This window comes from Nitrospirota bacterium (genome assembly GCA_013388455.1).
Lineage (GTDB): Bacteria > Nitrospirota > Thermodesulfovibrionia > Thermodesulfovibrionales > SM23-35 > JACAFF01.
Genome location: JACAFF010000024.1, coordinates 1 through 56015, shown reverse-complemented (window position 1 = coordinate 56015; position 56015 = coordinate 1). Strand labels below are relative to the sequence as shown.

The 56015-nt window shown below is 36.3% G+C and carries 70 protein-coding genes and 1 tRNA gene; 50 read left to right on the top strand and 21 right to left on the bottom strand.

All coding sequences use genetic code 11. The features are described from left to right. From HXY53_06295 to galE, 31 genes are all read left to right on the top strand, one after another. A partial coding sequence (locus tag HXY53_06295) for an elongation factor Tu (GenBank protein ID NWF76169.1) occupies nt 1-129 on the top strand: 129 nt, incomplete at its 5' end. A gap of 35 nt (nt 130-164) precedes the next feature. After that, nucleotides 165-473 carry a 30S ribosomal protein S10 gene (gene rpsJ / locus HXY53_06290; protein NWF76168.1) on the top strand — a complete coding sequence of 103 codons (309 nt, stop codon included), beginning with the start codon at nt 165-167 and terminating at the stop codon, nt 471-473. A gap of 69 nt (nt 474-542) precedes the next feature. After that, the gene (gene rplC, locus HXY53_06285; GenBank protein ID NWF76167.1) at nt 543-1169 is read left to right on the top strand and encodes a 50S ribosomal protein L3; all 627 of its coding nucleotides are present in this window, start codon (nt 543-545) and stop codon (nt 1167-1169) included. Next, nucleotides 1156-1782: a 50S ribosomal protein L4 gene (rplD, locus tag HXY53_06280; GenBank protein NWF76166.1), complete on the top strand. Its 627-nt coding sequence runs from the start codon at nt 1156-1158 to the stop codon at nt 1780-1782. Before rplC ends, rplD begins: the two co-directional genes overlap by 14 nt. After that, the gene (gene rplW, locus HXY53_06275; GenBank protein NWF76165.1) at nt 1782-2072 is read left to right on the top strand and encodes a 50S ribosomal protein L23; all 291 of its coding nucleotides are present in this window, start codon (nt 1782-1784) and stop codon (nt 2070-2072) included. Before rplD ends, rplW begins: the two co-directional genes overlap by 1 nt. Further along, nucleotides 2072-2890, top strand: a complete 819-nt coding sequence (gene rplB, locus HXY53_06270) for a 50S ribosomal protein L2 (GenBank protein ID NWF76164.1) — start codon at nt 2072-2074, stop codon at nt 2888-2890. The genes rplW and rplB overlap by 1 nt, the downstream gene beginning before the upstream one ends. A 1-nt stretch (nt 2891) precedes the next feature. Continuing rightward, nucleotides 2892-3176, top strand: coding sequence for a 30S ribosomal protein S19 (gene rpsS, locus HXY53_06265; protein ID NWF76163.1), 285 nt, complete (start codon nt 2892-2894; stop codon nt 3174-3176). 7 nt (nt 3177-3183) lie between these two features. Continuing rightward, nucleotides 3184-3519, top strand: a complete 336-nt coding sequence (rplV, locus tag HXY53_06260) for a 50S ribosomal protein L22 (GenBank protein NWF76162.1) — start codon at nt 3184-3186, stop codon at nt 3517-3519. A 13-nt stretch (nt 3520-3532) separates the two neighbouring features. Then, a complete protein-coding gene (gene rpsC, locus HXY53_06255) occupies nt 3533-4180 on the top strand; it encodes a 30S ribosomal protein S3 (GenBank protein ID NWF76161.1) in 648 nt (215 codons plus the stop codon). Nucleotides 4181-4187: 7 nt separating this feature from the next. Further along, the gene (rplP, locus tag HXY53_06250; GenBank protein ID NWF76160.1) at nt 4188-4607 is read left to right on the top strand and encodes a 50S ribosomal protein L16; all 420 of its coding nucleotides are present in this window, start codon (nt 4188-4190) and stop codon (nt 4605-4607) included. Continuing rightward, nucleotides 4604-4822: a 50S ribosomal protein L29 gene (rpmC, locus tag HXY53_06245; protein ID NWF76159.1), complete on the top strand. Its 219-nt coding sequence runs from the start codon at nt 4604-4606 to the stop codon at nt 4820-4822. Before rplP ends, rpmC begins: the two co-directional genes overlap by 4 nt. Before the next feature lie 18 nt (nt 4823-4840). After that, complete coding sequence (gene rpsQ, locus HXY53_06240; GenBank protein NWF76158.1) at nt 4841-5068, top strand: 30S ribosomal protein S17; 228 nt, start codon at nt 4841-4843, stop codon at nt 5066-5068. Between the two features lie 23 nt (nt 5069-5091). Next, the gene (gene rplN, locus HXY53_06235; protein NWF76157.1) at nt 5092-5460 is read left to right on the top strand and encodes a 50S ribosomal protein L14; all 369 of its coding nucleotides are present in this window, start codon (nt 5092-5094) and stop codon (nt 5458-5460) included. A gap of 7 nt (nt 5461-5467) precedes the next feature. Beyond that, nucleotides 5468-5788 carry a 50S ribosomal protein L24 gene (locus HXY53_06230; protein ID NWF76156.1) on the top strand — a complete coding sequence of 107 codons (321 nt, stop codon included), beginning with the start codon at nt 5468-5470 and terminating at the stop codon, nt 5786-5788. A 2-nt stretch (nt 5789-5790) separates the two neighbouring features. After that, nucleotides 5791-6330 (top strand): 50S ribosomal protein L5, encoded by a 540-nt coding sequence (gene rplE / locus HXY53_06225; protein ID NWF76155.1) that lies wholly within the window; start codon nt 5791-5793, stop codon nt 6328-6330. Between the two features lie 31 nt (nt 6331-6361). Beyond that, nucleotides 6362-6547: a type Z 30S ribosomal protein S14 gene (locus HXY53_06220; GenBank protein NWF76154.1), complete on the top strand. Its 186-nt coding sequence runs from the start codon at nt 6362-6364 to the stop codon at nt 6545-6547. A 25-nt stretch (nt 6548-6572) separates the two neighbouring features. Then, nucleotides 6573-6965 carry a 30S ribosomal protein S8 gene (gene rpsH, locus HXY53_06215; GenBank protein NWF76153.1) on the top strand — a complete coding sequence of 131 codons (393 nt, stop codon included), beginning with the start codon at nt 6573-6575 and terminating at the stop codon, nt 6963-6965. Between the two features lie 16 nt (nt 6966-6981). Next, complete coding sequence (gene rplF / locus HXY53_06210; GenBank protein ID NWF76152.1) at nt 6982-7524, top strand: 50S ribosomal protein L6; 543 nt, start codon at nt 6982-6984, stop codon at nt 7522-7524. Between the two features lie 15 nt (nt 7525-7539). Then, nucleotides 7540-7902: a 50S ribosomal protein L18 gene (locus HXY53_06205; GenBank protein ID NWF76151.1), complete on the top strand. Its 363-nt coding sequence runs from the start codon at nt 7540-7542 to the stop codon at nt 7900-7902. A gap of 8 nt (nt 7903-7910) precedes the next feature. After that, nucleotides 7911-8417 (top strand): 30S ribosomal protein S5, encoded by a 507-nt coding sequence (gene rpsE / locus HXY53_06200; GenBank protein NWF76150.1) that lies wholly within the window; start codon nt 7911-7913, stop codon nt 8415-8417. Beyond that, complete coding sequence (gene rplO, locus HXY53_06195; GenBank protein NWF76149.1) at nt 8414-8854, top strand: 50S ribosomal protein L15; 441 nt, start codon at nt 8414-8416, stop codon at nt 8852-8854. The genes rpsE and rplO overlap by 4 nt, the downstream gene beginning before the upstream one ends. Nucleotides 8855-8863: 9 nt before the next feature. Beyond that, entirely contained in the window at nt 8864-10165 is a 1302-nt protein-coding gene (secY, locus tag HXY53_06190) for a preprotein translocase subunit SecY (GenBank protein ID NWF76148.1), read from the top strand. 16 nt (nt 10166-10181) lie between these two features. Next, complete coding sequence (gene map / locus HXY53_06185; protein ID NWF76147.1) at nt 10182-10931, top strand: type I methionyl aminopeptidase; 750 nt, start codon at nt 10182-10184, stop codon at nt 10929-10931. A gap of 21 nt (nt 10932-10952) precedes the next feature. Further along, the gene (gene infA, locus HXY53_06180; GenBank protein ID NWF76146.1) at nt 10953-11174 is read left to right on the top strand and encodes a translation initiation factor IF-1; all 222 of its coding nucleotides are present in this window, start codon (nt 10953-10955) and stop codon (nt 11172-11174) included. A 14-nt stretch (nt 11175-11188) separates the two neighbouring features. After that, nucleotides 11189-11302, top strand: a complete 114-nt coding sequence (gene rpmJ / locus HXY53_06175; protein ID NWF76145.1) for a 50S ribosomal protein L36 — start codon at nt 11189-11191, stop codon at nt 11300-11302. 45 nt (nt 11303-11347) lie between these two features. Then, the gene (rpsM, locus tag HXY53_06170; protein NWF76144.1) at nt 11348-11722 is read left to right on the top strand and encodes a 30S ribosomal protein S13; all 375 of its coding nucleotides are present in this window, start codon (nt 11348-11350) and stop codon (nt 11720-11722) included. 4 nt (nt 11723-11726) lie between these two features. Next, the gene (gene rpsK, locus HXY53_06165) at nt 11727-12113 is read left to right on the top strand and encodes a 30S ribosomal protein S11 (GenBank protein NWF76143.1); all 387 of its coding nucleotides are present in this window, start codon (nt 11727-11729) and stop codon (nt 12111-12113) included. After that, nucleotides 12114-12740, top strand: coding sequence for a 30S ribosomal protein S4 (gene rpsD, locus HXY53_06160; GenBank protein ID NWF76142.1), 627 nt, complete (start codon nt 12114-12116; stop codon nt 12738-12740). A gap of 192 nt (nt 12741-12932) precedes the next feature. Beyond that, nucleotides 12933-13982 carry a DNA-directed RNA polymerase subunit alpha gene (locus tag HXY53_06155; protein ID NWF76141.1) on the top strand — a complete coding sequence of 350 codons (1050 nt, stop codon included), beginning with the start codon at nt 12933-12935 and terminating at the stop codon, nt 13980-13982. Beyond that, nucleotides 13972-14394, top strand: coding sequence for a 50S ribosomal protein L17 (gene rplQ / locus HXY53_06150; GenBank protein ID NWF76140.1), 423 nt, complete (start codon nt 13972-13974; stop codon nt 14392-14394). Before HXY53_06155 ends, rplQ begins: the two co-directional genes overlap by 11 nt. 76 nt (nt 14395-14470) lie before the next feature. After that, nucleotides 14471-15451: a UDP-glucose 4-epimerase GalE gene (galE, locus tag HXY53_06145; GenBank protein ID NWF76139.1), complete on the top strand. Its 981-nt coding sequence runs from the start codon at nt 14471-14473 to the stop codon at nt 15449-15451. A gap of 5 nt (nt 15452-15456) precedes the next feature. Here the strand turns inward: galE and HXY53_06140 are convergent, their stop codons facing one another. Together HXY53_06140 and HXY53_06135 are read right to left on the bottom strand one after the other, a co-directional pair. Then, nucleotides 15457-15807 (bottom strand): YraN family protein, encoded by a 351-nt coding sequence (locus HXY53_06140; GenBank protein NWF76138.1) that lies wholly within the window; start codon nt 15805-15807, stop codon nt 15457-15459. Beyond that, entirely contained in the window at nt 15788-16219 is a 432-nt protein-coding gene (locus HXY53_06135; protein ID NWF76137.1) for a hypothetical protein, read from the bottom strand. Before HXY53_06135 ends, HXY53_06140 begins: the two co-directional genes overlap by 20 nt. Before the next feature lie 113 nt (nt 16220-16332). Between HXY53_06135 and pilB (HXY53_06130) the strand changes: the two genes are divergently transcribed. The 6 genes from pilB (HXY53_06130) (at nt 16333) to HXY53_06105 (ending at nt 25313) form a co-directional block, all read left to right on the top strand. After that, entirely contained in the window at nt 16333-18141 is a 1809-nt protein-coding gene (gene pilB / locus HXY53_06130) for a type IV-A pilus assembly ATPase PilB (GenBank protein ID NWF76136.1), read from the top strand. A 26-nt stretch (nt 18142-18167) separates the two neighbouring features. Next, nucleotides 18168-19973, top strand: coding sequence for a type IV-A pilus assembly ATPase PilB (gene pilB / locus HXY53_06125; GenBank protein NWF76135.1), 1806 nt, complete (start codon nt 18168-18170; stop codon nt 19971-19973). 68 nt (nt 19974-20041) lie between these two features. Next, the gene (locus HXY53_06120) at nt 20042-21136 is read left to right on the top strand and encodes a type IV pilus twitching motility protein PilT (protein NWF76134.1); all 1095 of its coding nucleotides are present in this window, start codon (nt 20042-20044) and stop codon (nt 21134-21136) included. Nucleotides 21137-21198: 62 nt separating this feature from the next. Next, nucleotides 21199-22347, top strand: a complete 1149-nt coding sequence (locus tag HXY53_06115) for a type II secretion system F family protein (GenBank protein ID NWF76133.1) — start codon at nt 21199-21201, stop codon at nt 22345-22347. A 7-nt stretch (nt 22348-22354) separates the two neighbouring features. Next, on the top strand, nt 22355-23953 hold the full coding sequence (locus HXY53_06110) for a hypothetical protein (protein NWF76132.1): 1599 nt from the start codon (nt 22355-22357) through the stop codon (nt 23951-23953). Further along, on the top strand, nt 23940-25313 hold the full coding sequence (locus HXY53_06105) for a sigma-54-dependent Fis family transcriptional regulator (GenBank protein NWF76131.1): 1374 nt from the start codon (nt 23940-23942) through the stop codon (nt 25311-25313). Before HXY53_06110 ends, HXY53_06105 begins: the two co-directional genes overlap by 14 nt. Nucleotides 25314-25337: 24 nt before the next feature. On the opposite strand, the gene fdhD is transcribed toward HXY53_06105, so the two are convergent. Beyond that, the gene (gene fdhD, locus HXY53_06100; protein ID NWF76130.1) at nt 25338-26102 is read right to left on the bottom strand and encodes a formate dehydrogenase accessory sulfurtransferase FdhD; all 765 of its coding nucleotides are present in this window, start codon (nt 26100-26102) and stop codon (nt 25338-25340) included. Nucleotides 26103-26173: 71 nt separating this feature from the next. On the opposite strand from fdhD, the gene HXY53_06095 reads away from it, so the two are divergent. The 5 genes from HXY53_06095 to HXY53_06075 all read left to right on the top strand — a co-directional run bounded on the left by HXY53_06095 (nt 26174) and on the right by HXY53_06075 (nt 30234). Continuing rightward, complete coding sequence (locus HXY53_06095) at nt 26174-27025, top strand: ChaN family lipoprotein (protein NWF76129.1); 852 nt, start codon at nt 26174-26176, stop codon at nt 27023-27025. An 18-nt stretch (nt 27026-27043) separates the two neighbouring features. Continuing rightward, nucleotides 27044-27120: transfer RNA gene (locus tag HXY53_06090), tRNA-Pro, on the top strand. 193 nt (nt 27121-27313) lie between these two features. Beyond that, nucleotides 27314-27727 carry a transcriptional repressor gene (locus HXY53_06085; protein ID NWF76128.1) on the top strand — a complete coding sequence of 138 codons (414 nt, stop codon included), beginning with the start codon at nt 27314-27316 and terminating at the stop codon, nt 27725-27727. A gap of 212 nt (nt 27728-27939) precedes the next feature. Beyond that, nucleotides 27940-28662, top strand: a complete 723-nt coding sequence (locus HXY53_06080) for a peroxiredoxin (GenBank protein ID NWF76127.1) — start codon at nt 27940-27942, stop codon at nt 28660-28662. Between the two features lie 291 nt (nt 28663-28953). Further along, nucleotides 28954-30234 carry a cytochrome C gene (locus HXY53_06075; protein ID NWF76126.1) on the top strand — a complete coding sequence of 427 codons (1281 nt, stop codon included), beginning with the start codon at nt 28954-28956 and terminating at the stop codon, nt 30232-30234. A gap of 58 nt (nt 30235-30292) precedes the next feature. Here the strand turns inward: HXY53_06075 and HXY53_06070 are convergent, their stop codons facing one another. Genes HXY53_06070 through HXY53_06045 form a run of 6 tightly spaced genes read right to left on the bottom strand, consistent with a single transcriptional unit; the run spans nt 30293 to nt 34361 of the window. After that, nucleotides 30293-30481: a hypothetical protein gene (locus tag HXY53_06070; GenBank protein ID NWF76125.1), complete on the bottom strand. Its 189-nt coding sequence runs from the start codon at nt 30479-30481 to the stop codon at nt 30293-30295. A 38-nt stretch (nt 30482-30519) separates the two neighbouring features. Continuing rightward, nucleotides 30520-31575 (bottom strand): selenide, water dikinase SelD, encoded by a 1056-nt coding sequence (gene selD, locus HXY53_06065; protein ID NWF76124.1) that lies wholly within the window; start codon nt 31573-31575, stop codon nt 30520-30522. Between the two features lie 33 nt (nt 31576-31608). Further along, nucleotides 31609-32496, bottom strand: coding sequence for a sugar kinase (locus HXY53_06060; protein NWF76123.1), 888 nt, complete (start codon nt 32494-32496; stop codon nt 31609-31611). Further along, nucleotides 32484-33035 carry a DUF3343 domain-containing protein gene (locus HXY53_06055; protein ID NWF76122.1) on the bottom strand — a complete coding sequence of 184 codons (552 nt, stop codon included), beginning with the start codon at nt 33033-33035 and terminating at the stop codon, nt 32484-32486. Before HXY53_06055 ends, HXY53_06060 begins: the two co-directional genes overlap by 13 nt. A gap of 1 nt (nt 33036) precedes the next feature. Then, nucleotides 33037-33255: a sulfurtransferase TusA family protein gene (locus tag HXY53_06050; protein ID NWF76121.1), complete on the bottom strand. Its 219-nt coding sequence runs from the start codon at nt 33253-33255 to the stop codon at nt 33037-33039. Between the two features lie 11 nt (nt 33256-33266). After that, the gene (locus HXY53_06045) at nt 33267-34361 is read right to left on the bottom strand and encodes a YedE-related selenium metabolism membrane protein (protein NWF76120.1); all 1095 of its coding nucleotides are present in this window, start codon (nt 34359-34361) and stop codon (nt 33267-33269) included. Nucleotides 34362-34657: 296 nt separating this feature from the next. Here HXY53_06045 and HXY53_06040 point away from each other — a divergent pair, with 296 nt between their 5' ends. Together HXY53_06040 and HXY53_06035 are read left to right on the top strand one after the other, a co-directional pair. Beyond that, a complete protein-coding gene (locus HXY53_06040) occupies nt 34658-35452 on the top strand; it encodes a thiazole biosynthesis protein (protein ID NWF76119.1) in 795 nt (264 codons plus the stop codon). 45 nt (nt 35453-35497) lie between these two features. Further along, the gene (locus HXY53_06035; GenBank protein ID NWF76118.1) at nt 35498-36877 is read left to right on the top strand and encodes a tetratricopeptide repeat protein; all 1380 of its coding nucleotides are present in this window, start codon (nt 35498-35500) and stop codon (nt 36875-36877) included. 11 nt (nt 36878-36888) lie between these two features. Here the strand turns inward: HXY53_06035 and HXY53_06030 are convergent, their stop codons facing one another. The 8 genes from HXY53_06030 to pal all read right to left on the bottom strand — a co-directional run bounded on the left by HXY53_06030 (nt 36889) and on the right by pal (nt 44737). Beyond that, nucleotides 36889-37185 (bottom strand): hypothetical protein, encoded by a 297-nt coding sequence (locus HXY53_06030; GenBank protein ID NWF76117.1) that lies wholly within the window; start codon nt 37183-37185, stop codon nt 36889-36891. A 169-nt stretch (nt 37186-37354) separates the two neighbouring features. Further along, nucleotides 37355-37660: a hypothetical protein gene (locus HXY53_06025; GenBank protein NWF76116.1), complete on the bottom strand. Its 306-nt coding sequence runs from the start codon at nt 37658-37660 to the stop codon at nt 37355-37357. A 229-nt stretch (nt 37661-37889) separates the two neighbouring features. Further along, nucleotides 37890-38363: a response regulator transcription factor gene (locus tag HXY53_06020; protein ID NWF76115.1), complete on the bottom strand. Its 474-nt coding sequence runs from the start codon at nt 38361-38363 to the stop codon at nt 37890-37892. A gap of 369 nt (nt 38364-38732) precedes the next feature. Next, the gene (locus HXY53_06015; GenBank protein NWF76114.1) at nt 38733-39365 is read right to left on the bottom strand and encodes a response regulator transcription factor; all 633 of its coding nucleotides are present in this window, start codon (nt 39363-39365) and stop codon (nt 38733-38735) included. A 1-nt stretch (nt 39366) separates the two neighbouring features. Further along, nucleotides 39367-41505: a CHASE2 domain-containing protein gene (locus HXY53_06010; GenBank protein ID NWF76113.1), complete on the bottom strand. Its 2139-nt coding sequence runs from the start codon at nt 41503-41505 to the stop codon at nt 39367-39369. 33 nt (nt 41506-41538) lie between these two features. After that, nucleotides 41539-43188, bottom strand: coding sequence for a FecR domain-containing protein (locus tag HXY53_06005; GenBank protein ID NWF76112.1), 1650 nt, complete (start codon nt 43186-43188; stop codon nt 41539-41541). A 59-nt stretch (nt 43189-43247) separates the two neighbouring features. After that, nucleotides 43248-44060, bottom strand: a complete 813-nt coding sequence (ybgF, locus tag HXY53_06000) for a tol-pal system protein YbgF (GenBank protein NWF76111.1) — start codon at nt 44058-44060, stop codon at nt 43248-43250. Between the two features lie 110 nt (nt 44061-44170). Continuing rightward, nucleotides 44171-44737 carry a peptidoglycan-associated lipoprotein Pal gene (gene pal / locus HXY53_05995; GenBank protein ID NWF76110.1) on the bottom strand — a complete coding sequence of 189 codons (567 nt, stop codon included), beginning with the start codon at nt 44735-44737 and terminating at the stop codon, nt 44171-44173. Nucleotides 44738-45010: 273 nt separating this feature from the next. On the opposite strand from pal, the gene HXY53_05990 reads away from it, so the two are divergent. From HXY53_05990 to HXY53_05980, 3 genes are all read left to right on the top strand, one after another. After that, a complete protein-coding gene (locus HXY53_05990; GenBank protein NWF76109.1) occupies nt 45011-45334 on the top strand; it encodes an iron-sulfur cluster assembly accessory protein in 324 nt (107 codons plus the stop codon). A gap of 17 nt (nt 45335-45351) precedes the next feature. Next, complete coding sequence (gene hemB, locus HXY53_05985; GenBank protein NWF76108.1) at nt 45352-46323, top strand: porphobilinogen synthase; 972 nt, start codon at nt 45352-45354, stop codon at nt 46321-46323. 131 nt (nt 46324-46454) lie between these two features. Next, nucleotides 46455-47282, top strand: coding sequence for a DUF1460 domain-containing protein (locus tag HXY53_05980; protein ID NWF76107.1), 828 nt, complete (start codon nt 46455-46457; stop codon nt 47280-47282). 8 nt (nt 47283-47290) lie between these two features. Here the strand turns inward: HXY53_05980 and HXY53_05975 are convergent, their stop codons facing one another. Continuing rightward, nucleotides 47291-48535 carry an MFS transporter gene (locus HXY53_05975; GenBank protein NWF76106.1) on the bottom strand — a complete coding sequence of 415 codons (1245 nt, stop codon included), beginning with the start codon at nt 48533-48535 and terminating at the stop codon, nt 47291-47293. Between the two features lie 321 nt (nt 48536-48856). Here HXY53_05975 and HXY53_05970 point away from each other — a divergent pair, with 321 nt between their 5' ends. Both HXY53_05970 and ybgC read left to right on the top strand, forming a co-directional pair. Then, complete coding sequence (locus tag HXY53_05970) at nt 48857-49477, top strand: Smr/MutS family protein (protein NWF76105.1); 621 nt, start codon at nt 48857-48859, stop codon at nt 49475-49477. Between the two features lies 1 nt (nt 49478). Continuing rightward, nucleotides 49479-49883 (top strand): tol-pal system-associated acyl-CoA thioesterase, encoded by a 405-nt coding sequence (ybgC, locus tag HXY53_05965; protein NWF76104.1) that lies wholly within the window; start codon nt 49479-49481, stop codon nt 49881-49883. Here ybgC and rtcA read toward each other — a convergent pair. Next, the gene (gene rtcA / locus HXY53_05960) at nt 49880-50932 is read right to left on the bottom strand and encodes an RNA 3'-phosphate cyclase (GenBank protein ID NWF76103.1); all 1053 of its coding nucleotides are present in this window, start codon (nt 50930-50932) and stop codon (nt 49880-49882) included. The two genes, ybgC and rtcA, sit on opposite strands and share 4 nt — an antisense overlap. A 185-nt stretch (nt 50933-51117) precedes the next feature. Between rtcA and HXY53_05955 the strand changes: the two genes are divergently transcribed. Then, the gene (locus HXY53_05955) at nt 51118-52464 is read left to right on the top strand and encodes a class II fructose-bisphosphate aldolase (protein NWF76102.1); all 1347 of its coding nucleotides are present in this window, start codon (nt 51118-51120) and stop codon (nt 52462-52464) included. A 6-nt stretch (nt 52465-52470) separates the two neighbouring features. Here HXY53_05955 and HXY53_05950 read toward each other — a convergent pair whose 3' ends face one another. Together HXY53_05950 and HXY53_05945 are read right to left on the bottom strand one after the other, a co-directional pair. Then, nucleotides 52471-53175: an MgtC/SapB family protein gene (locus HXY53_05950; protein NWF76101.1), complete on the bottom strand. Its 705-nt coding sequence runs from the start codon at nt 53173-53175 to the stop codon at nt 52471-52473. 247 nt (nt 53176-53422) lie between these two features. Further along, entirely contained in the window at nt 53423-55387 is a 1965-nt protein-coding gene (locus HXY53_05945) for a choice-of-anchor D domain-containing protein (GenBank protein ID NWF76100.1), read from the bottom strand. Nucleotides 55388-56015 lie beyond the last annotated feature (628 nt).

Genomic DNA, 56015 nt, shown 5'->3' with positions numbered 1-56015 from the left:
CCTGGAGACAATGTAAACCTGACAGTTGAGCTTATATCTCCTATAGCTATGGAGAAGGAGTTAAGGTTTGCAATCAGGGAAGGTGGAAGGACTGTAGGTGCAGGTGTAGTTACTGAGGTAATAGAATAAAAAAATTAGCAATGTAAAAATATAAAAGTGAGACAATAGTGAATCAGAAGATAAGAATAAAATTGAGAGCTTATGATCACAGGTTACTTGACAGGTCTGTTAAGGAGATTGTGGATACAGCCCAGAGAACAGGGGCAAGGATATCAGGACCAGTGCCCTTACCAACAAGGATAAGCAGGGTTACTGTTCTTAGATCGCCTCATGTGGATAAAAAATCAAGAGAGCAATTTGAAATCAGAACTCACAAACGGTTAATAGATATTGTTGATCCAACTCCACAAACTGTCGATGCTCTTATGAAACTTGAACTTGCAGCAGGGGTTGATGTTGAAATAAAACTTTAACATTTAAAAATTAGGACCTTATATATAAGTTTGAAAATATATATAAAATATAAATATTTAAGGTAAAAAATTATGGTTGGGATATTAGGTAAAAAAGTTGGAATGACTCAGATATTCACAGAAGATGGGAAAGCATGTCCTGTGACTGTAATTGAGGCTGGTCCATGTTGTGTTGTTCAGGTAAAAACTATTAAGAAAGATGGATACGAGGCTGTAAAATTAGGATTTATAGAGATAAATGAAAAGAAATTGAATAAGCCAACATTAGGTGTTTTTAAAAAGGCAGGGGTTAAACCATATAGAATATTGAGAGAGTTTCCTTTAAGCGGACTTAAAGTTGGAGATATTATAACGGTTGAGCAATTTTCAAAAGGTGAGAAAGTTTCTATATCTGGTGTTTCAAAAGGCAAGGGATTTCAAGGTGTTATGAAAAGACACCATTTTTCAGGAGGTCCTGGTTCACATGGTTCGATGTTTAATAGGGCACCCGGTTCAATTGGTGCAAGTTCTTTTCCTTCAAGGGTTTGGAAGAATCAGAAACTTCCAGGGCATATGGGCAGTGAAAACGTGACTGTTAAGAATCTTGAGATAATCGATGTGAGACCCGATCAGAATCTTCTCCTTATAAAGGGTGCGGTTCCCGGTGCAAGAGGTCTTTTTGTAGAAATCAGGAAGGATGAGTATGCCAGAGATTGAAGTAAAGGATAGAAATAATAATACTGTTGAGAAAATAACTTTGAATGATGGTATCTTTGCTGTTTCAGCGAATATGGGAGTGATTCACGAAGCTATCGTGAATTTTCTTGCAAATCAGAGACAGGGGACTGCTGCTACAAAGACAAGGGGAATGGTTAGAGGTGGCGGGAAAAAACCGTGGAGACAGAAACATACTGGCAGAGCAAGGGCAGGGAGTATCAGGTCACCTTTGTGGCGTGGTGGTGGAACTGTATTTGGACCTCAAGTTAGAGACTATTCCTGTGCACTGCCTAAAAAACAAAAAAGACTTGCATTATTATCTGCAATAAATGAAAAGATTTCAAATGGTGAAGTTGTTGTAATAGATGAATTATCATTAGAAAAGCCAAAGACAAAAAATATGATAGAAATATTAAAAAACTTTGGGTTTGAGAAAAAAAGCGTTCTCATCGTAATTCCCGAAAAAGACGATGCAATTTTATTATCAACCAGAAATATTCCTGGTGTAGATGTCACAAGAGTGATGGATCTGAACACATATGACGTTATTGTTCATGATATCCTTTTAATGACAAAAGATGCAATTAAACGGTTAGAGGAGATAAAGGGATAGTGGAAAAACTTTATAACATAATTAAGAAGCCACTTTTTACGGAGAAGGGTGGTAATCTTAAAGAAAGAGAAAATAAGATACTTGTTGAGGTATTTGCTGATGCCAACAAGATTGAAATAAAAAAGGCAATTGAAGAGATTTTTAAGGTTAAAGTAGAAAAAATTTCTACTTTAAATATAAAAGGTAAATTTAAGAGATATGGAAGGTCAATTGGAAAGAGGCCTGATCGGAAAAAAGCAATCATTACCTTAAAAAAGGGAGAGAAACTTGATTTTATTGAGGGAACATAATGGGTATTAAAAAATTCAACCCTACATCACCAGCCAGGAGATTTCAGAGTGCTTCTGACTTTGCAGATATAACTAAAGATAAACCATATAAACCATTGCTTAAGTCCCTTAAAAGGACTGGAGGGAGAAACAATATAGGTCATGTTACTGCCTGGCATAGAGGTGGTGGAAACAAAAAGACATACAGGGTCATAGACTTTAAAAGGGATAAAATAGGAGTGCCTGGTAAAGTTGCATCTATTGAGTATGATCCGAATCGGTCAGCAAGGATCGCTCTTATTAACTACCGAGATGGTGAAAAAAGATACATAATAGCACCTGTGGGGTTACAGGTAGGAGAAGAACTGGTATCAGGAAAAGGTGCTGAAATAAAAGTAGGAAATGCTTTACCTTTGAGTGATATGCCCTTAGGAACATTTATTCATAATATCGAGATAAGACCTGGAGAAGGGGCAAAACTTGTTAGAAGTGCAGGCACTTCAGCACAGTTAATAGCCAAAGAGGATGATTATGTTCAGGTCAAGCTTTCATCAAATGAGGTGCGTCTAATTCCATCAAGCTGTATGGCAACAATAGGACAGGTTAGTAACATGGATCATGAAAACATATCTTATGGAAAAGCAGGTAGAATAAGAGCACTCGGAAAGCGGCCGCATGTTAGAGGTGTTGCTATGAATCCTATTGACCATCCACTTGGTGGAGGTGAGGGAAAGGCTTCAGGCGGAAGGCCAGCGTGTACGCCATGGGGAAAACCCGAGGGTGTAAAAACAAGACATAATAAGAGAACTGACAAGTTTATTTTTAAGAGGAGGAAGTAAGTTGCCGAGATCTTTAAAAAAGGGTCCATTTGTTGATGAAAAACTGATGAAGAAGGTAAAGGCTATGATTGAAAGTGGAGAGAAGAAGCTTATTAAGACATGGTCGAGACGATCAACAATTGTACCTGAATTCATAGGATATACTTTTGCAGTGCATAATGGTAAAAAATTTATTCCTGTTTATATAACAGAGAATATGGTAGGACATAAACTTGGGGAATTTGCACCGACAAGGACATTTAGAAGCCATGCTGGTGCTGAAAAAGTAGCAACTCCAAAAGGATAAAAAGAGGATGGAAGCTAAAGCAATCTTAAAATATGCAAGGATTACACCGAGGAAAGCACGCAGGGTTGTTGATCTCATAAGAAATAAAAGTGCTGGAGATGCTCTTGTGTTTCTTAAGTTTATGCCTTACAGAGGCTCAAAATTTATTGAAAAGGTTCTTAAATCGGCTATGGCGAATGCAGAACAAAAGAAGGTTGTAAATCCAGAGGATATGATGATTGTTAAGGCATTTGTTGATCAGGGGCCTGTAATGAAAAGGGTTGAACCGAGGGCAATGGGGAGGGCAAATATGATAAAGAAAAGAACTTCCCATATAACCTTAATCTTATCTGAAAAGGAATGAGCAGGAGGTAGATTTGGGTCAAAAGACGCATCCTATAGGGAATCGGCTGGGAATTATAAAAAACTGGGACTCGAGATGGTATGTCAAACGAGGATACAACGAACAGCTTCTTCAAGATATCAATATAAGAAGAACTCTTAAGCAAAGACTCTTTCATGCTGGTGTCCCTAAAATAGAAATAGAAAGAACAGGCCAGAATATCAGGATAATTATTCATACAGCAAGACCTGGCATAATTATTGGCAAAAAAGGAACAGAGGTCGAAAAGCTCAGAAAAGAACTCAAGCAGATGGCTGGTAAAGAAATAGCTATCGATATCAAAGAGATAAGGAAACCAGAGATAGATGCTCAACTTGTAGCTGAAAATATAGCACTTCAACTCGAAAAAAGGGTAGCGTTCAGACGTGCTATGAAAAAATCTGTTGCTTCTGCTCTAAGATTTGGAACGCTTGGTGTTAAGGTAGCTTGTTCAGGCAGACTCGCTGGAGCCGAAATAGCACGTTCCGAATGGTACAGGGAAGGACGGGTTCCTCTTCATACATTCAGAGCAGATATTGGTTATGGATTTGCACAGGCCAGAACGACCTATGGTATTATTGGCGTTAAGGTATGGATGTATCATGGTGATATAATGCCTGAAAGCACAGCTAAGGAGTTGTAATTTAATTATGTTAATGCCCAAAAAAGTTAAATTCAGAAAAATGCAGAAAGGTAGAATGAATGGTAAAGCATATAGTGGTTCAACTGTTTCTTTCGGAGAATATGGATTAAAGGCACTCGAACCAGGATGGATCTCAAGTGCACAGATTGAAGCTGCAAGAATTGCAATTACAAGACATGCTAAAAGGGGTTGTAAGTTGTGGATTCGCATTTTTCCTGATAAACCAATTACCAAGAAGCCTGCTGAAACAAGGATGGGAAAAGGTAAAGGAGCACCAGAATATTGGGTAGCTGTGGTAAAGCCTGGAAGAATTATTTATGAAATGTCAGGAGTAAACGAATCTACTGCTAAAGAGGCTATGAGGCTTGCCTCTCATAAGTTGCCTATTGCTACACGGTTTGTAAAGAGAAATGAGGAGGTTTTATGAAGCCATCCGAGCTTCGAGCGTTGACAATAGAAGAGCTTAAACAAAAGGAACAGGATTTAAGGAAGGAACTCTTTAATTTAAGATTTCAACAGGCAACTGGTGAAATAGAAAATCCAAAGCGTATCCATTTTGTGAAAAAGGATATAGCAAGGGTTTTGACCCTAATTACTGAGAAGTCAAAAAATATACGAAGTCTTGAGAAAGCAATAAGATAGAGGAAAGAAGAGGGATAGATGCCTAAGAAGATTTATACAGGTAAAGTAATCAGTAACAAGATGGATAAGACAGTTGTTGTTGCTGTCACAAGACTTTTTCAGCATCCTATTTATAAGAAAACAGTGAAGAGGATAACAAAACTAAAAGCACATGATGAAAATAACAAATGTAAAGTTGGAGATATTGTAAAGATTATAGAAACAAGACCACTAAGCAAAGAGAAAAAGTGGATGGTAATAGATTAGAGGCTGATTGGGAGTGATGAAATATGATTCAGTTGAGGAGTATGCTCGAAGTAGCAGATAATTCAGGTGCTAAAAAAGTTCAATGTATCAAGGTTCTCGGTGGATTTCATAAAAGATATGCACGGCTTGGAGACATTGTGGTTGTCAGCGTAAAGGAAGCATTGCCTGACAGCAACATTAAAAAGGGAACCGTTGCAAAGGCAGTTGTGGTAAGAACAAAAAAAGAGCATAGAAGATCTGATGGTTCTTATATACGTTTTGACCAAAATGCTGTTGTTCTTATAAACGCACAGGGTGAACCTGTTGGTACAAGAATTTTTGGGCCTGTTGCAAGAGAGCTTAGATGGAAAGAATTCACAAAAATTATCTCACTGGCACCAGAGGTTTTATAGGAGATATATGGGTCTAAAGATAAAGAAAAACGATACGGTTCTTGTTATTGCAGGAAAGGAAAAAGGTAAAAAAGGAAGGGTTCTCTCAGTGTATTCAGCAAAGAATATGCTTCTTATAGAGAAGATTAATATGATTAAAAGACATATGAAACCTTCAAAAAAATATGCACAGGGAGGAATTATTGAAAAAGAGGCACCTCTTCATATATCGAATGTGATGTTAATCTGTCCAAAATGTGATAAACCCACAAAGATTGGGAATACTTATTTAGAGAATAATAAGAAGGTGCGTAGTTGTAAAAAATGCAATGAGGTGATCGACAGTTGATAATGCCAAGACTTAAAGAGAGATATCTAAAAGAGATTGTACCTAAAATGATGAAGGAATTCTCATATAAAAATGTAATGGAAGTTCCTAAGATAGAGAAGATTGTATTAAATGTAGGCCTTGGTGAGGCTATACAAAATATAAAATTACTTGATGCGGCCCAGAAAGAACTTGGTGCCATAACCGGTCAGAAGGCAGTTATTACAAAAGCAAAGAAATCAATCGCATCGTTCAAATTAAGGAAAGGCACTCCAATCGGTTGTAAGGTTACACTTCGTGGGAAAATTATGTATGAGTTTCTTGATAGATTTATAAATATTGCGTTGCCAAGAATCAGAGACTTTAAAGGCGTAGCAGGAAAGTCTTTTGATGGAAGAGGGAATTATAATATAGGTATAAAAGAACAATTCATTTTTCCTGAAGTAGAATACGATAAGGTAGAAATGGTTCATGGGCTTGATATTACAGTATGCACAACAGCTAAGACTGATAAAGAAAGTAAAGCCCTTTTGCGCTATTTCGGTATGCCCTTCAGGAACTGATGATAATATAAGTTGGTTTGAGGAGTGAAGAATGGCAAAGATTTGTATGATGGAAAAGGCTAAAAGACCGCCAAAGTTTAGGGTAAGGGCACATAATAGATGTAAATTGTGCGGTAGACCAAGGGCTTATTTACGTCGATTTGGCATATGCAGAATTTGTTTCAGAATGTTAGCACTTGAAGGCCAGATACCTGGTGTTATAAAAGCGAGCTGGTAATTCACATAAACCTTAGGGAGGTTGAATGTTAACTGATCCAATTGCAGACATGCTTACAAGGATTAGAAATGCAATCCGTATCAAGGCGGAAAAAGTTGATATCCCCATTTCTAAGATGAAGATTGAGATAGCAAAGATATTGAAAGAGGAAGGTTTTATAAGAGCATATAAAATTCTGAAAGATAGAAGACAGGGCATTCTCAGAATAATTCTGAAATATACGGATAATGAATGCGTTATTACGGGATTGAAAAGAGTGAGTAAGCCGGGTAGAAGGGTTTACTCAGGAAAAAAAGAGATACCTAAAGTAATGGGCGGACTCGGAATAGCAATTATGACAACTTCAAAAGGGATTTTTAGTGATAAGGTATGTAGAAGGGAAGGAATTGGAGGAGAAGTTATCTGTTATGTGTGGTAAAGGAGAATAGACCAAGATGTCAAGAATTGGTAAAAAACCAATACAGATACCAGAAAAAGTTCAGGTAGACATAAACAATAAGATTATTCACGTGAAAGGGCCTAAAGGTGAATTGAACTGGAGATGCCCTGACAAGATATCAGTTTCAGTAAATGATAGCTTTGTGATTATTCAGCGCTCTGGTGATTCAAAGGCTGAGCAAGAACTCCATGGACTTACAAGAAGTATGATATCAAATATGATTATTGGTGTATCTCAGGGTTATCAGAAAGTACTTGACATCGTTGGAGTTGGCTATAAAGCTCAAGTATCCAGCGATAAGATTATTCTGTCACTTGGATATTCCCATGTTGCCGAATTTCAATTGCCAGAGGGTATTAAAGCCTCTTTAGATCCAAAACAGACTCAGATTACACTTACCGGCATCGATAAGCAGCAACTCGGACAAGTAGCCGCCAGCCTCAGAGCATTAAGGCCACCTGATGCGTATAAAGGAAAGGGTATCAGGTATAATCGTGAAAGAATTAAATTAAAGGTCGGGAAAGCGGGAAAGAAATAGTTTAAGGAGGTAGAGTTGTCAGAATTTACAAAAGAAGCTAAAGAGCGGCGTCATAAAAGGATAAGGAAAAAGGTTATCGGGACTCCTGAAAGGCCCAGATTATCTGTTTATCGGAGTTTAAATCACATATATGCCCAGATAATAGACGACTCTAAAGGACATACAATAATTAGTTCATCAAGTCTTGATAAAGAATTTGCAGATGAAAAGTCACATAAAGGCAATAAGAAGATGGCAAAATTAGTAGGTGCACTTATAGCAAAGAAGGCTATTGAAAAAGGTATTAGAAAGGTTGTGTTTGATAGGGGTGGTTATCTCTACCACGGAAGTGTCAGAGTGCTCGCTGAATCTGCAAGGGAAGCAGGATTAGATTTTTAGGAGGTTTTGTGCAGAAAATCTATACGGAAGAACTGAATTTAAAAGATAAGGTTATATATATTAACAGAGTAGCAAAAGTAGTTAAGGGTGGAAGGCGCTTTTCATTTACCGCTCTTGTTGTTGTTGGAGATGGAGAGGGAACAGTTGGTGTAGGAAAGGGTAAGGCATCAGAAGTTCCTGAGGCCATAAGGAAAGCTATAGAGCAAGCAAAGAAGTCACTTATAAAATTCCCAATCAAAGATGGAACAATACCGCACAGGGTTATCGGAAGATTTGGATCAGGGATTGTTGTAATAAATCCTGCTGTTAAAGGAACGGGCATTATAGCAGGAGGAGCTGTAAGAGCCATTCTTGAAGTTGCAGGAGTTCAGAATGTGGTTTCTAAATCTCTTAGGAGTCATAATCCATTCAATTCTGTTAAAGCAACTCTGAATGGGCTTAAGAGCTTGAAAGACCCTGATAGTGTTATAAAAATAAGGGGTAAAGGTGAAGAGGAACCCCAGGAGGTGTCATGAGGATTCAGGATTTAAAACCTGCTGATGGTAGCAGAAAAAGGAAGAAGAGAGTTGGAAGAGGAATAGGATCGGGTCATGGCAAAACCTCTTGTAAAGGTCATAAAGGACAGAAATCCCGCTCAGGTGGAACTAAAGGGCCGGGGTTTGAAGGTGGTCAGATGCCATTACAGAGGCGGCTTCCAAAGAGAGGATTTAAAAACTATTTTAAAAAAGAATACGCTTTTATTAATTTGAAAGATATAAGCAAAATTGAAGACTTAGATACAATCACACCTGAAATTCTTTTTGAAAAAGGTATAATAAAAAAGTTAAAGCACGGGCTCAAAGTGCTTGGAGAAGGTGAAATAAACAGACCTATTACAATAAAGGCAGTTGCATTCAGTGCTTCTGCGCTTTCCAAGATAGCCGCAGCAGGTGGTAAAGCAGAGGTAGTATAGACTTTGGGTATTCTCTCAAGTTTTCAGAACATATTTAAAATACCTGAATTAAAGAGTAGAGTGCTATTTACATTAGCTCTTCTTGCTGTTTATAGAATTGGAGCTCATATCCCTACTCCTGGAATTAATGGGGAGGAACTCAGTAAGTTTCTTGCAGAAAAAGGTGGGGCACTCATGGGTTTCTTTGATATGTTCTCAGGAGGAGCTCTTTCAAGGGTAACAATTTTTGCTCTTGGGATAATGCCTTATATTAGTGCTTCTATTATTTTACAACTTTTAACTGTTGTTATCCCTGCTATCGGAAAACTTGCAAAAGAGGGTGAAGCAGGTAGAAAAAAGATTGTAAGATATACAAGATATGGCACTGTTATTATAAGCGCTATACAATCTTTTGGAATAGCAGCAGGGCTTGAGGGCATGGCTGGTGGTGCATTTGTTCAAAATCCAGGGTGGTCATTTAGATTGATGACAATGATTACTCTAACATCTGGAACAGCTTTTATTATGTGGCTTGGTGAACAAATTACAGAGAGAGGCATAGGGAACGGTATATCTCTGATTATATTTGCAGGGATTGTGGCGCGGTTCCCGAATGCCATTATTAGTACAATAAGGCTCATACAGGCAGGTGAAATATCAATCTTTTTCGTAATATTCCTTATTATAATGATGATAGCGGTTGTTGCTGCTATAATTTATATTGAGCGTGGACAACGGAAGCTTCCTGTTCAATATGCAAAAAGGGTAGTAGGTAGAAAAGTCTATGGAGGGCAATCGACACACCTTCCATTAAAAATTAACACTTCTGGAGTTATCCCTCCGATTTTTGCCTCTTCGATTTTGATATTTCCTGCTACAGTAGCAGGTTTTATAGCAATACCATGGGTACAGGCAATAGCAAGACAGCTTGCTCCTGGTACTATTCTTTATTCAGTGCTTTATGTAGGTATGATATTCTTTTTTGCATATTTTTATACTGCTATTATTTTTAATCCTGTTGATATTGCAGATAACCTTAAAAAATATGGCGGATACATACCCGGAATAAGGCCTGGACAAAAAACATCTGAATATATTTACAGGGTGTTATCTCGTTTGACATTTGTTGGTGCTTTATACCTTGCAATTGTATGTATTATCCCTGAAATTCTTATTAGCCGGTTTCATGTGCCTTTTTATTTCGGTGGAACTTCTCTACTAATAGCAGTCGGTGTAGCTTTAGATACTGTATCACAGATAGAATCCCATTTGATCACGCGTTCATATGAAGGATTTCTCAAAAAGGGCAGGATAAAGGGAAGAAGGGGATAGGAATTTAAATAAATAGATGGTTATTTTGAAATCAGAAGAAGAGATAGAAAAGATTGCTCAGGCATGTCTGATAGTTGCAAAGACTCTGAATTACATTAGCGATAAAATAAAGCCAGGCATTACAACAAAAGAAATTGAGCGGCTTGCAGAGATTTTTATTATAGAAAACGGCGGGCTCCCTGCATTTAAAGGATATAGAGGGTTTCCGGCGAGTATTTGTACATCCGTAAATAATGAAGTAGTACACGGTATCCCATCTAATAAGATACTGAAAGACGGTGATATATTAGGGATTGACCTGGGTGTTTTCAAAGACGGTTTTTATGGAGATGCTGCTTATACTTTTCCGGTTGGTAAAGTAAATTCAAGAGTTGAAACACTTTTAAGGGTTACTGAAGAAGCTCTTTACAAAGGCATAGAAAATGCGAGGTCTGATAAAAGAGTTTCAGATATATCCCATTCAATACAGAGGCATGTTGAGGAAAATGGTTTTTCTGTAGTAAGGGCATTTGTTGGTCATGGTATTGGGAGAGAATTACATGAAGATCCACAGATTCCAAACTTTGGGTCTCCTGGTCGGGGGCCAAGATTAAGGCCCGGTATGACACTTGCCATTGAACCAATGGTAAACGAAGGTGGGCATGAGGTAGTAATTCTTGATGATGGATGGACAGCTGTAACCATAGATGGTAAATTATCAGCACATTTCGAGCACACTTTACTTGTGACATCAGATGAACCGAGAATATTGACTAAATTAAATTAAAAAAGTTATATTATTCAGTTAATGCCACCAAAAGAAGACAATATAGAGGTTGAAGGTAAAATTGTTGAAACTCTGCCTAACGCAATGTTTAAAGTCGAGCTTGAAAACGGGCAGATAATTCTTGCTTATGTTTCAGGCAAGATGCGAATGAATTTTATAAAGATTTTACCAGGAGATAAAGTTACTGTAGAGTTGTCTCCTTATGACTTAACAAAGGGAAGAATAACATATAGATTTAAATAGCGAAAGAGGATATTATGAAGGTTCGTTCTTCTGTTAAACCAATATGTGCTAAATGTAAGATAATAAAGAGAAAAGGTATTTTACGGATTATTTGTGATAACCCAAGACATAAGCAAAGACAGGGGTAGTAAAAGTAATTTAATTAAAAATCAAATGAAATGAGGAGATGAAAATTGGCAAGGATTGCTGGAGTTGATCTGCCTAAAAACGAACGTGTAGAAATCGGTTTGACGAGAATTTTTGGTATTGGAAGATCTGTATCAAATAAAATACTATCCGAGACCAATATAAATCCTGATAAAAGGGTAAAAGACCTGAGTGATGAAGAGATAGTTAAGATAAGAACTATTATTGAAAGGGATTATAGAGTTGAAGGAGATTTAAGGCGTGATATTTCAATGAATATCAAAAGACTTATAGATATCGGAAGCTATAGAGGACAAAGGCACCGTTTAGGACTTCCTTTAAGAGGACAGAGGACAAGAACTAACGCACGTACACGAAAAGGCCCACGAAAAGCAGTAATGGGCAAGAAAAAAGAGGCATAATAGCATGGCTCAAAGGAAAAAAGGACTTAAAAAGGATAAGAAAAATATAACATATGGTTCTGCACATATTCAGGCTACTTTTAATAATACAATCATTACCATAACAGATCCTAACGGAGATGTTATAACGTGGGCAAGTGCAGGAAATTTAGGATTTAAGGGATCAAGAAAAGGGACTCCATATGCTGCGCAGATTGCGGCTCAATCAGCAGCAAAGAAAGCAATGGATTTAGGCATGAAACAAGTTGATATCTATGTAAAAGGACCTGGAGCTGGGAGGGAGTCCGCAATAAGAGCTCTCCAGGCAGCAGGTCTTGAGATTAATCTCATAAAAGATGTTACACCTGTTCCGCATAACGGATGCAGACCACCAAAAAAGAGGAGAGTATAAGTGGCAAGATATATAGGTTCATTATGCAGAATATGTCGGAGAGAAGGAGATAAATTATTTTTGAAAGGTGACAGGTGTTATACAGAAAAATGTGCTATCGAAAGAAGAAAATATCCTCCTGGACAACACGGTCAGGGTTACAGAAAACTGTCTGATTATGGAGTGCAGCTTAGAGAAAAGCAAAAAGTAAGAAGAATGTATGGAATACTCGAGAGACAGTTTAGGAGATATTTCTCTGAAGCAGAAAGAAAGAAGGGTATTACAGGAGATAAATTACTTCAAATCATTGAGAGTCGGCTTGATAGTATAGTTTATAGAATGGGTTTTGCATCAAACAGGAGAAAGGCAAGGCAGCTTATCGGACATGGTCATATATTAGTAAATGGCAAAAGGGTAAATCTACCATCGTATACAATCAAGGGGGGAGATATAATTGAGGTAAAGGAATCAAGCAAAGATATTCCAGAAATTACAGATAGCATTTCTAAAAGCGAACATAGAGGAATGCCTGCTTGGGTTGAAGTGGATATTGCTAATCTAAGAGGTAAGGTTTTACAGATTCCATCTCGTGAGGATATACAACTGCCTGTTCAGGAACAGCTAATCGTTGAGCTTTATTCCAAGTAAAAATTTTTAAATCAAAATAAAGTACAGAAAATGATAGTAATTAATTCCCAATGGCCAATAATCAAATCGCCATTGTTTTTAAAAATTTTAAAATCAGAATATTTTGATAATTGATATTTTTAAGGACTGATTTTTAAGGACTGATTTATTAGAAGTAGTATTTTATTATCGGAAATAATTGAAGGAGGCCATATGGACCTGAAAAAAATAGGGTTTCAGCTACCCGACGAGATTAGATTTGATGAAGAGACATTAACAGATTCGTACGGAAAACTTATAGCTGAGCCTTTAGAGCGCGGATTTGGGACTACTCTGGGAAATGCCCTGAGGAGGGTTCTTCTGTCTTCTGTTGAAGGTGCAGCAGTAACCGCTGTTAAGATTCCAGGTGCACTACATGAGTTTTCGACTATAAAAGGGGTTAAAGAAGACGTAATTGATATTATTCTCAATATTAAGAAGTTGAGATTCAAATTATATACTAATGGCATACGGATAGCCAAAATTAATGTTAAGGGACCTAAAACAGTTACTGGTGCAGATATTCAGAAGGATGCTTTTTTTGACATATTGAACCCAGAACAAATCATAGCAAATTTAGATAAGGATGCTTTTTTTGAAGCAGAGCTTTACATTAAAAAAGGAAAAGGATATGTTCCTGCTGAATTAAATAAAGAGGAAGACCTGCCAATGGGGGTGATTCCTGTTGATTCTGTTTTTACACCTGTAAAAAAAGTAAATTTTACTGTTGAGAAAGCAAGGGTTGGTAGGGAGACTGATTTCGACAGGCTTGTAATGGAAATATGGACAGACGGCAGTATAACACCTGAAAAAACAATTTCAAAAGCAGCTTCTATCATCATAGAACATTTGAATCTTTTTGTGTTGAATGAAGAGGAGATTCAAGAAGAGGTGGCATCTACTGAACCAATTTCTTTTGTAACTCCATCGAACGAAGATCCAGTATTTAACTCCAATCTCCTAAAGAGTGTTGAAGAGTTGGAGCTTTCTGTTAGATCGTATAACTGTCTTAAAAATGCAAATATTAAAACAATTGCTGATCTTGTTCAAAAGACTGAGCAAGAGATGCTCAGGACAAAGAACTTTGGGCGAAAATCCCTGAATGAGATTAAGGATATTTTACATGGGATGGGACTCCGTCTCGGAATGCGGGTTGATTTAGAAGCGTTACAGAAGAAGATGAATATTCAAAATAGTGGAGGTATTGTCCAAAATGCGACATAAAGTTGACGGGAGGTTGTTCGGCAGAACCGCAAATCAGAGAAAAGCCTTATTAAGAGGGCTTGTTAATTCTCTTTTAAGGGATGAGAGAATTGAGACTACCATTGCAAAAGCAAAGGAAGTAAGGAGAATTGCAGAAAAAATGGTTACCCTTGGTATAAGGGGGGACCTTCACGCAAAGCGACTTGCATTTTCTTATCTTTCCAACAGGGATTCTGTTTCAAAACTATTTACCGAAATTGCTCCAAGATTTTCTGGAAGAAATGGTGGGTACCTGAGAATGATTCAGACAAGAAACAGGGTAAATGATTCTGCGCCAATGGCTGTTCTGGAATTTATTGATTATGAGGAATTGAAAAAAACAAAAGACACAAAAAAGAAGTCAGAGAAAAAAGAGTCTGAAAAAACGAAATAACCATTTTAGAAACAAATTATGAAATGAGAAGCTTGAAGAAAATTTTCGTAGCTTCTCATTTTTATTTATAAGTATTATGAAAGTCCTTGTTACCGGAGGAGCAGGCTATATCGGTAGCCACATAGTCAGAACCCTTGGCGAAAAGGGATATGATGTCACAGTCTTAGATAACCTATCTTATGGTAATGAGTGGGCGGTACTTAATGGTAAACTTATAAGAGGTGATCTCGCGGATAAAGAATTCCTTAAAAATATATTCGAAAAAGAGGGGTTTAATGCTGTCATACATATGGCGGCTTTTATATTGGTGGATGAGTCTATTAGAGAACCTCTAAAATATTACAGAAATAATTTTGTTAATTGCCTTAATCTAATTGAAACGTGTATTAAATATCGTGTATCAAAATTTATTTTTTCTTCAACCGCAGCAGTATATGGAATTCCTGAGAGCGTTCCTGTCAGAGAAGATGCTCCTTTGAAACCAATTAACCCTTATGGGGCATCAAAAACTATGGTTGAACAGGTACTGAAAGATGTGTCCTTATGTAGTGACCTGAGATATATCTCATTGAGATATTTCAATGTCGCAGGTGCAGATCCACTTGTTCGTATCGGACAGGCACGGAAAGATGCAACGCATCTTATTACTGTTTCCCTGAGGACTGCACTTGGTAAAAAAAGCCATCTTGATATATACGGAACGGATTATCCTACTCCTGATGGAACCTGTATAAGGGATTACATTCATGTAGATGACCTCTCAGATGCCCACGTACTTGCGCTTGAATATCTTGCTGATGGCGGCGATAGCAATATATACAACTGTGGATACGGTCATGGATACTCAGTAAAAGAGGTTGTTGAACAAGTCAAGAAAGTTACAGGAATTGATTTTCAGGTGAAATACATAGACAGAAGACCAGGGGACCCTCCATCCCTGATCGCAGATTCATCAAAATTGAAAAAAGAGCTTGGCTGGACTCCTAAATATGATAACCTTGAATATATAATTAAGACAGCATGGGAATGGGAGAAAAAAATAAATTCTAAAATCTAAGGTATTTAGACCTCAAAGGCATCCACAATATGTTCTATCTCTTTTTTATTGTTATCACCATACATAATACTCAGTATATCAAATCTTACGGGAGGATCATCGCCCAGTTTTTTCAGATAAAGCAGAGCTAGATTTCTCATTTTTTCTTTTTTTCTTCTGGTTACAGACTCAAAAGGATAACCGAAGGAGTCATTTGCACGTGTTTTAACTTCAACAAAAACTATCGTTTCACCTTCTTTTGCAATAATATCAACTTCACCAATATACGTTTTATAGTTTCTTGCAAGGATGCTGTATCCTTTTTTTTTCAAGAAATTAACAGCGAAATCTTCACCTTTATTGCCAAGAGCTTTCATTGCCCTCAAGTCGCCTAAGCAGTTTTGGTATTCCTTCAATATGACAAATCTCTTTTTGACATAGCAGTTTTAATATTTCTCTGAATGGAGCGAATTCCTCCCATAGGCCCTTTAGATTATCCGAAATTATTTTATTTAAATTTTCTCCTTTCTTGTCCCAGTCAAGAAGAAGAATAACCCTCTCAAACCTTTCTGAAATATCTGAACAAAATTCATATAGTTTTTTCCCATTATGGAGTGTAATTATCTGCCCTACTAATCCTAAAGCCCTTAAGGCTGAAGCGTCTTTTCTCCCTTCAACAATAACTGGCGTTGTTTTATTAACCTCATGAAGATTTTCAATTATTTCTCGTAATCTTTCAGCTCTTTCCAGGTCATTTGCTGAAGGTATATTTCTGTCAGTTTTATTCATTTCAGTATAAGATTTTTCCTAAATTTTATTTATGATAAAGTATACTGGATATTATTTGCAAATTATCATTATATTGAGTTGACTTTAACTAAATTTTCAGATATGTTTAAAACATGGCTATAAAAATAGGTCAATTACTCTTGCAGGCAAATGTTGTAACAGAAGAACAGATTAAGGAAGCAATTACTTTACAAAAAAAGGAAGGCGGAAGACTTGGAACAAATCTTATCAAATTAGGTTATATTACCGAAGAAAAACTTGTTAATTTTCTGAGCAAGCAGTTTAATGTGCCAGCAATAAATCTAATTGATTATAAAATAGATCCATCTGTTTTAAAACTTATTCCACTCGAGATTGCAAGAAAATACCTTATTATACCTGTTGCCCGTGTCGGTGCCACATTAACAATTGCAATGATGGACCCAACAAATGTATTTGCTATAGATGATGTAAAGTTTATGACTGGTTATAATGTTGATGTTGTAGTGGCAGGAGAATCAGCAATTTTAAATGCAATTGCAACCTATTATAAGAAAACAGATGATGCACTTATAGCTTCAAAGAAGTTGTCAGCTAAAGCATTACAGGCGAAAGATTATACTCTTTCTGAAGAGGAATTAAAGGAAGAAGAAATGACGACTTCAATAGATGAAAGTCTTGTTGTTGATGTTGATGAATTTGATAAAGTTGTGGGAGAGGCTCTTGATGATATAGAGGTTGTCGAAGAAAAGGAAGAAGAAGCTGTAAAAGAAGTAGAACGGCCGATTGTAAAACTTGTTAATGGTATACTTATAAATGCGATAAAGGAAAGGGCAAGTGATATACATATAGAGCCATATGAAACTTCCATGCGGGTAAGACAAAGGGTTGATGGCGTTATGTATACTGTTATGAACCTACCTGTAAAGATAAAGAATGCTGTTACATCAAGGTTAAAAATAATGGCAAATCTCGATATTGCTGAACGAAGGCTCCCGCAGGATGGAAGAATTAAGCTAAAGCTTGGGAAAAAAAGAGAAATAGATTTTCGTGTATCTACTGTTCCATGCCTTTTTGGAGAAAGAACTGTTTTGAGAATTCTCGACAAAACAAACCTTCAGGTGGATCTAACAAAACTTGGGTTTGAGGAAGATTCCCTGAAAATATTTATGGATGCACTGGATAAACCATATGGCATGATTCTTGTGACTGGGCCAACAGGAAGTGGTAAGACGACGACTCTATATTCTGCATTAAATTATCTTAATAAAATAGGAGTAAATATTTCCACAGCTGAGGATCCTGTTGAATATAACTTCCTTGGAATAAATCAGGTGCATGTTAAAGAAGATATAGGGCTAACATTTGCAGCAGCACTCAGATCATTTTTAAGACAGGATCCTGATATTATTATGGTTGGAGAGATTCGTGACTTTGAAACAGCCGAGATTGCAGTGAAAGCAGCTTTAACAGGTCATCTCGTCCTGAGTACCCTGCACACGAATGACGCTCCAAGCACTGTGAGCAGATTATTGAATATGGGAATTGAACCATTCCTTGTTTCAGCTTCAGTGATTCTTATTGCTTCCCAGCGATTAGCAAGAAAAATATGTCCTAATTGCAAAGAGGAGGATAAGGTGCCAATTTCTGCTCTAATTCAACTTGGCTTTCCAGAAGATGAAGCAAAAGGTATACAATGTTACAAAGGCAAGGGATGTTCATCATGTAATAATTCTGGATATAAAGGCAGGATAGCTTTATATGAGGTTATGCCACTGTCAGAAGAACTTAAGGAAATGATTCTTGAAGGAGCCTCTGCTGATGAATTGAAAAAAACGGCTATCAGGTTAGGGATGAAGACATTAAGAATGAGTGGCCTGTCAAAAATTAAGAATGGTATTACCACTATAGAAGAGGTTTTGCGTGTTACTTTTGGAGATTAATAAAATTTATATTATTAAGGTATGTTATGGCACCTAAATTAGGTATTTTACTTACAAAATCTAATCTCATCACAGAAGAACAACTTAAGGAAGCGATTGCTTTACAAAAAAAAGAGGGCGGTAAATTGGGAGCAAACCTTATAAAATTGGGTTATATTACTGAGGAAAAATTAGTTAATTTTCTCAGCAAACAATGGGGTATTCCTTCAATAAACCTCGATGATTACAAGATTGAACCATCTGTTTTAAAACTTGTTCCATACGAAATTGCAAGGAAATATCTTATTATCCCAGTTGCACGTTTAGGAGCGACTTTGACAATTGCAATGGCAGACCCATCAAATGTATTTGTTATAGATGATATAAAATTTATGACTGGTTATAATGTTGAGGTTGTAGTGGCAGGTGAATCAGCGATTCTTAATGCAATTACAACGTATTACAAGAGTGCCGGAAGTGCTTTAATGTCATCAAAAGATGGTCCGGCAAAAACATTACAGGCAAAAGACTTTACAATTTCTGAGGATGAATTAAAAGATGAAGTTGTTACTTCAGTCGATGATGAAATTATGGTGGATGTTAGAGAGTTTGATAAAGTTGTGGGAGATGCACTTGACAGCGTTGAGGCATTTATTCCAACAGACGAAGGAATTATAAGAGAAGTAGATGAGCCAGTCGTAAAACTTGTAAATGGTATCCTTATAAATGCTATAAAGGGAGGGGCCAGTGATATACATATAGAGCCGTATGAAAATACATTACGGGTGCGATATCGGGTTGATGGAGTTCTGTTTAATGCAATGAACCTTCCTTTGAAAATAAAGAATCCAATTACTTCAAGAATTAAAATAATGTCAAAACTGGATATTGCTGAAAGAAGACTTCCTCAAGATGGTAGAATTAAGTTAAGACTTGGAAAGAAAAAAGAAGTGGATTTTCGAGTCTCTGTCCTACCCTGTCTCTTTGGTGAAAAGACAGTTCTAAGGATTCTGGATAAATCTAATCTTCAAGTTGATCTCACAAAACTGGGATTTGAAGAAGATTCTTTGAAGAAATTTATGGATTCTTTAAATAAGCCATACGGAATGATACTTGTTACAGGGCCAACAGGAAGTGGTAAGACAACAACACTATATTCGGCACTTAATTATCTTAATAAACCAGGGATTAATATTATGACGGCTGAAGACCCTGTTGAATATAATTTTCTGGGTATGAATCAGGTTCAGATTAAGGAGGAAATAGGACTTACTTTTGCATCGGCACTCAGGGCTTTTTTAAGGCAGAGTCCTGATATTATATTAGTGGGTGAGATTCGTGATTTTGAAACAGCCGAGATTGCAGTGAAAGCAGCCCTCACAGGTCATCTTGTCCTAAGCACTTTGCATACGAATGATGCACCGAGCAGTATAAGCAGATTATTGAATATGGGAATTGAACCATTCCTTGTTTCAGCATCGGTTATTCTTATTGCTGCTCAAAGGCTGGCAAGAAAAGTATGTCAGGAGTGTAAAGAAGAGGAAAAGATTCCTGCGTCTGCCCTTACTCAGCTTGGTTTTTCAGAAGAAGAAGCAAAAACAGTAAAATGCTATAAAGGAAGAGGATGTTCTGTTTGCAGCAATTCAGGATATAAAGGTAGGATAGCATTATATGAGATTATGCCGGTTAGTAATGAAATTAGGGAGATGGTTCTTGAAGGAGCATCTGCGGATGAATTAAAGAAAACAGCGATCAGATTAGGAATGAAGACGTTAAGAATGAGTGGACTCACAAAAGTAAAAGAAGGGGTAACTTCAATAGAAGAAGTATTAAGAGTTACATTTGGAGACTAAATATTTCAGATGTTTAATAAAAATTTGAAATTGTTGAAATTAAAATTTAATATATAATGGAGTAAATTATGGCTACTTTATATGATTTATTAAAGATGATGATTGAAAAGAATGCTTCTGACTTGCATATCACCACCGGAAGTCCGCCAAGATTGAGAATAGATGGAAGACTAATCAATATTGACCATCCGCAGCTTAGTCCTGCTGATACAAAAAGTTTGTGTTATAGTATACTCACAGATGCTCAGAAGCACAGATTTGAAGAAAGCAATGAACTCGACCTTTCCTTCGGTGTTAAAGGTTTAAGTAGATTTAGAGCTAATATATTTATGCAGAGAGGTGCTGTAGCTGGAGCTTTCAGAACCATACCTTTCGAAATAAGGGGTTTTAAGGAACTTGGCCTGCCAGAAATTGTGAATGAGCTTGTAAAAAAACCGCGAGGACTGATACTTGTGACAGGGCCAACAGGAAGCGGGAAGTCTACAACCCTGGCAGCTATGGTGGATAGAATAAACTCAGAGAGGAGTGACCATATAATAACTATAGAAGACCCTATAGAATATTTACACCCTCATAAAAAATGTCTGATTAATCAGCGGGAAGTTAATGCCGATACCGTGTCATTTAAAGCTGCATTGCGATATGTCCTTAGACAGGATCCTGATGTGGTTCTAATAGGTGAAATGCGAGATCTTGAAACAATTGAAGCCGCTCTTACTGTTTCAGAAACAGGTCATCTTACTCTTGCCACATTGCATACTAATTCTGCTGTTCAAACTATAAACCGTATCATTGACGTTTTTCCTCCTCATCAGCAAGAACAGATACGGGTGCAATTATCTTTTGTTCTTGAAGGTATTTTTGCACAGCAACTAATACCCAAAAAGAGTGGAGTTGGTAGAGTCCTTGCTGTTGAACTGCTTGTCCCTAATCCTGCTATTAGAAATTTGATAAGAGAAGACAAGATACATCAAATATATTCTATGATGCAAACAGGACAGGCAAAATTTGGTATGCAGACGATGAATCAATCTTTATACGATTTATATATAAAAGGGTATTTAACGTATGAAGATGCTATAGGGAGATCACCTGTACCCGATGAATTAATTGCAATGATTCAGAAGGGTACTGTAACAACCTCTAGCAAAGGGAGGGCATAAAAGTGGCAACAGTATTTCAATGGTCAGGAAAAACACCAAAAGGGATTATCGAGTCTGGAGAAATGACTGCAGCCTCTAAGGAAGAGGTAATTGCACAACTCAGAAAAAGGAATATTACTGCTACACTTGTTACGGAGAAAACAAAGAAGGTTAGAAAAATTGGGTTTCGTGGTGGAGTAAAAGATAAAGATATTGTAGTATTCACAAGACAGTTTGCTACAATGATTGATGCTGGACTCCCCCTCGTGCAGGCACTTGATATTCTCTCTAATCAGGTAGAAAACAGGACTTTAGCAAACTCATTGCAACAGATTAAATTAGACGTCGAATCAGGTTCAACATATGCAGATGCTCTTAAAAAACATCCCCGAATATTCAGTGAACTATATGTGAATATGGTAGCAGCAGGTGAAGCTGGCGGTATACTTGATACAATACTTAACAGGCTTGCAGCGTATATTGAAAAGGCAATGAAATTGAAAAAGAAAGTAAAGGGAGCGATGGTCTATCCTGCTGTTGTAACAACAGTTGCCGTTGGAGTAATTGCTATCATAATGATCTTTGTAGTTCCAACATTTTCAAAGATGTTTGCTCAACTTGGTGGTACTTTGCCATTACCGACGAGAATAATCGTTGGTATCAGCAGTTTTATTGCGGGTATTGGTGGACTGATGACACTTGGAGCAATTATAGCCTTGATTGTTTTTATCATCCAAGTTCGAAGGACTGAGAAAGGCAAATATATAATCGACAGAATATTACTAAAATTACCCATATTTGGCGTTCTTCTTAATAAGGTTGCAGTTGCAAAATTTACAAGGACGCTGGGTACACTTGTAAGCAGTGGTGTTCCCATATTAGATGGACTTGAGATCACTGCCAAGACTTCTGGGAATAAGGTTATTGAATATGCAATTCTTGATGTAAGAAAAGGGGTGGTGGGCGGAAAAACCCTTGCTGAACCTATTACAAAGGCAAAAGTATTCCCGCCTATGGTCACTCACATGATTGCAGTTGGTGAATCAACAGGTGCTCTTGATGCGATGCTTGCAAAGATTGCAGATTTTTATGATGATGAGGTTGATGCTGCTGTTTCAAACCTTACAGCAATGATGGAACCACTCCTGATGATATTTCTTGGTGGCACCGTTGGATTTATTGTTGTGTCAATGTATCTACCGATATTCAAGCTTATTACCCTTATAAAATAATATGTGAATGACCTTAGAAGATGTTGAGTCATTAAGAAAGAGGATTAAGGCCCTAATATTCTTTAGGGCTATCTTTATTAGTTTACTCCTTGGGTCCTCATTTTTTTTAAGTGGTCTACACGGATTTACATCTGTTTTTATACTCAGCCGTCTCATAATTTCAGTCTATATCCTTACTATTATTTATTCAGTATTACTTTTCAGGATTAGAAATCTCGTAGTCTTCGCTTATATACAATTGATACTTGACGTGATATTCACGATGGCTCTCATTGTTATTACTGGAGGAATCGAAAGCTGGTTTTCCTTTGCCCTAATTCTGGTTGTTATATCTTCAAGTATAGTGTTAAATAAAAGGGCTGGTTATTTCATAGCAACCCTAAGCAGTTTATTATATATCACACTTGCAATAAATGAGGTTTATAATTTTCTGCCAAGTCTAACCTTTAATACAGGAGAAGAAAAAAATTATCTTTATAAAGTCTTTGTTCACATTATTTCTTTTTATCTCACTGCTTATTTAAGCGGATATCTTTCATCTCGACTCGAGAAGACAGTAAAAAAATTAGAGGAGAAAGATTTTGATTTTCGAGACCTTGAGTTTTTTAATAAAGAAGTTATTGATAATATGCATAGTGGTCTTATCACAACTGATATATGGGGTAAGGTTTTAATATTCAACAGAGCGGCTGAAAAGATAACTGCAGTGAAAAAAGAAGCAATCATTGGTCAAAAAATAGATTCCATTTTGCCTTTTTTTGCTTTCCCTTTCTCCGAGGGTAGAAAAGAATATTCAATAATGATTGAAGGAACCCAAAAAATTATAGGGCTTGGTGTTTCGACGCTTAAAGCTATTGATGATAAAATAAAAGGCTATATTATCATATTTCAAGACCTTACAGAAAAAAAACAGCTTGAAGCAGAGATGAAGCAGAAGGAGAAATGGGCAGCTATCGGTGAGCTTTCATCCAGTATTGCCCATGAGATACGGAACCCGCTTGCATCGCTGAAGAGTTCTATAGAGATTCTTCGAGAAGATTTAGTTCCAAAGGATCATAAGGAAAGACTCATGGAGATTGCTCTTAAAGAGATGGGACGTCTGAACCGAATTATATCAGATTTTTTAACATATTCAAGACCTTCTAAGCTTGAGATGAAAAGCATCGATATACATGAAATCTTGGATGAGACTGTCGAATTTCTTAAAAATGTGGAGCACAACAAAGATAATATAAAAATTGTAAAGCTTTATTCTGGTGCGCTTCAAGTTAATGTTGATCCTGAGAAAATAAAACAGGTATTCTGGAATCTTGGTTTAAATGCTTTAGATGCAATGCCTATGGGAGGGAAACTTGTTATTTCAACGGAACATTCAAATGGTTTTATACACATACATTTTAAAGATTCAGGGATTGGGATACAAGAAAAAGATATTGAAAAAATATTTTATCCATTTTTTACAACAAAAGAGCACGGGACAGGTCTTGGTCTTGCAATTGCTTATAGAATTATTGACGAACATAAAGGCAAAATAAAGGTTGAAAGCAGTGTTGGTCTTGGAACAGATTTTGAGATTATTCTAACGGATGTAGATGAAAAAGCTTAAAGGTAAAATACTTATTATAGAAGATGAAAAAAGCATGCGGGAAGTATTGAAGATACTCCTTGAAGGGGAGGGATATGAGGTGGTTACCGCATCAGATGGACTCGAAGGGATTTCATATGTTGAGAAAGATATCTTTGATCTTGTTATTACTGATATGAAAATGCCGAAGTTAGATGGATTTGAAGTTTTAAAAACGATTAAAGGAATATCTCCCAATACAATTGTAATTATGATAACAGCTTTTGGTACTAATGAAAAGGCTATTGAAGCAATGAAAATGGGCGCTTACGATTATGTTAATAAACCATTCAATATAGATGAGATTAGATTAATTGTCAAGAATGCAATAGAAAAGAAGATGTTGAGTGAGCAAATTTTGGTTTTGAGAGAAAAGGTAGAAACTACCTGCTCTCTCGACAATATTATCAGCAGGAGCCCGAGGATGCAAGAACTTTTCAGACTGATTCCAAGAATAGCGCAAAGTAATTCTAATGTTTTAATAACTGGTGAGAGTGGTTCTGGAAAGGAGTTATTTGCATCTGCAATCCACAATTTGAGTGCTAGAAAAGATAAAAATTTTGTAACTATAAACTGCACAGCATTTCCTGAAGGACTTCTTGAATCGGAACTTTTTGGGCACATGAAAGGTGCCTTTACAGGAGCTATGTATAATAAACAGGGACTGTTTGAAATCGCAGACGGTGGCAGTCTTTTTTTGGATGAGATTGGCGAAATGCCGGTTAATCTTCAGGTTAAGTTACTAAGGGTTCTTGAAAATGCTACTTTTAGACGCGTTGGTGGAACAGCAGATATAAAAGTAGATGTAAGGATTATTTCTGCAACAAATAAGGATTTAAGAGAAGAAATTAAAAACGGGAGATTCAGGGAAGATTTATATTACAGACTGAATGTTGTTCCAATAGATATTCCGCCTTTACGTGAGAGAAAGGAAGACATACCATTGCTTGTAAACCACTTTTTTAAAAAATCATCTGGGATCCCGAGAAAAATAATGCCTGATACTATGAAATTATTGATGGATTACACATGGAAAGGGAATGTGAGAGAACTTGAGAATGTTGTTGAAAGGATAGCTGTGCTTACCGATAAATATGAGATAACCCCTTCTGACCTTCCTCTGGAAATAACAAGAGGACCTGTATATTCTGAATTGATTAATATAATCCCTGAGCTTTCAGATGAAGGTATTGATTTTGAAAAATTTATTGAAGGTATTGAAAAGAAATATCTTCTTAAAGCGCTCGAAAAAGCGAACGGTGTTAAGACAGAGGCTGCAAAACTCCTTCATCTCTCCTTCAGATCATTCCGCCATCGTTTACAAAAATATGGGATTAAATAGCAAGAAGGAGTAAATTCAGATGTTTCATAGAATTACTCTGTGGTTGTGCGTGTAAATATTAAACCGATTGTCCCTCATGAAACCAATAAGAGTGATCCGAGATTCTTCAGCAATTTTAATAGCAAGATCCGTAGGAGCTGCTCTGCTCGCAAGTATTGAAATATTAAGGTGGCTGCATTTTAATACAATTTCTGAAGATAATCTGCAACTTACAAGCATAATTTTCTCAAAAAAAGGAATATCTTGAAGAAGAATGCTTCCAATTACTTTATCAACAGCATTATGTCTGCCAATATCTTCAGCAAATGCGAGAATTTTTTCTGTATCTGCGAGTGCTGCACTATGAAAACATCCGGTTAATCTGAAAAGTTCTGATTTCTGCTGAAATTTATCAAATAAACCTTTAATGACTTTAAAGGATACAGAGAGACGATCTGTGATTGGTTTCGAAATTCTATCTTTTGTAAAGGTAAAACCGCCAAGATGTCTCGAGACATTGAGATTTTTCATCGGAATATTTTTAGCAGCTATATCAACATTGATTTCATCTCCATATGATATGTTTAATATATCTGGAGAGATTTCCCCATCAGATATCCCCCCAGTAAACAAAAGGCCTGTGATTAATTCTTTTATTTGCGACGGTGTGCAAAAAAGACTTATGATGCACTTCTCATTCAACGTAATATTCAGTTTCTTTTCAACAGCTATGTAATCTTCTTTTCTCTCGGAAGACTCTCCGGCCTTTAAGATAATCTTCCTTTTTATATAAGGTATATAATGGTCCATTTCAATTCAATTTTATCAGAGTGATGTTTTATATGTCGAGTATGCAATGATTTTATGTTATTCTTAAATATATGCTCAGGAAATTTTTACTCTTTTTTCTGACTATACTATTTTTTCAACTATGTTTTCAGATAAAAACATATGCTGATGGTATAAAAGTATTTAGAACAGCAGATAAAAAAAATATTAGCTATCAACAGATGCTCTCAGACTTAAAAAAAGTAAACATTGTTTTTGTGGGTGAAAATCACGATCAGGAAATCCATCACCGAATGCAACTTGATATTATAAAGACATTTAAAGATATGAAATTGCCAGTAGCTATAGGCCTTGAAATGTTTATTGCTGAAAATCAGGATATTCTCAATCGTTGGGTATCAGGTGATCTATCTACGGATGATTTTATCAAAGCATATTACGAAAATTGGAATTTTCCATGGTATTTATATAGAGATATTTTTCTTTATTTAAAAAAATATGAAATTCCAACTATTGGTTTAAATATCTCTCCAGAAATTACAAGAAAAATAGCAAGATCAGGATTTTCATCCTTATCAAAAGACGAACTTTCTAAACTCCCTCCTGAAACAGGATGTGCTGTAGATGAGCAATATATGAAATTTATCAGGAGGGCTTATGCTATGCATGGACATAATAACAAAAATTTTATATTTTTCTGTGAAGCACAACTCATATGGGATCGAGTAATGGCTAAGAATGTTTTTGAGTTCTTTATGAAAAATTCTGATAAAAAGGTTATTGTTCTGACGGGAAACGGACATGCATGGAAAAGAGGAATTCCTGAACAAATAGCGAATCTCTCAAAAAAAATTAGTTATAGAGTATTATTGCCTTATATCCCTGGATACATTGATCCTCAAAATATTACACACGGGGATGCCGATTATATTTTATTTTATTGATATGTTATTATTTTCAATCGGGGCGTAGCGCAGCCTGGTAGCGCACACGGTTCGGGACCGTGGTGTCGAAGGTTCAAATCCTTTCGCCCCGACCAGAAAACTGTCTTAGAATGGTTTTGATTATAAACAATTTCAGCTTTCGGATTAATAGTCCAATTGTGATTTTTTAAATAGTGCATAAATGATATTTCCGTAATATAGTAAAATATAAGTATATATTTCTTGACAAATAGTAATAATTACTATATAGTTTAAATTATGAATAATGGAGTTAAGGCAAAAGCAATGATGGTTGAATTTTTTAATAGATCCAGAGAAAATGGGCTGAAAATAACCCCTCAGCGCACTGCTATTTATCAGGAATTTCTTAAGGCAAAGAATCATCCTTCCGCAGATACAATATATAAGAGGATAAGAAAAAAGATACCAAATATATCATTTGACACGGTGAACAGGACACTTTTAACATTTTCCAGAATTGGTATCGCAAATATTGTTGAGGGGTATGGACAATCCAAGAGATATGATCCTGATATTGAGACCCATCATCATTTCAGGTGTATAAAGTGTAATATTATTATAGATTTCCATAATAAAGAATATGACAATCTGACGATTCCAAAAGACATTAAAAAGCAATTTAAGGTAGTGAACAAGAAAGTAGTTCTTGAAGGTCTCTGCCCTAAATGCTTAAGAAGGTAATATATCTTTTATTTTAGACAGGAATTATTACTATATAAGATAAATTATCAAATTGCGACAATTGAAACACGATTTGCTGAATCTCTAACTATGAGGAAGTTCAGAAATTTGCACAGGGTGAGTGCAATCTTAAACATATTTTTGTTTATAGATTGCACTGTTTTATTGATTCTTAATAACACTTTAAAAAAATAATATGAAAGGAGGTTTTTATGCCGCAAGAATTTAAACCCGGTTGTGCACGACCAACCGGAGGCGTTGTTGGAGAAAAGGAAAAAGAAAAAATACCGGAAAATGAACAGCCTATGAAAAAGGAGGAAAAGACCATGATTCTTATCGGGCGAAAAGCACCGGATTTCACTGCTCCAGCTTATCATCAGGGGAAATTCGTCAATTTACAACTATCAGAATATTTTGGGAAATGGATTTTACTTTGTTTCTATCCGGGTGATTTTACCTTTGTGTGAGCAACAGAACTTTCAGCAGTTGCTGAAAAATACCCTGAGTTTAAAAAACTTGGTGTCGAGATATTCTCTATGAGTATCGACAGTGTATTTGTTCACAAGATGTGGAATGACCACGAACTTTCAAAAATGGTAAAAGGCGGAATACCCTTCCCTATGCTATCTGACACCGGAGGAAAAGTTGGGAGTGTTTACGGTGTATATGATGATAATGCAGGTGTTGAAACAAGGGGAAGATTTATAATTGACCCTGATGGAATAATTCAGGGATACGAGATACTGACTCCACCTGTTGGTAGGAATGTGAGTGAATCTATCAGGCAGATACAGGCGTTCCAACATGTACGGAAAAGTAAAGGGACAGAAGCAATGCCATCAGGATGGAAACCCGGCAAGATAACTTTAAAACCAGGACCAGACCTTGTCGGAAATGTATGGAAGGTTTGGAAGACAAAGATGGCTTTTGACTAAACGCATTAAATAGAGTTCATTAGAAAATATTTTGGTAATGTCAAAAGTTTCATGGGAAAAAGTACGGGATATGAAAACAAACTGAGAGGGGAGTTACAATATTATCCCCTAACAAGAGATATCTTTACAGTATACCCCTTTGGCGGGGAACAAAGGATCTTTACAGTATCCCCCGCGGGCGGGGAGAGAAGGAGGCAAGCAAAAAATAAACTATGCATTGATAATTAAGGGTTTTAAGTCTTTTTGAGAAAAAACTTTTGACAATACTAACATTTTAAAAAGGGGGATGTCATGAAAAAACTAATTATTATCATATCATTTTCCCTTCTCTTTTCATATGTGGGGTTAATGGATAATTCATTGGCACATGCAGAGTTTTGTGTTAACTGTCATATGGGTGTAACTCCAGGACTTGTGAAAGACTGGGAAGCCAGCAAACATAGCACTAAGGAAGTAACATGTTCAACATGCCATGGGAATAAACATACCGGACCTCAGAATGTCAAGCTCGCAGAACTTCCAGACGAAAATCTTTGTGCTCGGTGTCATAAGAAACAGTTTGATGAATTTTCAAAAGGAAAGCACAATTTTGGATGGACTTCGATGAATGCTTTGCCCATTACACATGTGGAACCAGATGAGCTTATGGAGGGCGGAAGAGGTTGCGGAGGTTGCCATAATATGGGAATCAAAACCGAAGCTCAGAAAAAGGAACAATCAGCAAAAGGTTATCGGTATCAGAATAATTCTTGTGATGAGTGTCATACCAGACATAGTTTTTCAAAAAAGGAGGCTTTAGATCCTAAAGCATGTCAGCAATGTCACATGGGTTATGATCATCCACAATGGGAGATGTGGGAAAGTGCCAAACACGGAACACGCTGGTTTGTGAAAAACTCTGGCAATTTACCAGAAAATGCTCAGGCTCCATCCTGTCAGTACTGTCATCTACCAGGCGGTACCCATGAAAACCGCACAGCGTGGGGATTTCTTGGGGTAAGACTGCCCTTACCGGAAGACCCTCAATGGAAAGCTGATAGAATTACTATTCTAAAAGCCCTCGGTGTCATTAACCCCGAAACTGGCGAGCCCACTGCGCGGCTCGAAGCAGTAAAATCAGTAGATATGGTTAGGCTTACAGAAGAAGCATGGCAGACTGAACGCAACAAAATGATAAAAAGGTGCACTAACTGCCATTCTGCCCAATATGCACGTCAACAACTTGAAATGGGTGATTCTATGATGCAGAAAGCTGATCGCTTACTTGCTGAAGCAATAGAGATAGTTGCAGGTCTTTATAAAGATGGAATTATAAAAAAGCCTGATAACTATACCTTTGCATATCCAGATTTTCTGTATTTCATGCATACAGGCGGAGGTGATACCAATAAACTTTCATACATAGATCAGGTTTTATTTCAGATGTACATGAAGCACCGAATGAGAACATACCAGGCTTTCTTCCATGTCAATCCGGATTATGCCTACTGGTATGGTTGGGCAATGATGGTAAAAGACCTCGGGAATATTAAGGAACTTGCTCAAACCATGAGAGCAACACACCATAAATAAAGCATATTAATAGTGCACTATAGGAGGGGCGGAGAATATTCTTCGTCCTTCCTATTCTTTAAAATTCAACTATCGAAGCTTCTAAATCTTTCAAGAATTTTTCTAAATCTAAATCATATTTTTCAGTAATAACTTTTATAGGGTCAAAAAGATGACTGCACAGAATGCATTTTCCTGTTTGTGCTTCGTATTTTTTAAAAATCACTTCAGTCTTTCTGTTATTTTGTAATATTTCTAAAACAGTCATTTCAGGCGAGAAATTTGTTGTTTTATTCTGAGAATTTTTTACCAAACCTGAATCATTCCAGCAGGTTTTGTTAATACTTCCCCTATTATATTGGCTGCAGGTGTGCCTTTTTCCTTTAATTTATGAACGAGCAGGTCTGCTTTTTCTAAAGGAATAGATATTAATAATCCTCCTGATGTTTGTGCATCAGATAGTAGGTCTAAGAGGATTGGGTCAATTGAAGGTTTAATTTCCAGATGTTTAGAACAGTATTTCTGGTTAGAAAAACTGCCTGCAGGAACCATGCCCATAGTTGCAAATGTTTGAGCTTCTGGAATTATAGGCACCTTATCAGCGTATATTCTAAAACATACCTTACTTGCTACAGACATTTCGAGGGCATGCCCCAAAAGCCCGAAGCCAGTGATATCTGTGCATGCATTAACCCCGATCTCCACCATAACTTCAGAAGCATCCTTATTCAAGGTAGCCATTAGCTCGGTAATTACAGAAGTTGTAGTATTTTCAAGCATTTTACCTTTTAACGCGGTTGCAAGAACTCCTGTCCCCAATGGCTTTGTTAGAACAAGAAGATCTCCGGCTTTAGCTCCTGCATTGGTCAGAAATTTTTCCGGGTGAACAACTCCAGTTACAGAAAGTCCATATTTTAATTCCGGATCTTCTACACTGTGTCCACCTACCAGAATTGCACCGGCTTTATGGATGACCTCAAGACCACCTTCGAGAATAGAACGAAGGATTGATTTGTCCATTTCCTTTATGGGAAAACATACGATATTCATAGCAGTCAGTGGTTTGCCTCCCATTGCATAGACATCACTTAACGAATTGGCAGCAGCGATCCTTCCGAAATCATAAGGGTTATTTACAATAGGAGTAAAAAAATCCAGTGTCTGTATCAACGCAATTTCATCAGTAAGACGATATATTCCCGCATCATCACTTGTATCCATTCCTACTAAAAGATTTGGATCTTTTTCGGAAGGCAGACCGTCCAGAATATCTATTAAGTCTCCCGGACTTATTTTTGAAGCTCAACCCGCAGCACGTGCTTGTTCTGCAAGCTTAGGCAGTTCTACAACTTTTTTTGGCATTCCTATTGATATTCCTTGTTTTTAAAATTTAATCTAAACACTTTTTAGTATATCAAAACTATCTGTTGAATTTAAAACAGTCTCAAGAGCACGTGGGATGTGCTCGATAATTTCTGAAACCTGAGTGGCAGGAGTTGGCATAGAGTGATATCCTGCAAGTCTGTTTGTCCGTGCAGCAATGACAGATGCATTACCTATTTCTAATCCAGACTCTATGAGGGCAGAGACAATCCCTGTAATGACATCACCCGTACCACCTATAGGTTCCAGAGCTGGTTCATCGGGGCTGTTCACGACCGCGATGATCCCTTCCTTATCGGTAATATAATCCTGTTTGCCTTTTACGAGCAGATAACGTGCGGCATTTTCGTGTAAATATGCGCGTTTAATTAAATCAGGAACAAAATTTTCCTCGTGCAGAATAAAACCTCTTGTATAAAATGGATGTGGTGCTTCTTCATCTGCCAAAAAAGCAAGTTCTCCTACATCAGGTGTGAATAGATCAAACAAAGGTGCATTGCCGCTCATTTTTACCATGTACATAAATCCTGCATCAGCAATTAAAACAGGACGAAATGCCATTTCTTCAATCGCAAAGATCACTTTATTACACCAGTCAACGTCAGGTTGTAAATAATGGAATGTAATTGTCGTAAAATTTGCTGATCCAATATGCTCTGTCAGAAACTTATAAAGGCGTCGGCTGCCGTCTCCTAAACCAACATCTCCTGCAAGATAAGCAGAGAGACCTGGCTTGCCCATGAAGTCAAGTGTTTTGATTGCTGCTGCAATCAGGGCTGGTGTTCCTCTGTTAATGGCAAAGGAATGATTTTGAATATGCAGCTTGTTATTTTGTATTAAGATTGCACCTGAAACAAGGGGGAAATTATTTTGAGGGATTGTTCCAACTACAGCAAGCATTTTTTCTTTATCTCTTCATATGCCAATTGCAAAGCATAGCCACAAAGCGTATGACCTATAGATTTTGGAGAAGGTGATTGAGCAAGGTGTTTGCCGACCATTTCACTTGCCAGATAGGGAACATCAGGGCATCCACCTCCTGAAATATTCACAATTGTCAGATTATTTTTATCAACAGTAATTTTCATATTTGCTGCCCTCACCATAAGATATTGTCCGAAGTCTTTTATATGGAACAAATCTATAGGTTTGAGTAAAGCATTACTTACAGGTACCACATTAAGAGGTTTTAATTTATAATCCTCAAGCCTTCTTAAGATATTTAGTTCCTCAATCAAGGGGAATTCAATTACAAGATCACATCCAGTTCGTATTTCAGGAGGAGGTCCCATAACTCTTATCTCCCAGCCATCTGTTTTGAGAATATTTTCTGCTCTTATAACTTCGCTTGTATTTTCAAATACGAGTATACCTCTATCCTGCTTGTTTGATTCAGACTCAATTTTAACTTTTTTCTTAAACATCTTGAATAAAGGCATATTAATCCTTTCGTATTGTAAGCCGGTATCCTTCCCCTTCCGGTTTTATCTCAACAACTTCCCAACCCTGTGTTTTTGCTGCACGACTTACATTTTCCTTTGATGTATCAGTATCTACCATGACAACTATTTCACCTTTTTTAACATTCTTGATTTCATCCAGAGTCATTAAAACAGGTTGGGGGCAAGACAACCCTCTTGCATCAACAGTACTGCTCATATCAATCCTCCTTATGATGCTTGTTTTCTCATTGTGATTCCTATAAACAGACAAACTCCCAATCCTATAATTACTGCAATAATGCCGTTAGGCCCAACTCCGTTGGGAGAGCTTGCCAGCCCGAAGTTATGGGCAAAACCAGCTCCGACGATCATCCCTGAAACAAATACCGCAGCATCTCCATCTCCTTCCCCTGCCAGAAAGAGCTGACGACCCGGACAACCTCCAGCAAGGGCAAAAGCGAGACCTGCAAGTGCCATCCCTGCAAAATTCCAGATATGCATAGTATGTGCTACAGGTTGACCGGCGAAACCGGGGTGAAATTGCTTGAGAATCAGATTTGTAGCAAATGCTGCTATGACTAAGCTGAGAACTCCTAAAAAAAGATGTGACTGCCTGAATAAAATTAGATCTCGGAATGCACCCATTGTACAAAAACGGCTTCGTTGTGCCAGAAACCCCACGCCGAGGCCAACTATAAGAGAAATAAAAAGAGGGGCGTGCATTGAGCCCGGACCTTTAAGACTATAGAAAAGAATTTTGCTTCTGCTCTGTCCTTCTACCTGGGGATCAATGAGCATCATTATAAGAAATCCAAGCATAACTAATGGGAAAATCCATCCTACAGATGTGTATGTCTGTTGAGTGCGCCCTAAATTATAACCGCCTTTTAGAAACCTTGTGCCTATCCAGATGCCTGTTACGAGGCCGGATAAACCAAGAATAGCATTCCAGTCGCCGCCAGCGAGGCGTAGCAAGGCTCGCCATGGACAACCGAGAAATACCAGGGCTCCAATCATTGCAAAGATACCTAAAACAAACCGGACAATAGGTGCAGATCCTGCTCTTGGTCTGAATTCTTTAAAAAGATATGCCGCTACCAATGAGCCGAGGACGAAGCCTATTATCTCTGGACGCATATACTGTACAACAGCAGCTCTGTGCAGACCGAGAGCGCCTGCGATATCACGGTCAAAACAGGCAACACAAATTCCCATATTCCCAGGATTGCCAAGTTTTTGTAACAGAGGTGCTAAGATACCGATGAATATCCCAACTCCAATGATTCCCCATTTTGTTGCAAAGAAGTTTTTAAATGATGACATAGACGTCTCCTTTTAACCCGGGATTTTAATTATCAGAATTACTATTACAAATATAGCTTCACATCTTATTAAAGTAAAATATTTATTTCCTATGAAAATCTACAAATCAATAGAAATTATCAATAATTAGATTATTTCAGGCTTTTTATGGCAATTATTAAAAAGCTTGAGAGTTTTTATAGGATAGATTCAGGTAGATAATTATCCCAACATTTATTGAAAATGATTTAAAATATGTTGTCTATTTCTGATCTTATAAAAGTGAAATATCAAAATATTTTCTAAAGAGGTTAAATATGAAACTAAATGAATCAATAATAACAAAATCAATTATTGAACGGTTTTTTAGGAAGTTAATCGATAATGTTATTACAGACGTGGCGATTGTTGGGGGAGGACCTTCAGGTTTAGTTGCTGGGTACTTTCTGACAAAGGCTGGAAAAAAAGTAGTGCTTTATGAACGCAAATTGAGTGTTGGTGGAGGAATGTGGGGTGGTGGCATGCTGTTTAATGAGATAGTGGTTCAAGAAGATGCATTGGGAATTCTTGAGGAATTTGGTATTAAATATCGAAAGTTCAAGAAAAACTATTATACAGCAGATTCTATCGAGGCAATATCTACTCTAATTTCCAGAACTGTGAAGGCAGGCTTGACTATATTCAATTGTATAAGCGCTGAGGACGTAATGATGCGTGCTTCCCGTGTGATAGGCTTAGTATTGAATTGGACACCGGTCCAGATTGCAAGATTTCACGTTGATCCTCTGGCTGTTCGTTCACGATTCATTATAGATGCAACAGGTCATGATGCTGAGGTTGTCAGGTTAGTCCAGAATAAAGTCCCTGGGAACCTTAATACACCAAGTGGTAAGATTGAAGGAGAAAAGTCAATGTGGGCAGATAAAGCAGAAATCTTGACACTTGAAAACACACGAGAAGTTTTTTCTGGTCTGTATGTTGCAGGAATGGCTGCTAATGCAACTTTTGGAGGGCCACGTATGGGTCCGATTTTTGGAGGAATGCTTCTTTCAGGAGAGAAGGTAGCAGGACTAATCTTGAATGCCTTCGAAGATGCATCCAAGAAAAGCTGAAAGGTAAGAATACAGCGAAATTTATAATAAAGAAGAGAATAAAAAATGTTTGACATAACAATCTTTGTAGAAAAATGGTGGTTACTAATATCAGCTCTTCTTGGTATTTTGGCTATGATTATTATCTATGCGTTTTATAGGAGTCGAAAGAATATATCTGTTCATGAAGAGAAAGATTATATAGAAAAACTGAAAAGGGATACTAAAGCAATATATGAACAGATAAAACAGAGTGAGAAAGCATTTCAAGAAAATGTTATGTTACAGCTAAAAGATATGAATGAAAAAATGAAGATTCTCGAGGGTCAATGTAAAGAAAAAAGCATACATCAGAAGCTACCAGAAATAGAAGATAAAGGAAAGAGCGAAAAGCTTCATAATACTTTACATATTCTTTTCCCTCAATTAAAGCTTCTTGAAAAATTAGAACAATATAAACAGATTTCTCTAAGTGCAAATGAAATTCGCGATAGTATTTTGCAGATATTAGAGAAAACTCAGATATTTCCAGAGAAGATAGATTTATATGTAACAGTTGACAGAGAGAAGAAGTTTGGATTCTTCGAAAAAAGCATATGCACCTTGCTTTCACATAGGATTTACGACATTGAAAAAAATTTAAATATACTTGTTGGAAATGAATCAGTTTATGTAATTCTTGGAAACTTACAGTATGAAAATAGCGATTTTCTTAGAGCAAAAGAATATTATCAGAAAGCAATTGAGGTGAAACCTTTATTTGCTCTTGCATGGAACAATTTATGTATGTCTCTTATTCGAATAAACAAGAATCAAGAGGCGCTTGCTGCTATTGAAAGATATCTGGAATTAGAGCCGCAGGATGTGCGGGCATGGCATATCAAAGGAATGGTACTTGATAGGCTTGAGCGTTATGAAGAGGCTCTTACAGCATTCGATAGGGCATTAGAATTAAATCCTCACGATGCACGCACATGGTACAGCAGCGGGTTAGTTTTAGGGCATCTAAGTCGTTATGAAGAAGCTCTCAAAGCATATGATAATGCGATTGAACTGGAACCCAATTCCCCAGACCTCTGGCATAGTAAAGGTTTTACACTTATTCAATTAGGTCTTCCTGAGAAAGCCTTAAAAGCTTATGACCGGGCGATTAAACTGAAGCCCATTCCAGATGCATGGTATAACAAAGGGTTAGCACTCGGAAGGCTTGGAAGATACGAGGATGCATTAAAAGCCTTTGAGATGGCACTTGATTTAAAACCTGATTTCCATGAGGCGTGGTACAACAAAGCATGTCTTTATTCTTTAAAAGGGGATAAAACCAATGCCCTGTCAGATCTGTCGAAAGCCATTATGATAAATCCTGCCTGTAAAATTATGGCAAAAGAAGATGAGGAATTTAGAAATCTAATTGAAGATGAGGATTTCAAAAAAATTGTGGAATAGCTGAGTTTAGATTAAATAAATTCTAAACCAACCTTATGATAAATACTATCTGATCGTTGTATCCAGCGAACAATTGCTTTTTTAGAAGTTGAAAAGAGAAGATTTTTGATTATTATAATCTGTCCTTCTTTTATATCTTTATTTGTTTTAAGACATAAACCAGATGTATTTATATTGAGCACAAACCCAATACAGGTCTCTGAATTAGATGTAGAATTGAGTGTATATTCTATAGTTAGAAAGGGAAAGTCATTTCTTGAGTGTTTTCGTTGATCTGGGAAAATACCCTTATCGCTGTTATTATTCATAAGCCTATAAAATTTCTTATTTCCTTTTCACTAATAAAAAAACGACAACAATTTTATCAAATTAATTTTTCGAAAGTCTACAGGAAAATTCACTATAAAATTAACAACTTCCATCTTAAAAGTTTTCCTAATGTTATTTTGATTCTTTCAGGATAGATAGTCAATACTACTAAGGTAGGATTTCAATTATTGAATGGTTGTGTATTTTAAAATATTCTTTTATTTCTTCTTTTGTGAACTGAAAATGGTTTAAAGCTACAATACAATCAATTCCGCTTTTTCTGGAAGTTTCAGCAATAATAGATATCATATCCTCTACTGGCACATGTTTAGAATAATGAAGGTCAATTTCGATATTTAGTATTTTATCGAATTCTTTTAGAAATGATTCTTTCAGATTTTTTAATCTAATCCATCCCTCTTTTGATATTTTTGTTAATTCCTGTTTTGTATTAAACTGATTTTCTTTCTGCATAGTCTGCCTCTTTTAAACTATTCATAGTAGTAAAACAATTCATTGATTCAAACCAGTATTTCCTATCATATATCATTGTTGATGTAATTTTAGAAGAGATTCCAATTCTTCATATTGTTTTTTTATACCTGTTTTGCATAATACGCATATGCTATCTTTCTGATATGTCTTCATAGAACAGATTTTACATTTGTTAGCATTTTTAGGTTTATTTTCATAATCTGTCTTCTCAGTTTTCTGTTTCATCCATAGAAATTTTTGTTCTCTCATATTTATCATTAATTTTGCCATCATATATATCCTCCCCTTTTATATTTTTGTCCTTTTTATTTTTCTGAATGCTTGTTAATGAAATATGAAGAAAGATTTCAGAGACCTTTTCGAATTCATCCGATTTGTCAAAAAAGAAATCTGCACCGTATTCGAAGCATAAGTCACGATACTGTGGATAGGGATAATTTGTAAGCATTATCACAACTGGATAATTGTTTTTCTTTGTTATTGTTGATAAAACATCTATTCCATTTCCTCCGGACATCTGTATGTCGAGAATAACAACATCTGGTTTAGAATTCTGAATTATTTGTATTGCCTCTTCAACATTATCAGCTTGTTCTATTAAATCAACTTTTTGAATATTCAAAATCATATTACTAAGCCTTTTTCGGATTTCTGCAGAGTCATCTGCAATAAGAACTTTCATAGTTTTAATATCTTTCTTATTTTTTTAATTCATTAAAATTGCTCATTTAATATTAGATATCTCTTTAGTTATTTTTAACAAATATAAATGGTTGAAAATAGTGGTATTTGTCTTAAGATTTTGTAGGAGTATTCTTAATTTTTTGTAGATATTTGTCCTACATTTGAAATTAATAAAAATAATGCAGATATTGCTCGAAAATTTCTTTAACTCGAAATTTTCTCATAACATCTACATTATTCTAATTGCATTTTTCGGGTTAATAAATAAATAAACTATCTTCACAGAATTATTCTGAACACCTTTGAAAAATTGTATTTTAAGTTAAACTCGGGTTGTATTATGAAAAATGTGGATGAAAAATAAATATCATGGTAGCAGGTTGTTTTTTATTACATAATGAGTTAATTCTGCATTTGTTTTCATCTTCATTTTTTCTAAAATGCGCGTTCTGTAACTGCTCACAGTTTTTACACTTAGAAAGAGTTCTTTCCCGATTTGTGATACTGTCTTTCCTGAAGCAATCATAAGTAGAACCTGGTATTCACGGTCTGAAAGTATTTCATGAGCAGGCTTTTGAGCATCTTCTTGAATTTCAAAAGCTAATTTTTCTGCAAGAGAAGATGTAATATACTTTCTGCCTTGAGAGATTTTACGAATAGCTTTAATCAGTTCATCAGGAGCACTCTCTTTCATAATATATCCAGATGCACCTGCTTTCATTACTCGAACTGCATATTGTTCTTCAGGATGCGCAGTTATAATCAGCACAGGCATTTTTGGCTTTTCTTTTTTTAACTGTTTAAGAACTTCAAGGCCATTCAAACCTGGCATAGCGATATCAAGCAGGATTATATCAAAATCATTATTAAAAATTTTTTCTATAACTTCATTTCCATTTCTTGCTTCATCAGAAACAATCAAATCAGGATATTCTGCGATGATACGTTTCAACCCTTCCCGAAACATCGTATGATCATCTGCAATGAGTATCTTTATCATTTCAGTTTTCAGAAGATTCATTAAAAGGAATTTTTACAGTAACCTGAGTGCCCATGTCTTTCATGCCTTTTATGATAATATTTCCTCCGAATATTTTCACACGTTCTCTCATTCCTATAAGACCGAAAGATTTAGGATTATTGATTTCATCTTCTGTGATTCCTTTGCCATTGTCTTGAATTTGCAATTCAATATTGCCGCTTTTTTTCATTAAAGAAATATTAACTTTTGTTGCATGTGCGTGGCGTGCGATGTTTGTAAGTGTTTCCTGGAAGATACGAAATATTGCTGTGTTGCGATCTTTATCTGAAGATAAGTTCTTCGGAACTATGTTGATTTCGCTCTTTATTCCAGTCCTTTTTTGAAATTCCTGAGCCTGCCATTCAATAGCTGCTGCAAGACCTAAATCGTCTAATAAGCCAGGCCTTAAATCAGTTGAAATTCTTTTCATTGTCTTAATTGTCTTATCTATAATGCTTATCATTTCATTTATTCTTTCAGTTAATTGAAAACTGTTTTCCGGCAATTTCATCTTTAACCATGAAAGGTCCATCTTTAAAACTGTAAGTGATGAACCCAGTTCATCATGAATTTCCCGTGCAATATTTGTTCTTTCTATTTCTGTTACTTTATGTAGGTATGCAGTAAGATTCCGCAATTCCTCTTCGCTTCTTTTAATTTTTTCCTCTGCTTGTTTCCATTCCGTAATATCTCTGATAAGATTTATTGCTCCCAAAATGTTATTTTTTGCATCGTAACGTGCTATTGTCTTTATTTCTAAAAATCTGTCCATATCCGGGTCATAGAGATTATAAGTAATAGAATTCTTTGCGGAAGATGATTTATTAGTCTTTTTTTCTGTTTCAATAGGTGCTACTATATTTTGCATCTGTTTATTCCATTGTTTTTTTATCTCTGCAAAGAAAGGACGGTTTATCATTTCTTCAGCTGCTTTATTCATGCGGATGATATTAAAATCAATATCATGAACAATAATGGCTTCATTTATATCGTTGAAAGTTTTTTCCCACTCTTCTTTAGCAAAGAAGAGAAATTTTCCTATATTTTCGAGTTTAAAAATATAAGTTGTGAAAAAAACAGTCAAAACAGAAAAATAATATACCGTTGGAGGTATCCATAAATTTAACAAGATAAACAATGTAAAGATAATAACAGTGATGAGCAGAAGGAATATCAGAAGAACAATAATGAATTTTTTTTCATTTATATTTATGAAGATTATAAAGGAGGCAACAGACAGAATAATAATGCCGAGCCATCTGACGAAGGGGTGAATATCTTTTATATAATTTTTATCGATTAGATTATTGAGGATATTTGCATGAATTTCAATGCCGGACATCCTGTCCCTTTTCTGTGTAAAAGGCGTAAGCATTTTTGTTTCAATGCCAGCTGCTGTTACGCCAACGAGAACCACTTTATTTTTGAAAAAATCTAAAGGATAATGACCTTCAATCACATCAACAAGCGAAATATGCTTGAATGTCTCTGTATTTCCATAAAAGTTAATATACATTATGTCTTTTTGCAATATTACATTTTCGTATGAGGACTTGCGGGAAATAAAAGCAGTATCAAGGTTTTGAAAAGGTTTGCCTGTTATTGTTTCATAGATGGCAGAGGTGAAAGAGGGGATATCGGTATTCTTAAAATTAAGTGTATGAAATACGCTTCTTACAACCCCATCAATATCTTGCTCTATGTGAATATGGCCAGTCTTATGAGGAGATAAAGATTTTATCGGATAGATAATATTAAAAAGATTATCAATATATATCGGCATTATGACTCTTCCCTGACTTTTAATAAGATCTCCGAGGAATTCATCATCTTCTGAAGGTTCGGACATGATAATATCAAATCCTATCGCACTCGCCTGCTCTATTCGTTCAATTAATTTTACATAATTAATTCTTCTTAAGGGCCAGCGTCCCAGTTTATTGAGCGATTTTTCATCAATAGCGACAATTATTATATTTTTGTTGCATACCATATCCCCCCTGATTCTGAAAGAAAGGTCATAAAGATAATGATTGATTCCTGTAAAAAATCCGAGGTATTCTGCAATAAATATGAAAGCGATACAGATAGCAGTCAAAAATATATAACGAATTTTCATATATATAAAATGATTTTGTTATAAAGAGCAGTTTCAGAATGTCAGAAAAAACAAAAATCCCAGTGTTCCTAAAATACCAAGCAATTTATAAAAAGGAGATTTTTTAATCTCAAACATCTGAGGTTCGGAGAAGTCCCCCTCAGAGCCCATAGGGTCAATAGGACTTACACGCACAAAATATGTCCCAGATTTTTTGGGTTTTTGTATTTTAATTTCCGATTTTTCAACCAATTGATTAATAAGTATATCTTTGAATTCTTTATCAGTCGACAATTGAAAACGGTATTTCATATTAACTCCCAAATCCAGCCATGTTATATTTATTTTTTTATCAACTATCTCAGGGACTTCCACAGGTGGAGCTGGTTGAATTGTGAAACTCAGGATGTTTGACCATGCTCCTTGGTATCCATCATCAGCAATTGAACTTATCCTAAAATAATAGGTCTTATAATCCAGATTTTTTGTTTTATAAACGGTGTCTTTAATGTCCTTGCTTTCATCAAAAATTATATTGAATTCTCTATCTTCAGATATTTGAATATGATATTTGACGGCATCATTAACACCAAGCCATTTTAGCAATATCGATTTTTTTCTATACACAGTTTGGTCAGCAGGGATTTCGAGAAAAGGAGGCACGGGATTAATTCTTATCTTGATGGGTATCGCTTGAGAGGATAAACCTTCGATGCCTAAATTGTCTATACTCCGAGTTTCCAGATAATAGGTTCCGTCTTCTACAGGATAGATTTCAAAAGTTTCATGTGGTTTTATTACTCTCTCATAAACTATGTTTTTAATATCTTTATCCTGTGAAAATATAACTCTATAAGAGACTGCATTCTCAATATTTGTGAATGAAAGAACAATCGGAAAATTTTTATAAATCGGCTCAACTTTAATCAATGCGGGTGGAGGTAAAAGTTTTTGAGGAACTAAAGGTTTTTCTCCTTTCCTTACAAGGGTTCCTTCACCTTCCTCAACAGTCACAACTTGATTCATAGCTTCAACATTAACATTGCCCTGAAGTACTTCAGCACGTGTTATATTATTCTCATCCACAGAAGTCCTAAAGGTAGTTCCCCTTACTGCGCAGATTGCGGAAGGAGAGTCTATCTGAAATCTGGATTCTCGACCTGTAGCTTTTTTAATCTTTGTGATAGTTTTACCTGTCAGTAAAAATAATTTTTGGTAAGTATAAAAATTAGCTTTTTCACGGGAGGTGAATAATTCCAGAGTTGTATTTGAATCCTGAAGCAAAGAATGATTATCCTGAAATGTAATCTCGATACGGCTTTGATCTCCTGTCTTTATCCTGTATCCCTCTTTTATATGATCATTTAGAAAAAGCATTTTCCATTCAGTCGAATTAGGTGGTTGGTAAAGGACACTACCTTTAATGAAACTTACTACGCCATCAGTCTGTTTTCCCTTTAAAAGTTTTATAGGAATGCGCAGAGTCTGTCCAGGATAGATCAAATCCGGGTTATGTAGTGAATTTATTCTGGCAAGTTCTCTCCACTTAGTAGGGTTTTCAAGATATTTTTCTGCAATTTTTATTAGACAATCATCTTTTTGAATAATTATGTCAATAGCTTGTTCATCCTGGCAATAAGAAATGAAAGGGATATAAAAAGTGATGAAAAAAGTAAGGATAGCAACAATTCGTTTTCTTGTCATAAAATTGTCCCTATTCCTTTTAGGATTATAAAATGCTTTTAGAAAATAAGTAAAATCTATTATTTCTTTTTACTTGGTTTTTTATTTAGATCATCAAGTTTTTTCTGAGCAAGCTTTGATTCAGTTGATTGTGGATAGCGGTCAATCACCTGTTCAAGCAATACCCTTCCAACCTTGTTCTCTCCTATTTCAATAAAACAGAGAGCCTGTTTATAAAGAGCATTTGGTATTTTTTTGTTTTCCGGATATTTTTTTAGTAATGTCTCATAGGCAAGAATTGCATTTTCATAGTCTTTTTCCCTGTAATATGTTTCTGCAATCCAGAAATATGCATTGGCAGTTAGATCATTATTTGGAAATTCTCTTGTAAAATATTCAAACTGGTCTCTTGCCTCTCTATATTTTTTACTCTCAAATGTGGCATATGCAGCATCATATTTTGCCTTTGCTCCATAACTTGCATCCTCTCCTGAAGTCTCCTCTTTTTTAGATAAGTCTATTTCTTCTTTTTTCTGTTCCTTTGCTTTTTCTTTCTGTTGTTGTATCTGATTTTCCATGGTATCCAATTTAGTTTTGATATCTTTTATCTGTCCTTCAAGACTTGTTATTTGTAATTTAATAATATCTATCTCTGTTGTCATATTTTTCAGTGTATTTTCTGTATAAAATTTACTCTCATCAAACCTTCCACTGAGATTCTGAATATCCTTCGATAAATTATTGAGGGTGCTCTGAAGTTCAGCCTGACTTGCTCTTACAACGTTAAATGAATCCTCTTTTGCAACCCCTTTTGTTTTCTCATGCAAAGAGTTTATTTCATTTTTGAGTTCAATATTCTGCATTTGAAGTTTGTTAATGTCATATCTAACCATATCAACGTCCTGTCTTGTTACACAGGCAAACAAGAGGCAGAATAAAATAAATACTACACAATATGCAATTTTAAAGGATTTGATAAAGATTGATATTAGTCTTTCCCCCACTATTTAACCGGTTCCTTAACTATTATGAAATGAGCTCTCCGGTTTTTTGCCCAGCATTCTTCTGTCTGATCTGTACAAGTAGGTTTTTCTTCTCCGTAGCTTATTATTTCAATTCTTTGTGATGCTACGCCCAGTGCAATAAGGTAATCTCTTGCTGCTTTTCCCCTTCTGTCTCCAAGGGCAAGGTTATATTCATTGGTGCCTCTTTCATCACAATGCCCCTCAATTAAAAGTTTGGCGTTGGTGTTTTTCAGCATCCAGGAAGCAACTTCCTCTAAAACAGGTTTTGCATCAGATCGGATATCATACATATCAAAATCAAAATATATATCACTGAATCTGCCACTCTCTTCTTTTGTCTGTTTTATTTCATCCTCCGATTCTATCTTAGCGAGTCGCTGTTCTGTAATCCTTTCTTCGGGCTTTATATCTCTCTTGGAAGTTTCTTGTGAAGATATCCCTGTTTGTTGCTGTTGTTCAGGTTCTCCGGTTACTGCAACCTTCTTAGGTGCACAACCGAAACCTGCAAGGGTCAATAATAAAAATATTGCAAGAACTTTTTTCATGTAAACCTCCTGTTTGCAATTCTCTTCATGCTAATTGATAAATATTAATATAAAAGTAATTACTGTTTCAATAATTTTTGTCATAAGCCAAATAATAGTAAATATTCAATATAATAAATAGATTTAATTATAAATGCATTCCTTTATAAGGAAGTATAAGATCAGTAATTATTTACCATCTTATAACAAGGATTACGAAGAGTATTGAATTTTATTTTACTTTTTATAAATAAATTTATTAAATTATATAAATTAACTTTTGGAGGTATGAGAATGACGATATCGGATAAGGCTGCTGAGAAAGCAAAGGCGTTACTTGTTCAGGAAGGTAAGGCTGAATGGGGGATACGTGTTTATTTAGCAGGCGAAAGTTGTTGCGGGCCATCTTATGGTCTTAATTTACAAGAAGGACAAATGCCCAATGATGAAGTTATCGAAAAAAACGGTTTAAGAGTCTTTGTTGATAAACATTTAATAAGTTCCCTTGCAGGGATGGAACTTGATTATTATTCAGACGATGAAAGAGAGGGTTTTGTACTTACCGGCGGAATTCCATCTTGTGGTTCCTGTAATTCCGGATGTGACTCCTGCGGCTAAAAATTAAAGTATAACAGATGTTTCCAATCCACAGGCCAAGAAGATTACGAAAAAATGAAACAATCAGGAGAATGGTGAGGGAGACTTCACTTTCTCCTGATAATTTCATATATCCACTTTTTGTTACTTTTGGAAAAGGTGTTAGAAAAGAAATATCATCGATGCCAGGATGTTTTCAGGAGTCTGTTGATAAAGTGGTTAAACATGCGAAAGAGATACATTCTCTTGGCATACCTGCCGTAATAATTTTTGGAATCCCCGAATATAAAGATGATATAGGTTCAGGTGCGTATGATGAATATGGGGTTGTTCAAAATGCAATAAGGGCGATTAAGGATGCAGTTCCAGAACTTTATTTGATAACAGATGTATGTATGTGTGAATATACAAACCATGGACATTGCGGTATTGTTAAAAATGGATATGTCCAGAATGATCCTACCCTTGAATTGCTTGCAAAAGAAGCTGTATCACACGCAAAGGCTGGTGCAGATATGGTTGCTCCATCTGATATGATGGATGGCCGCATTGAGGCAATCCGCGTTGCACTTGATGATGAGGGATTTTCTGAAATACCTATTATGTCATATGCTGCAAAATATGCATCGGCATTTTATGGACCTTTTCGAGAAGCTGCAGAATCTTCTCCCAAGTTTGGGGATCGGCGTTCATATCAGATGGATAGCGCAAACAGGAGAGAAGCACTTAAGGAAGTAGCACTCGATATAGAGGAAGGCGCAGATATTGTTATGGTAAAACCAGCACTTGCTTATCTGGATATAATTTCTGACGTAAAAGACTCTTTTGATATTCCTGTAGCAGCTTATAATGTGAGCGGCGAGTATTCTCTTGTAAAAGCAGCGGGGAAGCTAAACTGGATTGATGAAAAGCGGATAATGATGGAGATACTCATATCAATTAAAAGAGCAGGTGCTGACATTATTCTTACCTATTTTGCAAAAGAAGCAGCAAAGATATTAAATAGATAGTAGAGTCTCACATATATTTATCCCAAATCCAGCGATAAGCAACGTAATCCCTTGCTATAAGTGTCATTGCGAGCACCTGAAAGGTATGTGCAATCTTTTCTTAAACAACGAGATTCCTCGCTGTGCTTGGAATGAAACCTCTTTATTGCTGGATTTGGGTTTACCTTATTTCTCAGTGGCTTGAATCATTTATTTTCGATGAATATGATAATAATGATATGAGAATGGCAGAGAGGATAATTTTGGGGAAATTTACTATGAAGGAGATTAATAATATTATACAAAGAGCCTCCTGTATTCAAGATATTTCAGAGAGAATTAATACTATTTCTCATTATTTCATCGGTGTAGAATATGGAGAATCAACCTTAATAGGCCGTCAGGATACTCCTGAAATCTTTATTATAAATCTTGAAAAAATGGACTGCTTTACATTCCTTGATTATGTAGAAGCAATGCGATTATCAAGATCATTTTCTGAATTTGTAATAAATTTGAAAAGGGTTAGATATAAAAATGGGGTTGTTTCTTTTGAGAATAGAAATCATTTTTTTACAGACTGGTTGGAATACAATTCAGATTTTGTTGATGAGGTCACAGATATAATTGGTGGTCAAAAAATAGATATAATAATAAAAAATTTAAATATAAAAGAGAACGGAACATTATTTTTACCGGGAATTTTGTCTACAGAAAGGGAAATTCGATATATACCATGTGAGAGATTTGATGACTCCGTTTTTAGTAAATTAATAACTGGTGACTATGTTGGCATTTATTCCAGATTATCTGGACTCGATGTCTCTCATGTTGGAATTATAATAAAAGAAGATAAAAATATTTTTATCAGGCATGCTTGTTCTCAGAAAGAGATCAGAAAAGTGGTTGATCAGGATTTAATACAATATGTATCAGATAAGCCTGGCATTATTGTATTCAGGCCAAAAGCTTTCAAGTAGAATCTGTGTTAACTTTTTTCTTCAGATAACCCAGTAATCGCACCTCGAAGTATCCATAATAGCAAAAGACCTGGCAGAGCAACAAGGAATGTGACGAAGAAGAAATTTGGCCATCCTACTGCTTCGACAAGGAATCCGGATGTGGGTGAGATAAAGATGCGGCCTATTGCAGCGAGTGATGATAAAAGGGCATATTGTGTTGCTGTATAGCGGTGGTTGCACATAGCCATCAGGAGAGAAACAAAAGCCGATGTTCCCATGCCCCCAGCGAAGTTTTCAAAGGCTACTGTAAAAATTAAAAGAGTGTAACTTTTACCAAACCAGGCAAGAACCATGAAGGAGAGGTTTGATATTGCCTGGAGAATGCCAAAGACAAGGAGAGAGCGAAAGAGTTTCAGTTTAACCATCAAAGTACCGCCAAATATTGCACCAACAATCAGTGAAGCGAATCCGAGTCCTTTGTTTATAGTTCCTACTTCTCCAACTGAAAAGCCTATCCCCCTTATCAGAAAGGGGGTAGTCAGAGTTCCTGCATAAGCATCGCCCAACTTATAAAGAACAATAAGTATCAGAAGCAGCGTTGCAGAATCTCTTGAGAAATAATTTTTCATAGGACCTACAATTGCCTCCTGGAGATTATGAGGAGGAATCGTTTTTTTATCAGGTTCATTACCGAGAAGTGTTGTTATTACACCAACTCCCATTATGCCTGCCATTAACAAATATGTATTTCTCCAGAATATATATTCAGATATGACGAAGGCCAGAGCACCCGACACAAGCAGTGCTATCCTGTATCCCATTACAAATACTGCAGCCCCGACTCCACGTTCATGTTCACGCAGGATATCTGTTCGGTAGGCATCAATAACAATATCCTGAGAAGCAGAAAAGAACGCTACCACAAGTGCAAGAACTGCCAGAAAGAAGGGGGCTTGTTGTGGAGAACTATATGCCATTAATGAAATGCCTATTATTAAGCTAATTTGTGTAATGATTATCCAGCCACGGCGTCTGCCTAAGATTGGGGGAACAAAACGGTCCATTATCGGTGACCACAGAAATTTCAGAGTGTATGGTATACCGACAAGCGTGAAAATTCCTATTGTACGTAAATCAACACCTTCAACAGTCATCCATGCCTGTAATGTTCCGCCGGTAAGAGATAAAGGAAGTCCTGACGCAAAGCCGAGAAATGTAATAATAGCAATATTCCTGTTTTTAAAAACCTGAAGATATGGGTTGATGTCTATTCTCAATCATTTTCCTTTCATGATATGGTTACTATTATAGCAATTTGATAGTCTTGAGATACCTGTGATTATGGGATATGAATACTCAGAGAGTTTCAAGACTGTTTAATTTTTTGGTCTTTTTTTGGGCATTCCGCACTTATGCGGAATCCAGTATCAAAAAATTTTTAAAAAAGAACTGGATCATCCGGTCAAGCCGGATAATGACGATCATTGGAACAGTTCGCTATAAATCAAGAATTAAAAATTTGAACATAAACAAGAAACTGTTATAAAATTACTCTATAAAGAATAATTTATAAGAAGGACGCTATTATAAGAATGAAACCCACAAAACATTCTTATAAATCATTCAGGGATCTGAAAGAAGCTCTCGATAATATCAATCTAACATTTTGTCAAAGTACCATTAAGGATAATAGGACAGATGAAGAGATTTTTACTGAGGCTATGTCTGATGTCAGAGAGATAAAAGAATTCAGGGATATCCCTTATGAAAGACACGTAAAAATTAAATTTCTTAAACAACTGCAGGATGATTCGATAGAGGTCTTAAGAGAAATCGTGAAGGGAAAGAAAAAAATAAGGTTATCAGATACCGGAGAATATATCGAATGGGTGCATCCGGATATTCCTAAAAATGTTGCAGAAAAACTTCATCAGGGACATTTTTCTGTGCAAGACTATATTGATATGCACGGGATGACACTCGATGAGGCAAAGGATGCATTCTCAAGATTCTTTAAGGATGCTTTAAAAAGACGTTTATTCTGTATTAAGGTGATACATGGCAGAGGGCTCAGGTCTCCAAAAGGAGCGGTTCTGAAAGAAGCATTACAGAAATGGCTTCGTGGTTCATTTAGAAAGTGGATACTTGCTTATTCCAGTGCAAGAGATTGTGATGGTGGATTAGGAGCAACTTACATTATTCTCAAAACATGATATGAAAAAAGAGATTGAAAAAACTTTTAAAATAAAAATTTATTATGAAGATACAGATGCAGGTGGTGTTGTTTATTATGCCAATTATCTTAAATATCTGGAACGGGCGCGCACAGAATTTTTTTCTGAGAAAGGTGTAGATGTAACTCAATATCATAATAATGGATATTTTTTTGTTGTTATACACGTTGACATAGATTATAAAAGACCCGCCATGCTTGGTGATATTATCGAGGTAACGACAGAATTGGTAGAAATGAAAAATGTGACAATTACCCTTAATCATCAGATTCTCAGAGATGATAAGGTTCTTGTAGATTCCACAGTAAAAGTGGCCTGTATCGGAAGGGATGGTAAGCCAAAGAGAATCCCTGATGAGATAAGGAGCGTTTTTGAAGCCTTCTAATTTATTGTGACTATACCTGAATTACCTAAATTGCCTTCAATAGAATAAGAATAGTCATGAAATAATTTGATAACCCATAAATTAGTCATTAAATGATGTGTTATGCATGAAGTTGAAAACATCGATCGCTCTTTGCCTAATGAAAGATACAGAACTATTTGATCTGCGATGTGAGGATCGAGGGCCGAATTAGCAGAGAAAAAACGAAGAAACTCATAAGCAGTTTCTTCCCCAACTTTTTCAGCTTTTTTACCTCTTTCACCGAGAGAACTAAATCCTGCTATTGAATGTTCAAATTCAGATTTAAAGAATACAAAAGTTCCCTGACCAGGAGTTTGCACGTCAAGTAGTTCAATATCAAATCTTATCTCATCCCCCTGTTCTAAAGATGGTTTGAGGGCATGGTTCATAAGAGTTTTTATTAAAGCATTTTTCTGGCGTTCAGCTATTGATAAAGGTAAATTGCCTACAGCAGAGTAACCACTTAGCTCAATCAATCGACCTCTTTCAAGGATTTTTAATGACTTGATATCTTTTGCTGGAGAAATTTCAGCTCTGATCTTCCCCCCTCCTTTTGGATAAAAGCCATAAGATTCTATTGTAAGATTTATTTCTATCCCCAATTTTTTTAAGAATGGAGCAAAAACCTCTGAAAGATAATGGAAGGATGGGCTGAAAGGCACATGGGTGCCACCTTTAAGAATTATTGTAGATTTTTCTTTTGAGAATACGAGAGAAGGTATCAGTGTCTGAAGCACCAATGATGTGGAGCCTGCAGTTCCAATATCAAAGAAAAAATCTCCATTCTTTACTTCTTTAGGTAAAAATAAAAGCTCTGTTGAACCAGTATAATCGCCTTTTACTTCAGCATTTGAAAGAAGTTGAGCTGCTCTAACTGCTGTCAAATGTTGCGGCATAAGGCCTGGTTTCTTCCTTCCTTTCCTTATATTAAAAATCCTGAACTGTTTTCTGTGTAGGCAGGAGAGACTGAGGGCAGACCGCAGAATCTGTCCCCCGCCTTCACCATAACTCCCATCAATTGTTATCATTAATATAATTTCCCTGATAGTAATTTTACTATAATTAATCGAATAAAAAATGGGCACATTTTAAAAAAAAATTATTTATCGCATTATATAAATTATTATTTATAGATAGAATTTTTTATTCTTAAATGATATAAAAGAAAAGTATATCGGATAATTAAATAAAGAAATTCTCAGGAGGTATAATCATGGATTTAAAAAATGTTCTGGAAATCAGCAAAGATGGAGTGAGGATAAAAGATTTGAATGAATTGAAAAAGATTATGGACAGTCTTATCTATGAGGCTGTATTTTCAGAAGACGGTAAAAGAAATGCTCTTTTATTACTAATAAAGGAGATAGCAAAAGAAGCAGGTGCAATTCCATCGTCAATTCAGTCACTCTATGAGGAGATGGGAAGAGCATACCCTAATTTTACGGTCCCAGCTATAAATATAAGAGGCCTAACGTATGATGTTGCCAAAGTGATATTCAAAAAAGCTATAGATATGAATGTCAGTGCATTTATTTTTGAGATAGCCCGTTCAGAGATAGGATATACAAAACAGAGACCACTTGAATATTCAGCTGTAGTGCTTGCAGCAGCGATAAAAGAGGGTTTTCAGGGCCCTGTATTTATTCAGGGTGATCATTTCCAGCTCGTCAGGAAGAATTACCTATCAGATGCAAAGTTAGAAACTGATTATGTTAAAGGTTTGATAAAAGAGGCAATAGATGCCGAATTTTATAACATTGATATTGATACATCTACAATTGTTGATATAGATAAAGAAACAATTATGGAACAGCAAAGACCAAACTTTGAGATGACAGCAGCGCTTGCAACATATATAAGAGAAATTCAACCTCAGGGTGTAGATATTTCTATCGGTGGAGAGATTGGCGAGATAGGCGGAAAGAACAGCACACCTGATGAATTGAAGGCTTATCTTGATGGATTTAAAGCTGTGTTCAAAGCAGGAAAAGGATTGAGCAAACTCAGTGTCCAGACTGGAACGAGCCATGGCGGGATTGTGCTTCCTGATGGAACACTTGCAAAGGTGAAGATAGATTTTGAAACTCTCAGGGTTCTTTCAAACCTTGCACGAAAAGAATACGGTCTTTCAGGATGTGTCCAGCATGGCGCTTCAACTCTTCCTGAAGATGCTTTCAATATGTTTCCTGAAACAGGCACATCTGAAGTTCATCTTGCTACAGGTTTTCAGAATATCATCTATGACAGCCGTCATCTTCCTGCTGAATTCAGAAAAGAGGTATATGATTTTATCAAGCAGGAATACACAAAGGAATGGAAGGAGGGACAGACTGAAGAACAGTTTATTTATAGTACTCGAAAGAAAGGCTTTGGTCCTTTAAAGAGGAAATGGTGGGATTTACCTTCTAATATCAAAGAACCTATTATGAAAGAACTTGCGGACAAGTTTGAATTACTTTTTAATAAACTGAAAGTTGCAAACACAACTGATATAGTAAGAAGGACAGTAAAACCTGTAGTTGTCAAAAAGCAGATTAATATAGATTTATTAGAATCTTAACCAATATTAAGGAACGCTTCCTTCTTCCCATGAGATTTCTAAAAGTCCAGGAATCACCGATATTCTGCTGACTATCTCCCGCCAGTATGAAAGTTCTTTGCTGACTAAACGGATTCTGTAGATTATTGATGGTGGCGAGAAGCTTTGAAGGAAGTTTATATACTGGACATTAAGTTCAGGAAACTCAGAAAAGATTTTTTTGATATGATCAAGTGGACATTCTTTTCCATCAAATTTCAGGATTAGAATCGTGTATATATCTCTTGAAAAAAATGGTTTGAGAAGCCGCACATTATAAAGAACTATAAGGCTTAAAATAGTACATGTAATAGCAGGGAATAAATAACCAGCACCCACTGCGAGTCCTATACCTGTAACAAGCCATAATCCTGCAGCAGTAGTTAGACCTCGAACAGAACCTTTTCCTTTTATAATAGCACCAGCACCCATAAAACCCATGCTTGCGATTGCGTAAGATGCTATCCTTGCTGGATCAAGACGGACTACTGAATCAACATTTAGATGGCGGAAGAGTGCTTCCATATTCAGGGAAAGCATCATCATTAAGCATGCTCCAAGACTTACGAGAAGATTTGTCCTGATGCCAGCAGCCTGACCATGCGATTCACGTTCAAAGCCGATTGCTCCCCCGAGAAGGGCTGCTATTATAAGTTTGCTTAATTCAGATAGAACAATATTAAATTCAAGCATATTTTGATTAAATATAACACATTTTTAAGAATCTTTATCTCTCTCTATCAACAGAGTCGATATAACCGCCTGCTTCCCCGATAGCTGTGGCAGTTTTTCCAAACATGCCGACCTAATTTATTATCTCGAGTCTGACTGTGATGCTATAGCTTGGGCTCGGCGTTGTTCTCATAGGAATATTATGCAGTCAAAAAAATAGCTCTCCATCATTAATAAGACATAACAATTTTTTAAAAAAATGTCCTATTTATGGAATAGGACCATAGGCGATATTATTATTGTTATCATTAGACTCCACGATTTCATTGTCGGCATCAATCACAGCAATTACATATTGTCCTGAGGCAGACTGGCCTGAGGAGAAACTGTAACTCAATTTCTTTTCCTTATTTTTATCTACCTTCACCTTTCCTGTAGAAACCTGTTTCAGGGGTGTGTCACCTGCATTATATATATTGTCAGTTGAAAGATAATATCTCACAAAAGACGTTGTTGCATCTTGTTTCCCAATATTTTGAATACTTAGCTTCCCTTTTATTTTACACTTTGTCCCGCTCTTCTTTGTCTTGCAGGTCTGTTCCATTGTGAGCCATTGACCGGTAAGATCAGGCAGACCAGCAGCCTGTGTTCCGCCTGTCCCGCTAAGTAGTACGTTCAGATTAGGAGAACCTGAATCACTTGATATTATCTGAAGTGATGCACTTTTTGATCCTTCCGAGGTTGGAGAGAATGTTACTGTAACAGTGCAGCTTCCACCTGAAGTGATTGTTGGAGCAAGACTTGTGCATGTGCCTGTCTGAAGAGTAAATTGGTCGCTGTCTGTGCCTGTAATATCTATATTGCTTATTATAATATCTTCTGTGCTGGTATTTGAGATAGTAAAAGTAACGGGTGAAGAAGAACTGCCAACAGTTACAGTGCCAAAATCATATGAAGATGGTGAAACTGCAATCTGTGTGGATGTCGTTTTTTCATCTGCTCCTATATCCACTACTCCGTTTATTATCCTTGCATCACCGTCAAAATCTGTTGACGGCAGGGAAGGAGCAGAGTTGTTCCCTGTATCTATACAGGGAGAACCGGACTGAAGGTGAAGGTCTGCTGTAAGTAAGCAGTCTGTCTTAATGTTAGAGCCCTGGCTGTAAATGTCTATATCAGTTACAACAAGGTCTTCACTCATTGCTGTAGAAAAGTTTGCATTAATACCGATGTCATTATTAAACAGGTTTACCGGAGAGCCTGTGTTATTCATATCTATATCAGAATTTACATATAAATCATCTCCGTCATTACCACCTAAATATGCAGTGTTATCCCATAGTATATTGTTGTATATATCTGACACGGCAGAAACAGTAGCACAAGCGATATAAGCACCTCCACCATACTGAGAAGCAGAATTGCCGGTGAACGTATTATTGGTAAAGGTTATTGTTCCGGAGGAAAAAACGTAAGCACCTCCGCCATACACAGAAGCAGAATTGCCGGTGAATATATTGTTGGTGAAGATTATTGTTCCGGAGGAACCTGCATAAGCACCTCCGGCAAGAGAAGAAGTATCATTGCTGCTGAATATGTTATTAGTTAGGATTACTGAACCGAGACAGGAGTAAGCAAAAACGCCGCCACCAAGGGAAGCAGCAGAATTACCGGTAAATGTACTGTTGGCGATGGTTATAGTTCCAGTATTATAAGCATGTGCATAGGCACCACCACCAAAATCAGCGACAGCACTGTTAATGAATTCTGAATTCTGGATAGTTATGCTGGCATTGTTTGTCTTTATGGCAAGACCCCCTCCCTGACTGCTATTATTTGCGTTTTCAAAGCTAATTCCGGTTACAGATATATGTGCATCTGAATCAGAAACTAAACCGGTGGTATCAATGTTTAAAATCTGGACACTTCCTCCGCCATCAAAGATGGTTGAACCTGCGCCGGCACCTGTAATTGTAAGGCTGTAGTTTTCTGTAGTAGGAATATAAATATGCGTAATATTTATACTGTATGTCCCGGCAGCAATATTGATTGTGTCATCCTCACTGTTACTTGAAGCAGTATTCAATGCCTGTTGAAGTTCTAATGGAGTTGATACGTTAAATACAGCACCATAACATGCTGCTGAAAGTACAAAAGAAAAAATAAATACTATGGCTGTAAGACTAAAGCATCTTGTGCAGAAAGGAACGCCTATTTTGATAAATTTCATCATGCTAAATCCTCCCCTTTGATGTTAAGTAAGATACCCCATTACCCTGATTACTATGATAAAAAAGTAATCCTTTATTATTAATAATGTCAATAGTTTTTTTTGCTCTCTTAGTCGAGACCTCCGCTTTGATTCCGCCCCGAAAGCCTTCGGGAATAAGATCACCCGTTATTTTGCTCCGTCAATTTAGCCATATGCCTTGCTTTCCGGTTGTCGAGATATTTATTTGGACAAGTATGATGACAAATATAAATAAATTATAATGTAGAACTTAATTCCGGTCGAGTCCTTTTTCTCCTGTAAAAACGAAAATGCTTGGTATCACGCATGTATAGTTTCCTTCAATTGTTTTTTTACCGTTGTTTGAACAGGAGCATCAAGAGCAAGTTCTTTCCTGAGAGCATCGATTTGTTTCAGCTCCATCTCATCCATCACAATCCTCCTCCATCGTTTGCTTGCTCTGATCAGGACCGAAAAGACGAGTTTCAGACAACTCTGTTCCGTAAAGAATCCGGGTGTTAGAATAATGTTGTGTCTAAGAGTAGAAAAATAAGAGGAGGATACAAGTTGGATCAAAAGACATTTGAAACAATCAAAGACAAAGCTATTGAAACAATATTGAGCAAACATT

Bases quoted from the DNA above. Each gene is read 5' to 3' on its own strand.
- rplD (NWF76166.1), top strand. From the start codon at position 1,156: ATGCCAGAGATTGAAGTAAAGGATAGAAATAATAATACTGTTGAGAAA.
- rplB (NWF76164.1), top strand. From the start codon at position 2,072: ATGGGTATTAAAAAATTCAACCCTACATCACCAGCCAGGAGATTTCAG.
- rplV (NWF76162.1), top strand. From the start codon at position 3,184: ATGGAAGCTAAAGCAATCTTAAAATATGCAAGGATTACACCGAGGAAA.
- rplP (NWF76160.1), top strand. From the start codon at position 4,188: ATGTTAATGCCCAAAAAAGTTAAATTCAGAAAAATGCAGAAAGGTAGA.
- rpmC (NWF76159.1), top strand. From the start codon at position 4,604: ATGAAGCCATCCGAGCTTCGAGCGTTGACAATAGAAGAGCTTAAACAA.
- rpsQ (NWF76158.1), top strand. From the start codon at position 4,841: ATGCCTAAGAAGATTTATACAGGTAAAGTAATCAGTAACAAGATGGAT.
- rplN (NWF76157.1), top strand. From the start codon at position 5,092: ATGATTCAGTTGAGGAGTATGCTCGAAGTAGCAGATAATTCAGGTGCT.
- HXY53_06230 (NWF76156.1), top strand. From the start codon at position 5,468: ATGGGTCTAAAGATAAAGAAAAACGATACGGTTCTTGTTATTGCAGGA.
- rplE (NWF76155.1), top strand. From the start codon at position 5,791: ATGCCAAGACTTAAAGAGAGATATCTAAAAGAGATTGTACCTAAAATG.
- HXY53_06220 (NWF76154.1), top strand. From the start codon at position 6,362: ATGGCAAAGATTTGTATGATGGAAAAGGCTAAAAGACCGCCAAAGTTT.
- rpsH (NWF76153.1), top strand. From the start codon at position 6,573: ATGTTAACTGATCCAATTGCAGACATGCTTACAAGGATTAGAAATGCA.
- rplF (NWF76152.1), top strand. From the start codon at position 6,982: ATGTCAAGAATTGGTAAAAAACCAATACAGATACCAGAAAAAGTTCAG.
- rplO (NWF76149.1), top strand. From the start codon at position 8,414: ATGAGGATTCAGGATTTAAAACCTGCTGATGGTAGCAGAAAAAGGAAG.
- map (NWF76147.1), top strand. From the start codon at position 10,182: ATGGTTATTTTGAAATCAGAAGAAGAGATAGAAAAGATTGCTCAGGCA.
- infA (NWF76146.1), top strand. From the start codon at position 10,953: ATGCCACCAAAAGAAGACAATATAGAGGTTGAAGGTAAAATTGTTGAA.
- rpmJ (NWF76145.1), top strand. From the start codon at position 11,189: ATGAAGGTTCGTTCTTCTGTTAAACCAATATGTGCTAAATGTAAGATA.
- rpsK (NWF76143.1), top strand. From the start codon at position 11,727: ATGGCTCAAAGGAAAAAAGGACTTAAAAAGGATAAGAAAAATATAACA.
- HXY53_06155 (NWF76141.1), top strand. From the start codon at position 12,933: ATGGACCTGAAAAAAATAGGGTTTCAGCTACCCGACGAGATTAGATTT.
- rplQ (NWF76140.1), top strand. From the start codon at position 13,972: ATGCGACATAAAGTTGACGGGAGGTTGTTCGGCAGAACCGCAAATCAG.
- galE (NWF76139.1), top strand. From the start codon at position 14,471: ATGAAAGTCCTTGTTACCGGAGGAGCAGGCTATATCGGTAGCCACATA.
- HXY53_06140 (NWF76138.1), bottom strand. From the start codon at position 15,807: ATGAAAGCTCTTGGCAATAAAGGTGAAGATTTCGCTGTTAATTTCTTG.
- HXY53_06135 (NWF76137.1), bottom strand. From the start codon at position 16,219: ATGAATAAAACTGACAGAAATATACCTTCAGCAAATGACCTGGAAAGA.
- pilB (NWF76136.1), top strand. From the start codon at position 16,333: ATGGCTATAAAAATAGGTCAATTACTCTTGCAGGCAAATGTTGTAACA.
- pilB (NWF76135.1), top strand. From the start codon at position 18,168: ATGGCACCTAAATTAGGTATTTTACTTACAAAATCTAATCTCATCACA.
- HXY53_06120 (NWF76134.1), top strand. From the start codon at position 20,042: ATGGCTACTTTATATGATTTATTAAAGATGATGATTGAAAAGAATGCT.
- HXY53_06115 (NWF76133.1), top strand. From the start codon at position 21,199: ATGACTGCAGCCTCTAAGGAAGAGGTAATTGCACAACTCAGAAAAAGG.
- HXY53_06110 (NWF76132.1), top strand. From the start codon at position 22,355: ATGACCTTAGAAGATGTTGAGTCATTAAGAAAGAGGATTAAGGCCCTA.
- HXY53_06105 (NWF76131.1), top strand. From the start codon at position 23,940: ATGAAAAAGCTTAAAGGTAAAATACTTATTATAGAAGATGAAAAAAGC.
- fdhD (NWF76130.1), bottom strand. From the start codon at position 26,102: ATGGACCATTATATACCTTATATAAAAAGGAAGATTATCTTAAAGGCC.
- HXY53_06095 (NWF76129.1), top strand. From the start codon at position 26,174: ATGCTCAGGAAATTTTTACTCTTTTTTCTGACTATACTATTTTTTCAA.
- HXY53_06085 (NWF76128.1), top strand. From the start codon at position 27,314: ATGGTTGAATTTTTTAATAGATCCAGAGAAAATGGGCTGAAAATAACC.
- HXY53_06075 (NWF76126.1), top strand. From the start codon at position 28,954: ATGAAAAAACTAATTATTATCATATCATTTTCCCTTCTCTTTTCATAT.
- HXY53_06070 (NWF76125.1), bottom strand. From the start codon at position 30,481: ATGACTGTTTTAGAAATATTACAAAATAACAGAAAGACTGAAGTGATT.
- HXY53_06060 (NWF76123.1), bottom strand. From the start codon at position 32,496: ATGCTTGCTGTAGTTGGAACAATCCCTCAAAATAATTTCCCCCTTGTT.
- HXY53_06055 (NWF76122.1), bottom strand. From the start codon at position 33,035: ATGCCTTTATTCAAGATGTTTAAGAAAAAAGTTAAAATTGAGTCTGAA.
- HXY53_06050 (NWF76121.1), bottom strand. From the start codon at position 33,255: ATGAGCAGTACTGTTGATGCAAGAGGGTTGTCTTGCCCCCAACCTGTT.
- HXY53_06045 (NWF76120.1), bottom strand. From the start codon at position 34,361: ATGTCATCATTTAAAAACTTCTTTGCAACAAAATGGGGAATCATTGGA.
- HXY53_06040 (NWF76119.1), top strand. From the start codon at position 34,658: ATGAAACTAAATGAATCAATAATAACAAAATCAATTATTGAACGGTTT.
- HXY53_06035 (NWF76118.1), top strand. From the start codon at position 35,498: ATGTTTGACATAACAATCTTTGTAGAAAAATGGTGGTTACTAATATCA.
- HXY53_06030 (NWF76117.1), bottom strand. From the start codon at position 37,185: ATGAATAATAACAGCGATAAGGGTATTTTCCCAGATCAACGAAAACAC.
- HXY53_06025 (NWF76116.1), bottom strand. From the start codon at position 37,660: ATGCAGAAAGAAAATCAGTTTAATACAAAACAGGAATTAACAAAAATA.
- HXY53_06020 (NWF76115.1), bottom strand. From the start codon at position 38,363: ATGAAAGTTCTTATTGCAGATGACTCTGCAGAAATCCGAAAAAGGCTT.
- HXY53_06015 (NWF76114.1), bottom strand. From the start codon at position 39,365: ATGATAAAGATACTCATTGCAGATGATCATACGATGTTTCGGGAAGGG.
- HXY53_06010 (NWF76113.1), bottom strand. From the start codon at position 41,505: ATGAAAATTCGTTATATATTTTTGACTGCTATCTGTATCGCTTTCATA.
- HXY53_06005 (NWF76112.1), bottom strand. From the start codon at position 43,188: ATGACAAGAAAACGAATTGTTGCTATCCTTACTTTTTTCATCACTTTT.
- ybgF (NWF76111.1), bottom strand. From the start codon at position 44,060: ATGGTTAGATATGACATTAACAAACTTCAAATGCAGAATATTGAACTC.
- pal (NWF76110.1), bottom strand. From the start codon at position 44,737: ATGAAAAAAGTTCTTGCAATATTTTTATTATTGACCCTTGCAGGTTTC.
- HXY53_05990 (NWF76109.1), top strand. From the start codon at position 45,011: ATGACGATATCGGATAAGGCTGCTGAGAAAGCAAAGGCGTTACTTGTT.
- hemB (NWF76108.1), top strand. From the start codon at position 45,352: ATGTTTCCAATCCACAGGCCAAGAAGATTACGAAAAAATGAAACAATC.
- HXY53_05980 (NWF76107.1), top strand. From the start codon at position 46,455: ATGAAACCTCTTTATTGCTGGATTTGGGTTTACCTTATTTCTCAGTGG.
- HXY53_05970 (NWF76105.1), top strand. From the start codon at position 48,857: ATGAAACCCACAAAACATTCTTATAAATCATTCAGGGATCTGAAAGAA.
- ybgC (NWF76104.1), top strand. From the start codon at position 49,479: ATGAAAAAAGAGATTGAAAAAACTTTTAAAATAAAAATTTATTATGAA.
- rtcA (NWF76103.1), bottom strand. From the start codon at position 50,932: ATGATAACAATTGATGGGAGTTATGGTGAAGGCGGGGGACAGATTCTG.
- HXY53_05955 (NWF76102.1), top strand. From the start codon at position 51,118: ATGGATTTAAAAAATGTTCTGGAAATCAGCAAAGATGGAGTGAGGATA.
- HXY53_05950 (NWF76101.1), bottom strand. From the start codon at position 53,175: ATGCTTGAATTTAATATTGTTCTATCTGAATTAAGCAAACTTATAATA.
- HXY53_05945 (NWF76100.1), bottom strand. From the start codon at position 55,387: ATGATGAAATTTATCAAAATAGGCGTTCCTTTCTGCACAAGATGCTTT.